This window comes from Streptomyces sp. NPDC002754, from assembly GCF_053592315.1.
On sequence record NZ_JBSFVM010000008.1, the window covers coordinates 1 to 56,432 of the forward strand.

Genomic DNA, 56,432 nt, shown 5'->3' on the forward strand with positions numbered 1-56,432 from the left:
GCGGCCGTGAACAAGCACATCGGCAACATCTTCAACAAGCTGGACCTCCCGGTGGCAACGGAGGGACACCGACGGGTGCTCGCGGTGCTGGCGTACCTGCGGGCCTGAGTCCACGGCGTGGGCCCGGACAGAGTCTGGGAGCGCGAAACCCCGCCAGCCTCCGGTGAGAGGCGGGCGGGGTTTCGCGTACGGGGACGGTGCGCGGGGTCTCCCGTGCCGGGGTCCGCCGTATCGAGCGGCCGCTCAGTCGCACATGGCGACCAGGATGCGGCGGGTGCCCTCGAAGGGGCGCCGGCCGTGGCCCGTGAGGACGTTGTCGATGACGAGCACGTCGCCCTCGCGCCAGTCCACGTCCACGGCCAGTTCCAGGCCGACGTCGCGGATGTGCGTGACGTACTCGTCGGGTATCACGCTGCCGTCCGCGAACGTGACGTACTGCGGGAACTCCTCGGGCGGCAGGACGGTCGCCGACCTCCGCGGCGGTGACCGTCACCGCGAGCAGCGGGCCGAGGGGGTCGACGACGACGTGCCGCTTGCGTCCGTTGATGAGTTTGCCGCCGTCGAAGCCGCGGCTGTCCGCACCCACGACGGCGTCGGCCTTGACGGACTGGGAGTCGATCACGCCGGTCGTGGGCTGGTCGTCCCGGCCCGCCCGCTGCCGCAGCCGGGCACGCAGCCGGTCGTGGAACTCCTTGACCAGGCCGTTCTCGCGCCAGCGGCGGAAGAACGCATACACCCGGTCCCACGGCGGGAAGTCGGCAGGCATCGCCCGCCACTTGATGCCGTTGTCGACCAGGTAGCGGATCGCGTCCAGCAGCGCCCGGTGGCAGTACGCCTCCGGTTGCCCGCCCCGGCCCCGCAACCAGCCGGGTACCGGCAGCAGCGGCCGGACCTGAGCCCACTCCGCATCCGTCATGTCCGACGGATACCGCCGAACACGCTCAGCATGATCGGCCGCATTCCCGAACCGGTGAGCAACACAATCACACGACGGGGCAACCGAGTTGAACTCCACCAGCGCGAACGCGTACACATATGACAACAGGGCCTCCCGGCACAGCTCTTGGCTTCGACAACCACTGAGCTACCGAGGGGCCCTGCCTTCATGCCCACGACCCACGACGATCACCCGATCGAGACACCCGTTCGACGCGCACACCTCAAGATCGGAACGACAACAACGACTTAGACAGTGCGCTGGGAGACGCGCAGCAGTTGGGCGACAGCTACGCCCGAAGACGAGCAGGCACCGCGGCCAGGGCATCAGTGGCCTCGGTTCGGCGGCCGACACTGCGCTTTCAGCCGTCCCGCGCAGGCCCGTTGGTGGGTTCGTTTCTCTGCTGCAGGGAGAGGAGCCGACTTCAGCCGGAGCTTGCCCCCTCCGGCCAAGATTTACTAGCTCTCCAATTCGATGTTCCCCAGTGCCCGGAGCGGGATTCGAACCCGCATGGCCGCATGGCCGAGAGCTTTTAAGGCTCCTGTGTCTGACCGATTTCACCATCCGGGCGTTCGACATGCCGAGGTATATCCGCCTCATCGCTGTGGCGGCTGAAGGCGGCCGATTGAGCCCGCGAGCAGCACCGATGACGAGTGGGAACCGACACGAGCAATGCTGGCCAAGCTGGCCGCTCGTTTCAGACGCGCTTGATGTGTGCGCCAGGCGCCCCCCTCGGGACCGCCATATTCGGCAGCCTCGAAGGGAGTCCGTGCGACGACGGAAGCTGACGCTCACTCGACCGTTTGGCGAGTTCCGCGGGTACTGCTCGACATCATCGTCAGGGGGTGGGTTCTCGGTCCCGTGCGAGGCGGGCAAAGTCGCGACCAAAGTAGACGAGCGGCTCCTTCTCGCCGACGTGCACAGACTCAACCCGGCCCACGAGGATGCTGTGGTCCCCACCGTCGAGCACGTCGTACAGGCTGCAGGCCAGGCGGGCCGACGTGGATGGGAGGCCAGGGAGTCCGAACTCGCAGTCGGTTATGGGCACATCAGCAAACTTGTCGAACTGAGAGCGTGCGAAGTGCCTCGCAATCTCCTCCTGTTCGGTGGCGAGTACGTTGATCATGAAACGGCGGGCTGTCACGAAGGCCTGGTGCGATCTTGATGTCTTCGCGGGGCACACCAAGACCAGCGGGGGGTCGAGCGACAACGACGTGAATGAACTGGCTGTGAAACCCCAGCATCTGCCGTCCGCATCTCTGGTAGTCACCACCGTGACGGGGCTCGGCACCCGGGAGAGAGCAGCTGTGAAGTCATCGGCCGTCAGGGGAGTTACAGCACTGGTGTATGGCGCGCCAGCGAAGAGCTCGGAGGCGGTCAGGGAAGGCAACGTTCCTCCTTGGCCTGGTCGTGCCAGGCGGTTGGAAAGGGGAGCAGGCGGGGTGTCCTAGTGGGAGGGAGGGCGTTGTTCCCCTCCCTCCCACTACCGACTCAGCTGGTTGCGACGGGCTGGCGAATGGCGCGCTCAGACGCCGAACGTGCGGTCACGGAACGCTGCGCGTCCAGCCATATGCCTGTGGGGGCGCCGAAGAACGGAGTGACGTCGTCAGTGGTGGAGTAGATCAACTCGCCGCGACGTACGGTGGCGTCCACAGTGCCGGTGAACGTCCAGCCTTCGTAGGCCGACCAGCCCGCCTTGGCCTGGGCCTGGCCGGCGTCCATGATCCAGGTACGGTCGGCGTCGAACAGGACAAAGTCCGCGTCCTGGCCGACCTCGATGGTGCCCTTGCGCCCAGCCAGCCCGAACAGTTCGGCCGGCGTCTGGGCACAGAGCCGGGCGATGCGCATCAACGCTTCGTCAGCGGTGAGGTCTGGGTAACGGCGACGCAGGCCGGTGTGGACGGCTGGAAGCAGCTCCTGGGTTCCGGGGAGGCCGGGCGGCGCGGCGGCTACGTCGCGGAGCTTCTCGTTGAGGGTGTGCGGGGCGTGGTCACTGCCTATCGTTGCGACCCCTCCATCGAGAACTGCGTCCCACAGCCGTGCCTGGTCCTTGTCGCATCGGATGGCCGGGCGAAGCCTGATCCTGGCGCCGAGCCGCTGGGCGTCTGGTGCCGTGAAGGACAGGTGGTGTGGCGTCACTTCATAGGTGATGGGAAGCCCGGACCGGTTTGCAGCCCGCAGCAGATCCGCCTCCTCGCAGGAGGAGACGTGCAAGACGTGTGCGGCAGTCCCGTGCTTGCGAACCAGGTCGATGACGCGCGATACCGCGACGATGCCTCCGCTGCGGGGGTGCGCGGACTCGTAGGCGTCATAGCTGGACGGAGGAGCCTGCTGTTCCTCCAGGAGGGAGAACACCCCGTCGTCCTCGGCATGCAGGACCACGCGGAAACCGGTCTCGGCTGCGATGGCGAAGATCTCATCGAGGATGTTCGGGTCCCGGATGACGTTCGGGGCGGTGTGATGGCCGGTCATGAAGACCTTGACCGAGGTGGCCTGGCTGGGTTCGAGGCGACGCAGGTCCGGCACGCTGTCCGTGGTCACGCCCATGTGGAAGCGGAAGTCCACGAGGGATGTACCGCTGATGAGTTCGGCCTTCTCGGCGGCCAACTCGGGCTGAATCAGCGGCGGCTCCGTGTTGGGCATATCGATGACCGTGGTCACCCCGCCTGCTGCCGCAGCCCGGCTGCCGTGCTCCCAGTCCTCCTTGTGGGTCAGGCCGGGGGTGCGGAAGTGGACGTGCGAGTCGATCAGACCTGGCAGTAGGTGCCGGCCCTTGGCGTTGAGAACTCGGTGAGCCCTGGGATTCCTGTCGGGCTCCATAATGGCGGCGACGCGCTGGTTCGTGACTGCCACGGTCCCGGGGCGCACACCCTGTGGCGTCACCACCCGGGCGTTGGTCACGACGAGGTCGTACGGGGAAGTCATCTGTTCTTCTCCAGAGGATTGCGGCCGGCTATGGGTTGAGGGCTGCCAGGGCCACCGGGGGTGACGAGAGTGACAGCCCGACGGCGCAGGCGGGCCACGAAAGCGTGGAGCGGGGGGCTCTGTCCGGTCAGTGTGTCCACGGAGCACTCACCAGTTGTCGGCAGAGGTCGCTCACCGGGCCCATGAGGCCAACCGCCCGGACGTCCCGGGCCATCCGGTTCAGCGGGTGGTCCTGCAGGAACCCGGCGCTGCCGAGCAGTCGGGCGGCTTCCTGCACCGCCTCTTCGGCGACCTGAGAGGCCACGAGCTTGCTGTAGAGCGTTTCCGTCCCCGGGTCTGCGGAGTCCCGGCGACCGGCACTCTCCACCAGGGCTCGCGCTGCCGCTACGCGGGCGGACAGGTCCACGAGGCGGAAGGACACAGCCTGTTGGCCACGAAGCCCTCGGCGGCGCGCGTGTCCGAGCGCCAGGGCGCGCGCGGCCTCAGCAATCCCCAGGGCCACCGCTCCGAGCGTGGCCCCTGACTCCCGAACCCCAGCGATGATGCGCACCGCTGTGCCCTCGGGACCGAGCACCGCCGAGTCGGGTACCCGGCAGTTGTGCAGCTCGACGAAACCGGTCGCTGATGCGCGCATGCCAACCAGGTCCATGCCTGTGTCGGCGATCAAGCCTGGAGTGTCGGCCTCGACGAGGTAGAACGTCTGGCCGTCACTGCCGTAGCTGCCGCCGTCGTTGGTGGGTTCGGCGGACTGGGCAAGCACCAGGTAGACACTGGCGAGGCCGGCTCCGGTGGTGAATGCCTTGGCGCCGTCGAGCAGCCATCCTTCATCGGTGCGTACCGCCTTGGTGGCGATGTTGCGCTTGTCTGCGCCCGCGCCGGTCTCGCTCCAGGCGGAGGCTGCAAGCCACTCACCGCTTGCGAGCCGGGGCAGATAGCGATCGCGCTGTTGAGGTGTGCCCCACTCGTCGATACGGGCACTGACTGCGTAGTGCTGGAAGAGGATGATGGCCACTGACGGATCGGCCGCAGCGACCTGCTCGATCAGGCGGTTGGTGAGTCGGGCGTCACCTCCTTGGCCGCCGTGCTCGGCGCGGATCGCCGCGCCAAGGATGCCAGAGGAGCGCAGCGCCGTGAGCACCTCGTCGGGCAGGTGGCCCGCGACGTCTGCTTCGTGGGCGTAGCGGCGCAGGGTCTCGTAGAGATCGGAATACCGCTCGGCCAGTGCGGCGTGCGAGGGCACTTCGCCGGCCATACGCGAGGTATCGGGGCCGTCGGTTATGCCGCGAGCGGCTGCCATGCCGTCTCCTCCTTGTAGTCGTAGTCCTTGAGCGAGGCGATACAGGCCGGCTCGTCGAGGTGGGCGAGCTTGCGGCTGACGCTGACCCAATGCAGCGTGTCGGTGCCGTCGTCGCGTCCGGCGACCGAGGCCGCCGCCGCAGTGGAACCGCCTGGAGTGTCGATCTCGATGACTCCGTGGGGCAGGCCTGCCTGCCGGGCGAGGCGGTGCGTGATGGTGCCCGGGATTGCGGTGGCGGCCGCGAGGCAGGTGGTTCCGGTCAGGGCAAGGCTGGGGTGCCATTTGGGGACGGAGATCGCCCGTACGGCGAGGCGGCCTTCGCTGTAGTGGCCGACTGCCGCAATCTTCGGGAAGACGCTGTCCACGGGGCGGTTGAGCAGTTCGGCGGCCGCCGCCCGGATCTCGAGGAGCTGCGTGTACAGCTGGTCGCCGGCGGTGAAGAGCTTTTCCTGGGTGTTCATACCCAGCTCGGCGGCGTCGATGAAGACGTACGGGTTGCCCATGGAGACCAGGGATGCCTCGTACACGCCTGAGGTGGTGAGGAGCTGGTCCAGCGGGGCGCCGGTGAGCAGCAGATCGTTGAGGTGAGCGCCGTCGTCCTGCAGGAAGTGCACCGTGAAGCTGCCACTGCGACGGCGGGCCTCGTCGACTTCGCAGACAACTTGATCGCCGTTGTTGAGTACCCGTACGCGTACCCGGCCTCCCGGCGCCAGGCGGGGTAGCCACGCCTGTCCGTCAGCGGTGACGACCGAAGCGAGGATGGAGTGGCCACAGCTGCCCTGGAAGTCGAAGCGGTCCGTGCCCGCGGTCAGGCCCTGTACGAAGCGGTAGTCCAGGTCGAAGAGTGGGTGTGAGGACGGTTCGACGAGCGCGAACTTCAGGATGTCGCCGCGCTTGTTCGCCTCCAGCCACTCGCGTACCTGGGTCAGGACGTAGCGGAGGCGCTCCTCGTCGCGGGGCAGTCGGCGCTGGTCGAGCACGAGGGTCGGGGTGGGCGCGCCGATGGCGCGCGCGATGTAGCCGATCATGCCGTGGTCTCCGTAAGCCTCGAGTTCTGCGCAGTGGTGTGTCCTGTGGCTGTGCCGAACTGGTCGAGCCACAGTTCGTGGATGAGCAGGGACCAGATCGCCAATGCCGCCTTGTCGTCCGGCCGTTCGGACTGCGCCCGCAGCAGGCCCTGCACCGCGGTCGGGTTCAATTGACCGCGCTGGCCCAGGGTGTTTGCGCACAGCACGTCGGTCGCCAGGTCCATCAGGGGCTGGCCGGGGCGCAGCATCGCGGTGATGGGCAGAGTGAAGGGCTGCTTCGGGCGGTGCAGTACGGAATGCGGCAGGTCGTCGGCGGCAGCCGCGTACAGCACCTTCTTTCGTCGCTCGCCGTCGATCTTCAGGTGGGTCGGCAGGGAGCGGGCGTACCGCACGACGCTGGGCTGGCAGAACGGCAGGCGCACCTCGACCGAGGAGGACATGCTCAGGTGGTCGACGCGGCGCAGATGGTAGGCCGGGAGGCGGCGACCGATCTCGAACTCGGTCAGGGCCGCCATGGTGTCGCCCTCGGAGGCTCTCAGTTCGTCAGCGATGGCGTCGGCGGCCGGGCCGTTGCGATGGACGAAGTCCCGGTACTCGGCGGTGTACAAGCTTTCGCGCAGGCCGCGCGGCACCGCGGCGAGAGCCTCTACGTAGTCGCTCACCCAGTCGCTGCCGACGGGGGCGTTGACAGCCTTGCTGAGGCGGTCGTACCCGCCGAAGAGTTCGTCGGCCGCGTCTCCGGTGACGGCGACCTTGAATCCCGCATCGCGGACTGCGCCGAACAGGGCGTATGTGGACAGGGTGATGGGGTCGGCGTTGGGCTGCCCCATGTGCCAGACCACGTCTTCGAGGAGGTCCGGGAAGGTCGCCGGGTCGATCTCGACCTGGTGGTGGGTGCTGCCGGCCCGGTCGGCGACCTCGCGGGCGAAGTGCCGTTCGTCGGCGGGCCAGTTGCCGGTGTAGGCAATGTTGAAGGAGTGCAGATCCTTGGCCTTGCAACCGGCCAGAGCGGTGATGAAGCTGGAATCGAGGCCGCCGCTGGTGATCGCGGAGACCGGAACGTCCGCTTCGGTCAGCCGCTCCACCTCGGTGCGCAGCAGCTCCCGCAGGTGTGCCGCCGCCTCTTCCTCGGTGGTGTGCGGGGCCGCAAAGGCCTGCTGGCTGCGCCGGGTGAGGGCAAAGCCTCCTCGGGTCACCTTCGCGGTGGCCGCCGGGGGAAGCACCTTGATGCCGTCGAACATGGTCTGCTCGCCGAAGGGCGTCTTGGTCGACAGGTAGCTGTCGAGGCCCGCTTCCCACATGGAGACCGGGACGCCGCGGAAAGCGAGGAGAGCGGGCAGTTCGGAGGCGAAGTAGAGCTGCCGTCGGGACGGGTCCCAGTGGTAGTAGAGAGGCTTCATGCCGACCTCGTCGGTGGCGAGCCACAGGGTGGGCTCACTGCGCAGGTCAACGACGGCGACTGCGTACATGCCGTCGAGGTGGTCGACGAAGTCCGGTCCATACTCGGCATACAGGGCCGGGATGACGGAGCCGTCGCAGGTGTCTGCGAAGGTGTGACCCTTGGCAGCGAGTTTTTCGCGCAGCTCCTGATGGTTGTATATCTCGCCGTTGAAGACGACGGTGATGTTCGGGCCCAGCGTGTAGGGCTGGTCGCCGCCGTCCAGATCCATGATGGCGAGGCGGTTGTTGCCCAGGCCCCAGCCGCGGCCGGCGGCGTGCGTCTGGGCGTCGGGGCCTCCATGCCGCTGTGCGGCGGCGACGGAGCGCAGCTCGTGAGGGGTGGCTTGAGTGTCGAAGTGGCCGAAGATCCTGCACATGAGTGTTGTTCACCGAACCTTGGTCGGGACGCCGGCGCGCTCGTAGAGCACCGGGTCGAACGGGGTGGGGCCGCCGCAGGTCGCGAAGCGTGGAGCGGTCGGGTCTGTCTGGGGGTGCCGGGTGCCATGCGGCACCCCAGGGGGTGCGTAGAGGACGTCACCGGGCGCGGCGTCGTACCACGTGCCATCGAGGTGGAGCTGGCCCTCTCCTTCGAAGGCGATGAAGGCTTCTTCGCTCTCAGGGTGCACGTGCACGTTGAAGTACTCGCCGGGCTCCATGAAGCCGCAGTGCAGACACAGTTGGGGCGACCCGGTGCCAGGCCAGAACAGGAAGTTCATGGTGGCGGTCCGGGCATCGGGCTCGGCCTGGCCGATGCCGGTGAAGCCGGTGAGCTGTGTTTCCTCGTTCCACAGGCGCGAGAAGCGCCGCGGTTCGGTGCTGGGGGCACGCTCCGGCAGCAGAACGGACGTCCAGACGTAGGCGATCATGCCGTCGTCTCCGGCGTGCAGTTCGTAGCGGTCGCCGGTCGGCGCATACACGGTGTCGGCACGGTGCACAGTTGCGAAGGCGTTACCGGAGTGGGCGGATCCCGAGCCCGCGAAGACCACGACGACGTTCTCGGTGGCGGCGGCTTCCTCGGGGACCCAGCTTCCCTGCGGCGGGAGCTTGACGGCGTCCAAGCGCACCTTGTGCGCTCCGAGGTGGGGTCCGACGGCGCGGGCCACGAGCGCGTCGCCGACAGGCTGAAAGTCAAGATCACGGGCGCTCAGGACGACGCCTCGGGTGGTGTCGGTGGGCGGTGCGGACACGGTGTTCCTCACGTGGGGTGGAGGGCTGGGTGTACTCAGGTGCGAGCCGGCTCGCCGGGTTCGCAGGCGGGTGTGTGCGTGCACTGCAAAGCCGGTTCGCAGGGAGTGATCAGAGGTGCGCCTCGTGTCGGCGCGTTCTTGGCCGCCGGGTCGCACGGCGCCATGTAGGCGGTCGCGGTGCGCTGGACGGGGATGGTGGGCCGTCCCGGTTCCGGTGCTGGTGTCAGCCGGGCCGTGGTGGGCGTGCCGCGGCTGTTCCGGGCACGTCCGAAGTGGCGCATGGCGGGGATCTCAACATGCCGGTAGATCAGGTGGGCGACCCACAGGGTGAGGGCCATGAGGATTGCGGCCACGGCGAGTCCCTGGGGCACTGTCCAGCCCACTCGGTCGCCGATCAGCTTCAGTGAGAAGTGCAGAACGAGGTAGTGAACCATGTAGAAGGCGAAGGAAACTTCGCCGAGCCAGATCATGGTTCGGCCGCGGAACGGAGAGCGGGTCCCATCGATGTCGGAGACGGCCGCGGTGGCGATGAGCATGCCGAGCGGCGCGGCGGTGACGGCCATCATGCCGAACTCCGGCGGCACAACCACCATCGCGGCGTAGCCGGCCACCATCGCGACCGTGGCGGCGGGCCATCCGATGCGGATCCAGCGGCCGGTGATGACGGCGCGGGCGAGCAGTATGCCGAGCAGGAAGTCCAGCATGCGTACGGGCGGCGGGTTGTAGATCGCGAAGAAGTGCCAGAACGGCATCGGCGCCCAGATGATCTCGGGCTCCTTCGGGAGAGCCACATAGACGAACCCGGCCCAGGCCGCGATCGCCACCACGGTGGCGATGATCCAGGCCCACAGCCGCGCAGGGCGGATCCGCTTCACGAGCCGGTACACGTAAGGGAAGGAGAGATAGAAGACCAGCTCGCAACAGAGCGACCAGCTGGGGCCGTTGGTACCGGTGAGGGCGTCCATCCGGGGTATCCAGGTGTGCACGAGAAATGCGCTCGGGACCGCGTACCAGGCGTTCAGGGCCTCACCTGTGGCCACCATGAGGAGCAGCCCGGCGATCCAGGTCACCAAGTGGTTCGGGAAAATCTTCGCGAGTCGGCGGCGCCAGAATCCGCGCACCGTGTCGTTCTCGCGGGCCGACCAGGTGAGCACGAACCCGCTGAGGATGAAGAAGAATCCGACCCCGAGCCAGCCGGCGGGGTTGAACACGTCGAAGAACCAGTTGTTGGTGGCGTCGTCGGCAAAGATTCGGTTGCCCGCAACGTGCGAGACGAACACCAGGGCAGCTGCGAGGAAGCGCATGCCGGTCAGCGACGGCAGAGCGCTCCGTGCCGCGCCCACGGCGGATCTGTTCACAAGAAGCCTTACCTTTCGGCTTGAGTGCCAGGAGGAGGGGGCCAGTCCGGTCTGTCTGCGAACCGCTCACTACGGCTCGTAGCGGTACTGGTCGTAGTGCTCTGCCAGTGCCGTCAGCTGCTCCTGGACGGGTGGCTCGTCGCCGCCCAGGAGGTCGGCGAGGCCATGGAAGAAGCCCTCACGGCGGCCGCCTGGTGTGAAGGCGATGAGCAGCTCGGCGGGGTCGTCGGAGACGTTGGCGAAGCCGTGTGGGGTACCGGGCGGCACGTAGAGCGCGGAGCCGGGCCCTGCGTTGACCGGTTCCGTGCCGCGCATCAGCTGGATCTGGCCGGAGCGAACGATGAAGAGTTCGGTCATCTCCCTGTGAAAGTGCGGCGAAGCGTAGGGCCCGCGTGGCGGCATGGACAGTGAGAACAGTCCGAGCGTGTTGCCGGTGGCCGTAGTCGGGATGAGCATGCGGCAGGTGTTGGTGCCGATGGTCACGGCTTCAGCCGTATCGGGGGTGCCCATGTAGGAGCGGTCAGCGTGGGGGTCTGACGCGGCATCGGTCTGGACGAACAGCGTCACACCGGCTCCTTGCCCTGTCCCTGCTCGGCCATGACCTGCCTGATCTGGGTGTCGAGGGGTGTCGGAGCCGCGGTGTCGGGGGCCGGGACTCCGTGTCGGAACGGGTGGTTCTGCGGTACTTCGACGACGTAGATCTGGATGCCGTCAGGGTCTGCGAGGTGCATCTCCCACAGGCCCCAGGCTTCGGCACGGGCCTCGCGGGTGGGGGTCAGGCCCTTGGCGATGAGGCGCGCGCGAGTCCGGGCCAGGCTGCGGACCTGCAGCCACATCGCGGGTTGCGCTGAGGGGGGCTGGTCGGCTCTGCCGACCAGTTCCAGGAAACCGCCGCCGAGGTGGAAGACCATGCCGCGCTCGGGGCCGCTTCCGAACTCCTGGTAGACGGCGAGGCCGAGCTGGTCACGGTAGAACCGCCGGCTCGCTTCCGGGGCAGTGGGGCGGATGACGATGCGACTCGCCAGGATCTCCATGTCGTAGGTCCTTTCGGAGGTCGGGGTGGGGCCCGGCGCCCGCGCGATGGTGCGGCGGGCGCCGGGAGGGGGGTGCGCTGAGCCTCAGGCCGCCTGGTCGGCGGTGCGCTTGCGCATGCCGACGGCAGCTACGACTGCGCCGAGCAGAGCCATGACGGCCGAGAAGGTGAAGGTCGTCTGGTAGCTGCCGGTGTCCGGGGAAGCGCCCAGGATCAGGACGAGGACCGCGAGGCCGGCGGCGGAGAACACGTACTGAGTGGTGGTCAGCAGGGCTGCGCCCACTCCCTGGTTCTCAGCGGGGATCTCCGATGTGGCGGAGATGAACAGAGCGGGGAAGGCGATGCCGTTGCCCACGCCGGAGAGCAGCAGGCCGGGCAGCAGGCCGAGGGCAAAGCTGCCCTGGTGCACTCCGAGGGCGAGCAGAGCCAGGCCGATGCCCGCGATGACGAGGCCGGTGGCCACCATCGGGCGGGGGCCCCAGCGGGCGATGGACTTGTCCGTGATGATGTTGCCGACGATGACGGTGACGGTGAGCGGCAGGAAGGCGAGACCCGCGTTGAGCGGGCTGAAGCCGTGCTCGTTCTGCAGGAACATCGTCACGAGGAAGAACTCCACGCCGATGCTGAGGACGTAGCACGCGTCCACGAGGCAGGCGGTCATCAGGGAGCGGGTCTTCCACAATTGCCGTGCGATCAGCGGGTGTCGGCTGGTGCGTTCGCGCAGCACCCAGGCGGCACCGAGGACCACGAAGCCTCCGAGCCCGATCAAGGTGGAGGGTGCGCCGATGCCGACGTCACCGACCCGAGTGAGGCCGAGTACGAGCAGGAGGATCGCGCCGGTACCGAAGACGGCACTGAGCACGTTGAGAGGGGTGGCCGAGTCTTCGGTCCGCGGCCGCTTGGGGAGCAGGAAGGCGCCGAGCACGATCACCAGGACTACGAACGGGACGTTCACGAGGAACACCCACTGCCAGGAGATCGCGGTGAGCAGTCCGCCGAGGAGCACGCCGCCCACCAGGCCGACGGCGCCGACCGCGCCCCACACCGTCATGGCGCGGTTGCGCTTGGGTCCGACCGGGAAGATCTGCTGGATCAGTCCGAGCGTGGACGGGTCGAGCAGGCCCGCACCGATGCCCTGCAGCGCCCGAGCAATGATGAGCGTGGTGAAGTCGTCCGTGAGCGCGGCCGCGAGGGAGCTGATGCCGAACAGCGCGGTTGCGCCGAGGAACACCCTGCCGGCGCCGAAGCGGTCACCGATCCGGCCACCGCTGAGGAGGAACCCGGCAAAGAAGATCGCATAGCCGCTGACGACCCACTGCAAGGAACTCTCGGCGAGGCCGAGGTCGGTGCCGATGCTCGGCAGCGCCACGTAGACGATGGAGAAGTCGAGAGTGGCCAGGAACAGGCCGCAGCTCAGGACGGCGAGCGCCCAGATCTGCTTAGGGGTCATCTTCGCCGACGCGGAGTCCTCTGACGGCGGTGTGGGGGTATGCGATGAGCCGGTCGGTTCGGGCTGATCGCTGGATGCCAGGTCGTGTGTTTCTGTGGTCATTTCCATGTCCTTGCGGGGACGGACGGGTGGGGCGGCCATGGAGGTTGGCCGCTGGGACTTGAGGCCTTCGCGGTGATGGCCGTCAGGCCTTCAGGGCGGCGAGCACCCCGGCGAAGCTGTCGCAGCACCGCGTGCTGTGGGCGAGGAGTTCATGCCTGGAGCCGACTCCGTAGGTGACGGCGAGCGGCGTCATGCCGGCTGCCGCCGCCATCTGCATGTCGGTGACGGTGTCGCCGACGTACGTGCAGCGCTCGGGCAGCATGCCGAGCTCGCGAGCGGCCAGCAGCCCCATATCTGGAGCGGGCTTGCCCTGTTCGACCATGTCGTTGCCGATGACCGGGCCAAAGAAGGAGCGGATTCCGGTGGCCGCGAACAGCTTCTCCGCGCTGGCGGAGATCTTGGATGTCGCGACGGCAAGTCCAAAGCCCTGTTCCTGGAGGCTCTGCAGGCCTTCCGCGACCCCCGGGTACAGCAGCTCCGAACCGCGGGAGAGCACCTCGGTGTCGAACAGATCCCGGTAGCGGGCGACAGCGTCGGCCGTGGCCCTGTCCTCTACCAGACAGCCGATCAGGCTGGCGATCGAGGGCCCGAGCGGCTTGCCGATCGTCGGTGCCACCTGTTCAGGCGTGACAGCTACCCCCTGCTCGCCAACGACCCGAGTCAGGAGGCCGGCGATGGCCGTCGGGGTGTCGGCCAAGGTGCCGTCCAAGTCGAAGATGACGGCCCGCGTCACTTCCCTGCCTCCCGTTCGACCAAGCGGGCGTGGGCGACGGCCAGTTCACCGGCGAGCGACGCCGTACTGATGAGCACTGCGCGGTTGGCGGCCGAACTCTTACCTGCGGTCGCCCGGGAGACGGCCTTCATGAGGTACGGAGTGATGGCCGGGCCCCGCACTCCGTCCGCGTCGGCCTGCGTAAGTGCCGTACTGATGACCTGCTCCATCTGCTCGCCATCGAGCGCATCGGCCTCGGCGATGGGGTGCGTGACGAGAGCACCGCCCGGGAGGCCGGCGGCCCAATGCCCGTGGATCGCCGCGGCGATGGTGCCCAGGTCGTCGACGCGCTGCGGGTTGGCGAATCCCGAGGAACGGCAGTAGAACGCCGGGAAGTCGTCGCACTGGTAGCCCATTACAGGTACGCCGAGGGTCTCGAGGTACTCCAAGGTCAGGCCCAGGTCGAGCACGCTCTTTGCGCCGGCGCAGACCACCGCGACCTTGCTGCGGGTGAACTGCACGAGGTCGGCCGAGATGTCGAAGGTGTCGCCCGCGCCGCGGTGCACACCTCCGATGCCGGCGGTTGAGAACACACGGATGCCTGCCAGGTCAGCGGCGACCAGGGTGGATGCGACGGTCGTGGCGCCGAGACCGCCCCCGGCCAGTACTGGGCCGATGTCCCGGCTGCTGACCTTGGGTACGGAGTCGCTGGACGCGAACTCTTCGATGAGCCGCTCGTCCATGCCGACGACGAACCGCCCGCGGGCGAGCCCGATCGTGGCCGGTACGGCGCCGCTGTCGCGGACGGCCTTCTCGATGGCGGTGGCAGTCTCCACGTTGCCCGGGTAGGCCATGCCATGGGCAATGGCGGTGGATTCCAGGGCGACTACGGGCCTGCCGTCGGCTAGTGCGTCGGCCACTTCTTCACCGACATCAACCAGGTAATGCACTTCTCGCCTCCAACGGATTGATTCATGCGAGCGGAACGGAATTGATCCTGCAGCGCACCAGGCGAGAAATCCAGTTCTTTCGGTGGCGACAATTCGCCTGACGAGTCTTCGCCACTCCGAAGCGGTGGCGGCAATTCGCCTGGCGAGTTTTCGCCGCAGCGAAGCACAACCACGCCACCCCACCTGCACTTATGTGCAAACGAGAGGGAAACGGTCAAGGCCCCGACGAGTACCCGCCATAAACCCCCAGATCCCCTTCGGCGCGTGGTTTCATTCCACGACAAGGAAATTCACCACGGACCAACTCGAGATCCACTTCCCAGGCGAGGCAGGGAGGAAAAGACCATGAAGGAAAAGGGAACAGAAGGAAGTACCGAAGCCGCATCGGCAGGTGAAACGCTCAACCTTTCCCGGATACTGCGCACGCTTGAGGCAGCCGATCACGCGTTCTACGGCCACAAGAGCCGCACCGAACTGGCAAGCCTCGTGTGGCTTCTGCGCAGGGACCTGCGGGATGCCGTGGGCTGGCTCGGTGCGCCAGAGATCGGACGCCGCCCTCAGTCCAGAAGGCCCATCCCTTGAGCCTTGACGCCGGCCTCGAAGCGGCTGGCCGCCCCCAGGAGCTCCATCGCCCCTGCTACCAGCCGGCTCAGCGTGCGCGGGGAGATTCTCATCATGCGGGCGACCTTGTCGTCCTTCATCCCGGAACTCATCAGCTGCAGCGCACAGACCTGCTGGGCGGAAAGACCGTGCCGGAGTCCGCCCGCGGCACCTTCGACCCCGACACGCTTGGCCGAACTCCACAGGTGATCGAATACCTCGATCAGCACTTCCGCGGCAGCTGGGGTTCGAAACACCTGTCCCCGGCCGCCGCCGGAGGCCAGGTAGACGGCTTCCCGGTCGACCACCGCCGCGAACGCCATTCCCACCGGCACGACGCGGCACTGTGCTCCTGCCGTCCGCGCGCGCTTCATGTGGGCGTCCAGCTCCAAGGGGGACGCCGCATCCTGCGGGTACAGCGATCGCACCAAAACACCGGCTCTGGCGAGGTCCCGATACCACCCCTCGGCCTCACCGAGTCGACCCAAGCCGGACCCGGGGGCGAATGTCAGCCGGACTTCACGGCGAGCATGCCGCACGACCCAACCACCACTGGGGGCACCTCTCCCGGCACTGGGCGCCAGACTCCGTGGCCTTGCAGGCGGAAGGGACCCCATGCGGCAGTCCTGCGTGCGGGCACCTTCACCATGCACCACGGCCTGCCGCAAAGGCCGACCGCGACCATCCAACTGATCCCCGACCAAGTGCCGGATTTGAACGAGCGCGGCCTCTACAGCGTCGAGCCGGGCGTCTCGTCCCTCCACCGTCTTCATTCGGTAACCCACGCTCCCCTCCCTGCCTCAGGTGCCTCTGCGGCACACGGCCGGGACGGGCACACGTCTGTCCACGCCCGCGAACCATTAGAGCCAAGCGGGCATGCACTCCACCATAACAAAAAACATAACACCTTTTATGTTGTGGGAGACTGTCCTGCAGCATCAACCCAAGGAGGACTCATGCCCGTTGTCACCGTCGACTGGTGGACCGGCCGCTCGGAGAACGACCGCGCCCGCACCGTTGAACGCGTTACTCAGGCGGTGGCCGAAGGCGCCCACTGCCCGCCCGAAGCGGTCACCGTGATCTTGCGTGAGGTCGAACCTTCCCACTGGGGCAAGGGTGGCGAACTGGCCTCCTCGTCCGCACGCTAGGCGGAGTGAAGGAGCGTTCGATGCGGCAACAGCCGCGGGCCGCCCGCACCCGGGAGACCGTCCTGCGGGCGGCCGCCGCCGAGTTCGCCCGACATGGATACGCAGGTGCGTCGCTGGCCCGCATCGCGGCCCGCGCCGACGTCAGCCTCGGCGCCCTGACGTTCCACTTCTCAAGCAAGGCGGAGCTGGTACAGGACGTATTGCGCGAGGGGTGCCGTGTGACGGCATCTGCGGTCGAGGCTTCCAGGGACCTGGAAGGCAAGAAGGCCGGCCCCCTCCAGGAGCTCATCGACCTCAGCCATCGGCTGGTGTCACTGCTCGCCCGTGACGGTCCACCCCTGGCCGCCTACCGGCTCGGACAGCAAGCCAGTTGGGAAGCCCCGGCCAGGAACGGACCCTACGACTGGTACGCGCAGTGGCTTCCCCACGTCCGGCGCCTCGCAGAGCAGGCGGATCACACAGGGTGGCTACGCCCCTGTTTTCGCGCCGAACATGTCACAGGACTGATGACCTACCTCGTCCCGGGTCCCGCCCTGATGGCGCCGCCCGAAGCACGTCGAGGCCGAACACCTACGGCATCAACAGCTCGCCAACGCCTCACCCTGGCCTGGCAGTTGGTCCTGCCTACGCTAACGGCATGTGACGACCGACAGGAGTCTTTGAACCCTGCCGGGCCGAGCATCGCCTGAGTGCACAGAGTCCGGCCCCGCTCCCGCCGCAAACGTCGGGCCAGGGCGGGCGTCACTCCTGCCCGGCGGGAACCAGACGAATGTGGCGAGAACTCGCCACGGCACTGCCACTGTGCCAGGGACTCCAGAAAATAAGTTGTACTCTTTTTCTTTGTCCCATCAGGCACGAACCGCGATACGCCCCGGGGCCACCAATCCGCACAAGCAAGGTGGGGCGTCCATGGGACGGAAGAGTTCTCCCGGAACGAGCGCCACGGCGCGGGAAGCGAAGGTCAGGTATGCCCAGTCCCAAACAGGATCGGGCGGTCCGCACCAAGCAGGCCATCCTGCGTGCCGCTGCGGAGGTCGTGAATGAGCAAGGCTTCGGCAATGCAGGCATCGCGAAGATCGCCGAGCGTGCGGGCACCACAACCGGCTCGATCTACTTCCATTTCCGGGCCAAAGAAGGCCTGATGAGCGCGATCATGAATGCCCAGCCGCAGACGATCGTGTCGCAGCTCAACGCCGCCGGTCTGCAACGGCTCGTTGACATCACTCTGGTGTGGTGCCAACAGCTGCGCACCGACCCGATGCTGCGGGCTGGTGTGCGTATGGCCGTGGAACAGGGCGCTTTCGGGCTCCAGGACGATACGTCGTTCCACGAGTGGCAGACGATCATGGAGGAGTGTCTGCGCGAGGCGCGGGCCTGCGGCGAGCTCCAGGAGCACGTCGACCCTGCAGAGATTGCCGAGCTGGTGGTCGGCGCGTGCACGGGCAGCCAGCTGCACTCGAAGCTAAGCAGCCAGCACGAGGACTTGACTGTCCGAGTAGTTCGGCTGTGGCGCTATCTGCTGCCGAGTATCGCTATGCCCGGGGTTGCAGGGCGGATCGAACTACACCTGGACCGGGGGCCATCAGCCGGTGAGTAGCGGCCGCAGGTCACCCCTGCGGCCAAGGCCTGTCGGAGTCCAGCATGCACGAGTCGTTGGCCCTCACCTGCGAGACACCGCCGAGGCAGATTCAGGTCTCAGATGGCGGTCCATCCGCCGTCGACGGCCATGGCTGAACCGGTGACGAACGAAGATCGGTCGCTGGAAAGCCAGACAGCGGCCTGTGCCACTTCACGCGGATGTGCCATGCGCTTCTGGATTGGCCGTGCCGTGAAGCTGTCTTCCAACGCCGGCGTTCTCTCCAGGACCTCATCCATGAGTTCCGTGCGCGTATTCCCCACCAGCAGAGCATTGACTCGGATCCCCTGCTCCCCGTACTCGAGGGCAGCCGCCTTGGTCAGGCCGAGCACCGCGTGCTTGGCCGCCACATAAGGGGCCGCTGCTCCGGTCGCCAACACCCCTGCCGTACTCGAGGTGTTCACCACGGAGCCGCCGCAACTGCTAGCCAGCATGGCAGGCACCTGCTGACGCAGACAGTTCCACACTCCTCGCACGTTCACGTCCATGATCGTGTCAAAGTGCTCGTCCTCGAGTTCGTGGAGCGGCTTGCCGGCTACAGCCCATCCGGCGTTGTTAAAGGCTGTGTCCAGATGACCGAACTTCTTGAGGGCCCGCTCGACAGCCTGCTGCACGTCTCGAGCCACGGTCACGTCTCCTGGACATATCTCCGCGCGGCCTCCTGCTTCCTGAATCTCCTGCTGCAGGGCGCGGAGCCTGCCTTCACGGCGGGCCATGAGCAGCACGGCAGCTCCCTCCTCTGCGTACAGGCGAGCAGCGGCCGCGCCGATACCGCTGGACGCTCCTGTGATCATGACTACCTTGCCGTTCAGCAACGTTCTCTCCTGCTCGTGGTGCAGTGGTGGCACATGCGGTGCGGAAGTAGGGTCTGGAGAAATCAGGCAAACGCGGCGGAGTGGTCCCGCGCCCACTGGGCATAACTTGCCGGCGCCTGTCCGGTGAGCTGCTCGACACTGGCGGTGACCCGCTCCTTGGCTCCGGCCGCTTGCCGCCGCGCGCTGTCCAGAAGGGCGTTCGCCATCGGTGCGTTGTAGCGCTTGCACCATGCGGAGAATGCCTGTTCCTCTGTAAGTTCCTCGAAGTCGATGCGGCGGTCCAGGACTTGGGACAGGCAACGAGTCTGGTCGAGGGCGGACATGGCATGCGGCCCGCTGAACGAGTAGGCCTGCTGGTGGTGCCCTGGCGTAGTGAGCACGTGCGCAGCAGCGCGGGCGATGTCGCGTGGATCGATGCACGCGTTGGGCGAGGTGCCGTACAGCGCACGGACGACGCCGTGTGACTTGATCGTCGCGGCCCAGCTCAAGGTGTTGGTCATGTAGGCCCGGGGCCGCAACAGTGTCCAGTCGAGGCCGGCGGACCGGACCAGCTCTTCGCTCTCACGTTGCCTGCGGGTGATGAGGTCCTGAGCCCGGGGGTCGGTGACGGCCATAGCCGACAGCTTGACCACCCGGGGGACTCCCGCTTCCCGCGCCGCGGCGAGGAGGTTCCTGTCATGGTCGGGCTGCAGCGGGTCGCTGGTGATCGCGAAGAGAGCATCTGCACCACGCAGGGCCTCGACAAGGGTTTGCGGGACAGCACAGTCGGCGGCGACGAGTTTCCCTGCGGTGCCACGCTGCGCAGCGCGTATCGGGTCCCTGGTCAGGGACCGCACGTGGCAGATCGGGGCCAGGCGGGCAACGGTTTCCCTTCCCACCGTCCCGGTCGCGCCGGTCACCGCAATGCAGAGGGGAAGTCGGCTTGGGGACACGCCGGTCACGACACCTGCCCCCGCTGCGGGTTCAGGTCAACGCGCTGCACGACATCCGGCTTGGCGATGCTGGGCAGCAGGTAGCGCCACATGCGGACCACCCGCTGGGGGAGGTCCGCACGCCCGCTCGCGAGATGCGAATGGATCTGTCCGCCGGTGCAGGTGCTGACGACGATCTCTGCGATCTCCTCGGGAACCGCATGCTCAAGCAACTCCCCCGCATCACGGGCCTGGAGAAGGCATTCCTCCATGATGCGCTGCCAGTCCCGGAAGGACGTGTCGTCCTGCAGACCGAAGGCGCCCTGCTCCACGGCAAGACGGACCCCGGCCCGCAGCAGCGGGTCGACCTGGATCTGCCAGCACCAGACGAGAGTAATGTCCACCAACTGCTGCACGCCAGACGACTCGAGCCGCGGCCGGATTGTCTCCGGCTGCGCGTTGATCACAGCTTGCAGCAGGCCTTCCTTGGATTGGAAGTGGAAGTAGATGGCGCCGGTGGTGGTACCGGCCCGTTCGGCGATCTTGACGATGCTCGCACCGAAGCCCTGCTCGTCGAAGACTTCAGCAGCGGCGCGCAGCACCGTCTCCTTGGTGCGCACGGCTCGATCCTGCTTGGGCCTGACCATTCCCAACTCCCCTTACGGTAACCCGCGTTGTGGCGCAGCTGTCGAGCAGCGGCCAGTGCTGCACCTCGACCGCGCCGCAGTGTCCAGCCTTCGGACCCTCCCTCGACAAAGAAAAAGAATAGCATTTATTTTATTGGCACGACCGGGCGCCGCCTCAGGTCGTACATCATTCATCGTTCCAGGGGAGAGAACTCATGGATGTCGCTGACCGCCGCACGCTGACCGCTCTGCCGCAGCAACTCACCACGCCCATAGCCAGGGAGTATGTCCACCGAAGAGCCTTCTCCGAAGTCTTCCTCACCGGCTGGGACCGGGTCGGCCAGGACACGTTCACCGTCGGCGCCCAATGGCCCCGCCGCCACAGCTTCTACACGGCCCCCTCCGAACTTCACGATCCTCTGCTGCTGTGCGAGACCGTCAGACAGGCACTGCCACTGCTCTCACACGCCGCCTATGACCTGCCCTTCGGCCACAAACTGACCTGGGAGCGCTTCAGCTACACCGTGATCCCTGCCTTCATGAGCATCGGCACGGCCCCCACCGAGATCGAACTCCGCGTCACCTGCTCCGAGCTCAAGGTGCGCGGGTCAACGCCAGCTTCCATGACAATGGACTTCGAGATCCTTCGAGACGGGCTCCCACTGGGCTCGGCCACCACGCGATTCCACTGCCACTCCCCCGCCGTCTACCGCAGACTGCGCGGGGCCTACGGCGACCTCGAGTACGCCCTCGCCCAGGCCCTCACCCCGCCCCCACCACTTTTTCCCTGGGCCACGGGGCGCCAACTTCCCCAGGACGTCGTCCTCGGAGCCTCGGCCGACGCGCTCAGCTGGCCTCTGCGCGCAGACCTGAGCCACCCCATCCTCTTTGACCACCCGGTCGACCACGCCCCCGGCGCACTCCTTCTCGAGGCCACCCGTCAAGCGGCCCAGGCCGCCCACCCTCTGTGCACGGCATACCCGACGGCCATGGACATCAGGTTCGACCGCTTCGTCGAGTTCGACAGCGAATGCCGCGTAGAGGCATCCACCCTCACCGCTACAGCCCCCGACCAGATGCGGGTGGCCATCAACGCCGTCCAGCTCGGGCGGACGGCCTTCACTGCAGAGGTGACTGGACAGGCCGTCACCGCGCCCTGACGTCAGGGCCTCCGGGAAGCCTCGCCGACACGCTTCCGGGCCGGGCACGGGCACACGTCTGCCCGCCGCAGGATGCTGCCCCGCCGAGCGGCGTAGCCAGTCTGCGGTGTGGAACGCGCGGAAATCTGCTCGGGCCGTGCACCCGCTGTGGGCGAGTGCTCCCTGAGCAAGGGGCAGACCATCGCGCAAGTCTCCCTGATGAACGGGCAGTTCAACCGAGGAGAACGCGATGGCCTTGCCCCCCCCGTCCGACCTGACGCGACTACTGGAGTCGACACACGGCCGACGGAACCGAAACGGTCAAGGTGCTGTGCGAGCGCGTCGTGAAAGAAGCTGGAGGTGTTCAAGACCCCCGGGAAGGGCACTCCCCCAGCTGGAGCGAAGAGTGGGAGCCGTCGTCACCGGTGGCCACTCTCAGCGGCGGTTTCTGGCAGGGCGTGGTGGGTGAGGGACCGGTTCCAGCGTGCTTCGAGTCCGTTGAGGAGGCGGGCGTCGACGGTGTTGGCGACGTGGGCGTGGACGTCGTCGATTCCTTTGAGGGGGTGGCCCAGGCGGCGGGCCTGGGCGACGTCGGGGATGTTGTCTTCGATGAGCCAGGTCTTGTGGGTGTGGCGGAGATTGTGGAACGTCAGGCCGGGCTTGAGCGGGGGCCAGGTGGTGGTGTCGGGGAGGGTGGTGCCGCGGGTGGCGGGGGCCCAGAGGCGGCGGGAGAAGGTGGAGCGGCGCAGGTTGTTGCCCTTGCGGCTGGTGAAGAGCGTGGCGTGGGTGTGGCGGGTCTGGTCTTGGATGAGGAGGGTGTTGAGGAAGGGCGGGAGGGTGACGGTGCGGACGGAGGCGCCGGTTTTCGGGGGTCCGTAGGAGTGGCGGCCGTCGACTTCCAGGAGGTTGCCGGACGTGCGGTGGACGGTGAGGGTGGCGGCTTGGTGGTCGTGGGCGGTTCGTTGGAGGGCGGCGAGTTCGCCCCATCGCAGGCCGGTGTAGGCGGCGGTGATGATGAGGAGACCTTGGGTGGGGCCGGCGAGGTGGGTGATGCGGCGGGCGAGGGCGATGACTTCGTGTTCGGTGGCCCACATCTGGTCTTCGGTGTGGTGGTCGCGTTCGCGGCCGCGGCGGCGTGGGAGGTGGATGGGGTTGGTGGTGAGGTGTCCTTCGATGACGGCGGCCGCGCAGATCAGGGCGAGGAGTTTGCCGATGGAGGTGACGGTGGCGCGGGCGTAGCGCAGGCTGAGGGGGGTCTGCTGCACGATCGGGTGGCATCTTGACCTGCCCCATGTTCTGGGTTCCGGCTGCGGTGGCTAACTGGCGTCGTGGTTATGCGCTCACGTACAGCGGAGGTATGGGTGAGTCGCCACTTCAGCCCATTCAGCCCGCCCCGCAGCCGACAACTCCGCGCCCAACTTCCATCAGCTGCGCACAGCCGCTACGAGCGGCCGCCCACATCTGCGACCCGCATCGGGTCGCTCCCGGCATCCCCCACCGTCCGCGAACCGCTCCCACCCGCGTTCAACCTCTCCATGAATCCCGCAACGGCGTCCGCAAAAAACCGGCATAACCGACGAAGCGAATCGGAACTGGGGTCAAGATTTCGCATGCCCCCATACCCCGGCCGCCGGCCAAGGGGTCGCCGCTCCCACCGCGCTCCCGACCCCAGCCCCCCCCATGGGAGCAACCCCCACCAGCACGAAGAGCGCCAGCCCATAACCAGAACTCGACCCGATCGACGGGAAAACGACCCCGCCCCGGGGTCACAAATCGGGCTCGGATGTGAACGCACGCGCAAGGAATCGAATATGAGCGCAGCGGCCCGAGTGGGAGCACGGAGGGAGCAAACAGACAAGGGGACACCGGGAGCACGGGAGCACGCTCCCCGCTCCAAGTGGGAGCATGGGAGCAACAGAAAAAGGGCCGTTCGAAAACGGCCCTTCACCTGCGACGTTCGATCGTTCGAACTTGTCGGGACGACAGGATTTGAACCTGCGACCCCTTGACCCCCAGTCAAGTGCGCTACCAAGCTGCGCCACGTCCCGGTGCTCGTTGACCTGGGGTTTCCCCCCGGCCTCACGCGCAGAGAAACCATACCGCACTCGGAGCCGTGGTCGCGCATCCCTTCCGGTGGGTGGGCGGGGTCCGGCAGGCCGCGGGAGCGGGGGTTGACCTCAAGCAAAGTTGAGGTCGCAGGCTGCGTGTATGACGACGACCACATCGGATGACATCGCCACCAGCGCCACCGGATCCGACGAAGCTGTCGGTCCCGTCGGGACTGCTGGGCCCGACAAGACCGACAAGGCCGATAGGGCAGACAAGAACGACAGGGCCGACAGGGCCGACGGACGGCCCGGCCATCGGTACGCGGATCTGCCTCGGCTCATCAGTCTGATGACCGGGGACGAGAAGCACGGGCCCGCCGCCACCTCCACCCTCGACGTGTTGTGGGTGCTGTACGACCGCGTTCTGCGGGTCGGGCCGGAGAGTGTCGAGGAGGTCGGGCGTGATCGGTTTCTGTTGTCCAAGGGACATGGGCCCATGGCGTACTACGCCGTGCTCGTCGCCAAGGGGTTCGTGCCCGAGGCGTGGCTGAGTGGGTTCGGGGCGTATGAGTCGCGGCTCGGGCATCATCCCGATCGGGTGCTCGTGCCGGGCGTGGAGATCGGGAGCGGCTCTCTGGGGCATGGGCTGCCGATCGCGGTCGGGACCGCGCTCGGGCTTCGGGCCCAGGGGCTGGGCGAGCCGGCCGTCTGGACCCTGGTCGGTGACGCCGAGCTCGACGAGGGCAGCAACCACGAGGCCATCGCCTTCGCCGGGGCCGTCGGGCTGGAGCGGCTGCACACCGTCGTCGTCGACAACCTGTCCGCTACGTACGGCAGGGCCGGCGGCATCGCCGCCCGGTTCGAGGCCGCCGGGTGGTCGACGGTGACCGTCGACGGGCGGGACCACGAGGCCTTGTACCAGGCCTTCAGCGCATCCCATCCGGGGCGGCCGCACGTCGTCGTCGCCCGTGTCGAGCCCAAGTTTGAATGAGCCCCCTCCCCTCTCCCCCACCCCCGCCGCTCCCTGCCTCTCGCGCCCCCTTTCCAGGAAGGACATCCACCGTGGACACCATGCGTGATCGCTTCGCCCCCGTTCTCAGCCAGATCCTCGACGAGGATCCCCGTGTCGCCGTCGTGCTCGCCGAGATCGGGGCCGCGCCCTTTGCGGGGGCCGCTCGGCGGCATCCGGAGCGGGTGATCAATGTCGGGATCCGGGAGCAGTTGCTCATCGGGGCGGGGGCGGGGCTTGCGCTCGCCGGGATGCGGCCCGTGCTGCACACCTTCGCAAGCTTTCTCGTTGAACGGCCTTTTGAGCAGGTGAAGTTGGACTTCGGGCATCAAGGGGTCGGGGGTGTGCTCGTGAGTGCGGGCGCGTCGTACGACGTGTCTTCCGGGGGCTTTACGCACATGGCCCCCGGCGATGTGGCGCTGCTCGACACCCTCGACGGGTGGCGTGTACATGTGCCTGGGCATCCCGACGAGGCCGAGACGCTGCTGCGGCGGGCCGTCGGGGCCAGTGGTGATGTGGTGAGTGGCTCGCAGGAGTACGTGCGGCTCTCCGTGCAGAGCAACAGGGAGGCGTTGCCCGTGGACGGGGGGCGATTCCTGGCCGTGCGGGAAGGGCGGCGGGGAGTCGTGGTCGCCGTTGGGCCCATGTTGGACAACGTGCTCGCCGCCACCGAAGGGCTTGATGTCAGTGTTCTCTACGCGACTACCGTTCGGCCTTTTGATGACACTGGGCTGCGGCGGGCCGTGGATGCGAGTGGCAGCGCTGATGTCGTGATCGTCGAGCCCTATCTCGCCGGGACCTCCACCGGCGCCGCCACTGGCGCGCTCGTCGATCTGCCGCACCGCGTACTCGGACTCGGTGTCGGGCGGCGGGAGTTGCGGCGGTACGGGAGCGTCGAGGAGCACGTCGCCGGGCATGGGCTCGACGCGAGGGCGCTGCGGGAGCGGATCAGTGGGTTTCTGCTTTCCCGTGTCCCCTCTGCCGCTGCTCCGGCATAGGAGGCATAGAAGGCATAGGTGGCACAGGTGGCACAGGAGGGGTGGGGGCACGAGGGGGCTGTGCCTCCGCTCTCACCAGGCCCCTGATCGCCGGGACCGAGATCATCGTCGCCGCCACCATCAGCGTGATCACTCCTCCTGCCAGCAGGACCTGCTGGGTGCCGAACGTGGCCGCTGCCGGGCCCGCCAGTGCCTGGCCCACCGGCTGCATGGCGATGGAACCGGCCACCTCGTAGGCATGGATGCGGTTGAGGACCTCGCGCGGGACCTGCGTCTGGACGCTCGTCGCCCACATCACGCCCCAGAACGACATGCAGGCCCCGGCCACCGCGCAGCCCGCCATCATCCATGGCACCCCCAGGCCGGCGCCCGCCGTCGCGGGGAACAGGGCGAAGCCGAACAGCGCCAGGCCACCCGCGCGCAGCATCCGGCGCGGGCGCACGCGCAGGGCCAGTACGCCGCCGATGACCGTGCCCGCGCCGAGCGCCGAGTTCACCAGGCCGTACGCGCTCGAGCCGTACTCCTGCGTTACCTGTACGGCCACCAGGGGGACGGCCGGGCCCCACGCTCCGATCATCAGCACGCACCAGATCGAGATCACTCCCCAGAGCCATCTTCGCGATCTGAACTCCCGCCAGCCCTCCACCAGTTCGGAGCGGAAGGCGCCTCGGGTGCGTGTCTTCCCACTGTCGCGTATGACCGGTGGCAGGCGCAGGAGGAGCAGGCACAGGGCGCTCAGGCCGTACGTTCCCGCGTGCGCCGCGAAGACCAGGCCCGGTGAGGCCAGCGCGACCAGCATGCCCGCCACCGCCGGGCCCGCCAGTTGTGCGCCGGACTCCGCCACCCGGATCGCGCCGTTCGCCGCCTGGACGTCGGATGCGAGGCGGGGCACCGTGCCGGCGACGCCGGGTTGGAAGATTGCCGCGGCCAACCCGTTGATCGCGCCGATGACGCAGATCTGCCAGAGCACGACATGGCCGGTGAAGAACATGACGGCCGCGAGGGACTGTGTCACCAGGCGTGCGAGGTCGGCGCCCGTCATCAGCAGGCGGGTGTTGAAGCGGTCCGCCAGCACCCCGCCGAAGATGACCAGGCCGGCGAAGCAGGCCACCGACGAGGCCATGGCGAGGCCCACCGCGCCTGCCCCGTAGCCGTGCTGCAGGAGGCCTGCCGCGAGTGCCACCGGCAGCATGGTGTCGCCGAGCTTGGCCACGCCCCTCGCGGTGAAGAAGAGGCCGAAGTCGCGGGTCCAGATGCCGCGCCGGGGCACGACATCGGCGTCCTCGGCGTCCTCGGCATCGACCGCCCGGTCGACCATCCCCGTCCCCCGTTCGCCGTCCCCGCGGCGCACCGCACGCGCGCGGCCCGCCCTCGCGAGCGGATCATGCCATGCGGACGTGCGGCGCCTCACCTGGTTTCATCCCGCCCGCGGAAGGCCCAACTCCGGGTGTGCGTCCAGGAGTCGGGACGGAGCGGCCTGGCGCCAGGAGTCGGCGAGGATGTCGCGCAACTCGGCCGTGTTTTCCAGGGCCGCGAGGCGCGCCCGGACCCATGCGAAGGACGCCTCGTGGTCCGCGATCCAGAACTTGTCCGGCTCGGACAGGACGAGTTCGTCGCGCTCCTCCTTCGGGCAGCGCACCGCTATCGACGTCTCGTCCTCGGGCAGCGTGGCGAACATCTTCCCCGCGACCCGGAACGTGGGCATGCTCCAGGCGACCTTCTCGGTCGTGTCCGGCAGGGACAGGGCTACGGTGCGTACATCCTCGGCGTCCAGCATGCTACGAACCGTAGCCAACGCCACTGACAACGCCACCGACAACGCCATCGGACCCGGGGGCGACCCCCTCGCGGTCACCCGCTCACGGCACCCGCTTGTCCAGCCACGCCACCAGGTCCGCCTGTACCTCGTCACGGTTCGTCTCGTTGAGGATTTCGTGGCGGGCGCCCTCGTAGCCCTTCCAGGTGAGGTCGGTGACGCCCAAGTACCGGAAGTCCTCCAGGAGTTCGTGGACGAGCGTCATGCGCTGGTTGCACGGGTCCTCCGTGCCGACCGCGATGTGGATCGGCAGGTCGGCCGGGATGCGGGCGAGGTTCGCCGGGTCGTTGATGCGGCGGACCGCGCGGACCCAGTCCAGGGACAGGCCCGCCGAGAAGTCGAAGCCGCAGCGTTCGTCGGCGACGTACTTGTCGACCTCCGCCTCGTCGCGCGAGAGCCATTCGAAGCCGGTGCGGTGCTCGTACGGGTCGTTGAAGGAGGAGAAGAGGTTGCCCACGTACGGCGAGGCGCCGGCGCGGCCGCCCGCCGCGACCGCGGCCTCCAGAGCCGCGATGTCGCCCTCGTTGTCGGCGCCGGGCAGGGAGCGGAAGGTGCCGGAAAGGATCAGGGCCACCAGGTCGTCCGCATACCGCTGCGCATAGTCGCGCGCGAGCAGCGAGCCGAGGCTGTGACCCAGCAGTACGAACGGGACGTTCGGGTACAGGGCGCGTGCCTGGTCGCCGATCGCCTTGAGGTCCTCGACGATCGACACCCACGCGTCGACGGTCTCGGGGTCGCCGTCGTCCGTGACTCCGTAGCCGCCCGTGGTCGAGGCCGTGGCGCCGTGGCCGCGGTGGTCGGAGGCGATGACCGCGTAGCCGTGGGAGGTGAGGTGGCGGGCGAAACGGTCGTAGCGCTGACCGTGTTCGGCCGCGCCGTGGGCGATCTGGACGAAGGCGCGAGGCCTGCCGTCGTCGGGCAGCCAGGTGTACGTGGCCACGGCGGCGCCGTCTCCGGTGCTGAGCGCGCTCGTCGTGTACGTCGGGTCTGTGGCGGTCATCTGGCGGCTTCCTCTCGGACAGTCCGTACGGCCCTGTGGGCGGGCGGGGCAACGCGGGTGCGGTGTGAGGGGGCGGGTGCGGTGTGCGGGTGCGGTGCGAGTCCGACCTGCACGTCTCCTCCCCTCCCCCGCACCGTAGGCCCTCACTCCTGGCAATCACCGACCGGCACGAGCCCGGCGGTCACCGACCGGGCCACGTAGTCGGGGATGACGCCGGCCTCGTCCCGGTCCTCCCCCGCCTCAGCCCTCCGCCGCCTCCCCCAGCGCCTCGAGCACCGGCCGGATCAGCGGGTGTTCCTCCACCCCGTGCCGTACCGCCGCGAAGACCTTCCGGGTCGGCGCCGCGCCGTCGATCGGCCGGACCACGACGTGACTCAGGTCCACGCCGTGCAGGGCCGAGCGCGGAACCAGCGCCACGCCCGCGCCAGCGGAGGCGAGGGCGACGACAGCGCGGAAGTCGTCCGACGAGTGCTCGAACTGCGGGGCGAAACCGGCATGTTCGCAGGCCAGGACCACCACGTCGTGGCAGGGGTTGCCGGGGTACGGGCCGATCCACGTGTCCTTCGCGAGGTCGGCGACCGGCACCCACTCTGTCGCCGCGAGGCGGTGCGTGAGCGGCAGGACCGCGTCGAACGGCTCCGCGTACAGCGGCACGCGCGTGATCCGGTCGTCGTCGGCGGCAGGCGCGCCCCGGTAGTCGACGGCGACCGCCACATCGATCCGCCGGTCCAGCAGCATCGGCAGGCTGGCGTCGCCTTCGGCGTCCTGGACGCGGACGCGGATGCCGGGCGCCGACTTCGACAGCAGGGCGAGGGCCGGCCCCACGACGAGGCCGATGCCCGTCGCGAAGGAGGCGAGCGTCACCGTGCCCGCCTCACCCGTGCTGTACGCGGCCAGCTCGGCCTCGGCCCGCTCCAACTGGGCGAGGACCGCGTTGGTATGGGTGAGGAGGATCTCGCCGGCCGACGTCAGCCGGACTCCGCGCGCGCCGCGCTCGACCAGCTTGTGGCCCGTCTCCTGCTCAAGGGCCGTGAGCTGCTGCGAGACCGCCGAGGGGGTCAGGTACAGCGCGGCGGCCGCAGCCGTGACGGTGCGGTGGTCGGCCACCGCACGGAGGATGTGCAGCCGCCGCGCTTCGATCATGAGCCGATTCTCCCAAACGGGTCTGACACTGCCCCCGGGGAGGCGTCAGCCGAGCTCGGCGCGGGCCGCCACGAACGCGTCCACCGCCCTGTTCACGTCCTCCGTGGAGTGCGCCGCCGACAGCTGGACGCGGATGCGCGCCTGGCCCTGCGGCACCACCGGGTACGAGAAGCCGATCACGTAGATGCCGCGCTCCAGGAGCAGCTCGGCCATCCGCCCCGCGACGGAAGCGTCGCCGATCATCACCGGGGCGATCGCGTGGTCGCCGGGGAGGACGTCGAAGCCCTCCTCGGCCATCCGCGTACGGAACAGCTTGGTGTTCGCCGCGAGGCGCTCGCGCAGGTCGCCCGCCGACTCCAGGAGGTCGAGGACCTTCAGGGAGGCCGCCGCGATCACCGGGGCAAGGCTGTTCGAGAACAGGTACGGGCGCGAACGCTGGCGCAGCAGCGCGACGATTTCCGCGCGCGCCGCGACGTAGCCGCCGGACGCCCCGCCCAGGGCCTTGCCGAGGGTGCCGGTGATGATGTCGACGCGGTCCATGACGCCGTGCAGCTCGGGGGTGCCGCGGCCGCCGGGGCCGACGAAGCCGACCGCGTGCGAGTCGTCGACCATGACCATGGCGTCGTAGCGCTCGGCGAGGTCGCAGATGTCGGCGAGCGGCGCCACGTAGCCGTCCATGGAGAAGACGCCGTCCGTGACGATCAGCTTCCTACGGGCGTCGGACGCCGCCTTCAACTGCGCTTCCAGGTCGGCCATGTCGCGGTTGGCGTAGCGGAAGCGCTTCGCCTTGGACAGGCGGATGCCGTCGATGATCGACGCGTGGTTGAGGGCGTCGGAGATCACCGCGTCCTCGGGGCCGAGCACGGTCTCGAAGACGCCTCCGTTGGCGTCGAAGCAGGAGGAGTACAGGATCGTGTCCTCCTGGCCGAGGAAGGCCGACAGGCGCGCCTCCAGCTCCTTGTGAACCTCCTGGGTGCCGCAGATGAAGCGGACGGACGCCATGCCGTAGCCCCAGCGGTCGAGGGCCGCGTGGCCCGCCGCGATCACGTCGGGGTGGTCGGCGAGGCCCAGGTAGTTGTTCGCGCAGAAGTTGAGCACCTCGCCGGGACGGCCTCCCGCGGTGACCTCGACGGTGGCGGACTGCGGGGTGCCGATGACCCGCTCGGGCTTGTGCAGGCCCGCGGCGGCGATCTCGTCGAGGGTCGCCTGGAAGTCTGCGCGCGCGTTGTCGAACATGACGTGAGTCCTTCTAAAGATGGGACCAGGGATGGGAAGTTCGGTGGGGGCGGGGAGCGCTCAGGCGGTCCAGTCCAGGATGACCTTGCCGCCCTTGCCGCTTGCCGCGTCCTCGAACGCCGCGTCGAAATCGGTGTACGCGTAGCGGCCGGTTATCACCGGCGCGAGGTCGAGGCCGCCTTCGAGGAGCACCGACATCGCGTACCAGGTCTCGAACATCTCGCGGCCGTAGATGCCCTTGATGGTGATCATCGAGGTGACGACGCGCGCCCAGTCGACGGCGAACTCCTCGGACGGCAGGCCGAGCATGGCGATCCTGCCGCCGTGGGTCATGTTCGCGAGCATGTCGCGCATGGCGACGGGGTTGCCGGACATCTCCAGGCCCACGTCGAAGCCCTCGCGCAGGCCGAGTTCGCGCTGGCCGTCGGCGACGGTCGAGGTCGCCACGTTCAGGGCGAGGCTCACGCCCACCTTCCGCGCCAGCTCCAGACGTTCCTCGCTGACGTCGGTGACGACGACGTTGCGGGCGCCGGCGTGCTTGGCGACGGCCGCCGCCATCAGGCCGATGGGTCCGGCGCCCGTGATCAGTACGTCCTCGCCGACGAGCGGGAAGGACAGCGCGGTGTGCACGGCGTTGCCGAACGGGTCGAAGATCGCCGCGACATCGAGGTCGACGGGGACGCGGTGCACCCACACGTTCGACGCGGGCAGCGCCACGTACTCGGCGAACGCGCCGTCGCGGCCGACGCCGAGGCCGACCGTCGCCCGGCACAAGTGGCGGCGCCCGGCAAGGCAGTTGCGGCACTTGCCGCACACCAGGTGGCCCTCGCCGCTGACCGTGTCACCCACGGCGATGTCGCTCACGTCGCGCCCGGTCCCGACGACCTCGCCGACGAATTCGTGGCCCACGACCAGCGGCGCGCTGATGGCCGACCGCGCCCAGCCGTCCCAGCTGCGGATGTGCAGATCGGTGCCGCAGATCCCGGTGCGCAGGACCTTGATCAGTACCTCCCCGGGGCCGACGCCGGGCTCGGGGACGTCCGTCAGCCACAGACCCGGTTCGGCCTTCTCCTTGACCAGTGCCTTCAAGGGTTCGACTCCTGTCGTCGCGCACGCGGGCAGGGCGAACCGGCCCGCGTACGACGGAGAATGGGTGGTGGGGTGCGCTGCGTCAGTCATCCGGATACGTCCCGAATGCGGTCCGCCGACACCGCAGACTCTTCCGTACACGGCGCGTTCGGTCCATCGAGGTTTTCTTAAGCGGCGCCCCAGGTTTCCTACAGGCCCGCGCCGCGCTCGGCGCGGACAACGCGACCGCGCTGATGGGCTCACCGGCCGAAGGCACACGTCCGGCCGGTTGATCCACTCAACGAACAGACTGTCCGAATAACGGACGCACGACGCATCCCCTCCCACGTGGTCGCATACTGTCGCCGCACTTCAACCCGTCTCAGACAGCGAACAGGCACGACCATGACACGGACCTCCGTCACGGACCGGCCGCAGGCCGGATCCGACGTCGGCGTCACGCCGGGCGACGTCGAGGACGCCTCCACCGGCACGGAACTCGGCCACGGCCTCAAGCAGCGGCACCTTTCGATGATCGCCCTCGGCGGTGTCATCGGCGCGGGGCTCTTTGTGGGGTCGGGGGCCGGGATCGCCGCCGCAGGACCCGCGGTCGTACTGCTCTTCGCGGGCGCCGGATTCGTCGTCATGCTGCTCATGCGGATGCTCGGCGAGATGTCCGCCGCCCGGCCGGCCACCGGCTCGTTCTCCGTGCACGCTGAGCGCGAACTCGGCGCCTGGGCGGGGGCGACCTCCGGCTGGATGTACTGGACCATGCTGACCTGCGGCGTGGCCGCGGAGGCGACCGCGGCCGGGCAGATCATGCACGGCTGGGTGCCGTTCCTGCCCGCCTACGGGTGGGTCGCCGTCTTCATGGTGTTCTTCTGCCTGAGCAACCTGGCCGCCGTGCGCAACTTCGGCGAGTTCGAGTTCTTCTTCTCCGCCCTGAAGGTCACGGCGATCTGCGCATTCCTCGTCCTGGGCGTCCTCGGCATCTTCGGTGTCTTCGGTGACGCCCCCGGCGCCTCGAACCTCACCGGCCGGGGCGGCTTCTTCCCCACCGGCTCCTCCGGCCTGATCGCCGGACTGCTCACCGCCGTCTTCGCGTACGGCGGCCTGGAGACGGTGTCCATCGCCGCCGCCGAGTCCGACAAGCCGCGCGAGAACGTGGCCCGCGCCGTGCGCACCGCAGTGTGGCGCATCGCGCTCTTCTACGTAGGGTCGATGGCGCTGGTCGTCGCCCTGGTGCCGTGGAACGACCCGAGCGTCGCCGCCGACGGCCCGTACGTCACCGTGCTCGACGAGTTCGGCATCCCGGCCGCCGGCACCATCATGCAGGCCGTCATCCTGGTCGCCCTGCTGTCGGCGATGAACGCCAATATCTACGGTTCCTCGCGCATGGCCTACTCGCTCGTCTCCCGCGGCCTCGGCCCGCGCTTCCTGGGCCGGGTGCGTCGCCGCGTGCCGGTGGCCGCGGTGCTCGCGTCCTGCCTCTTCGGGTTCTTCGCGGTGTTCGCCGGCGTCTGGTGGCCCGACACCGTCTTCACGTGGCTGATGAACACGACCGGCGTCGCCATCCTCGTCGGCTGGGTCTTCATCTGCCTCGCGCAGCTGAAGATGCGCCGCCGCCTGGAGCGCGAGTCGCCCGAGCTGCTCACTGTGAAGATGTGGGGCTTCCCGTATCTGACCTGGCTCGCCCTGGCGGCCATCGCGGGTGTCTTCGTGGTCATGGCCTCGACGGCCGACGGCCGCGACCAACTGCTCGTCTCCGCGATCCTGGTGGTGGCGCTGGCCGCGGGCGGGTACGCAAAGCAGCGCAGGGACGCGCGCCGCTGACGACTCCGGTGCGGGGCGGGCTCAGTCGAGCAGATCGCCCCGCCCCCGTACCAGTTCCATCAGTTCACCCGCCATCGACTTGATGGTCGCGAGCCCCGCCTGTCCCCACGGGCGGGGTTCGGTCGCGACCGCGCACACGGTGCCGAGGGCGAGCCCCGTGCGCTCGTCGATCAAAGGCGCGCCCAAGTAGGAGCGGATTCCGATTTCGTCGACTACAGGGTTGCCCGCGAAGCGCGGGTAGTCGCACACGTCTTCAAGGACGAGTGCTTTGCGGCGCACGACTACATGTGGGCAGTAACCGTGATCGCGCGCCATGTAGCGCGCCACTTCACCTTCCGTAGACGTCGATGTGGCGGCCGAGGCCGCCACCGCGCCCAGTTCGCCGCCCCGGTGGTCCCCACCGGGGGTGTGCAGGCCGGCGAAGAACTGCCGGTTGTCGTCCATGAAGTTGACCATGGCGTACGGGGCGCCCGTCACCTCGGCGAGCCGGTCCGCGAAGCGGTCGAACACCGGCTCGGCACGCTGCCCCAGGTCGAGCCCGCGCAACCGGCGGGCCCGCTCGGCACCCTCCTGGTCCTGCGGGGTCAGCAGCAGCCTCCTGGTCGCGTCGTACGTCACGTGTGGGCCCCGAACCCCGAGGCGGTCGCGGGCGCGTGCGCCAGCAGGTGTCGTACGAGGGTGAGCAGCGTCTGGATGCCGGAGCTCGAAATGCGCGCGTCGCAGCGCACGACGGGCACCGCCGGGTCCAGGTCGATGGCGGCGCGGACCTCGTCGGCCTCGTAGCGGTACGAGCCGTCGAACTCGTTGACCGCCACGACGAAGCCCATGCCGCGCTCCTCGAAGAAGTCGACGGCGGCGAAGCAGTCCTCCAGGCGGCGCGTGTCCGCGAGGATGACCGCTCCGAGGGCGCCCTCGGACAGCTCGTCCCACATGAACCAGAAGCGCTCCTGGCCCGGCGTGCCGAACAGATAGAGCACGTGCTCGGGGTCCAGGGTGATCCGCCCGAAGTCCATCGCGACCGTCGTCTCGACCTTGTTCTCGATGCCGTCGAGGTTGTCGGTGTCCGCGCTGACCGTGGTGAGCAGCTCTTCCGTGCTGAGCGGAGCGATCTCGCTGACGGCCCCTACGAAGGTCGTCTTGCCGACCCCGAACCCGCCCGCGACCAGGATCTTCAGTGCGGTGGGGAAAGGGTCAGAGCTGGCGTCGTAGTCCATCGAGCACTGCCTCCAGTAGGGACCGGTCAGTGGGGTTGTCGTGGAACGTGGGGGGCTTGGTGGTGATCGCCTGGCAGTCGACGAGGTCGGAGAGGAGAACCTTGGTCACGCCCGCCGGGAGCTTCAGATGACCGGCGATCTCGGCGACCGATGTGACCTGCGCACACAGGTCGAGCGCCTGGCTGTGTTCCGGACCCAGATAGCCGAGGGGGGTCGCCCCCGTGGCCATCACATGGGTGAGCAGATCCATCGACGTACTCGGCCGGGTGCGTCCGTTGCTGATCGCGTACGGACGTACGAGCCGGCCCGCGGCGCCGTCCAGCCATGGCCCGTCCTGCGGGGCCGCCACCGTCAATTCCTCATCGCCGTGGGCTGGGCGGAGGGCTGCCGGGGTGCGGTGACCAGGTAGGGGCGCACGCTCTTGACGAGCATGGCCATCTCATAGCCGAGCACGGCCGCGTCCGCGTCGCGCCCGGCGAGGACCGCGAGACAGGTTCCGGAGCCGGCGGTCGACACGAACAGCAGCGCTGAGTCGAGCTCCACCACCACCTGCCGTACGTCGCCGCCGTCGGCGAACCGGATGCCCGCGCTGCGGCCGAGCGAGTAGAGGCCCGAGGCGAGGGCCGCCATATGGTCGGCGCTGTCGGCGTCGAGCCCGTGCACGGACTTGACGAGGCCGTCAGAGGACAGCAGCACGGCGCTGCTGGTGTGGGGAACGCGCTGGACGAGGCCGCTCATCAGCCAGTCGAGATCGGACACATGACCCGTCGGCACATCGCTCGCCATGGGGGATCGACTCCTTGGTGGACTGCTGGGTGTGGTGCGGGGAGGTGGGGGATCGGCGGGGGCGGGCGCGGTGCGGGGTGCCGTGCGGCGCGGGTGGTCGGGCGGGTACGCGCGCGTGGTGGTGTGCGGAGGCGGGGGCGGGCGTGTGTGCGGCGTCAGGGTGGTCATGCAGGGGCGCCGCCTCGGCCGTGGCCGCCCTGGTCGTCGGGGCCCGGCTCCCACTGCTGAGCGTTCGGGGCCTCGTCGCCGGGGGCGCGCGGTTCCGCCGACTCGGCGAGCGTGATGCCGCGCTGGAAGGCGGCCATGAGACCGGGGTCGTGCACGGAGGGCGCCGACTCCTCATGGCGTGGCGCGGGGCCGCCGCGCAGTTGCGGAGCGATGTGCTCCTGGGCCCTGCGGTGCGGCAGTTGGGGGCGGCCCATGGTGCCCCGTACGACTCCCTCGGGGCGGGGCACCAGGGGCTCGGCGTGCGCCGCGGCCTCGCGGGACTCGGGGCGGAGGCCGGGGAGTGCGTCGGCGGGGGTGGGGCGGGAGCCTCCGGCGATGCGCTGCGGGAGGGGGGTGGCGTGGGGTCCGGGGCGGGAGGTGGTGGGTGGGGTGCCGTTGGGCGCGGGGGCCGTGAGGGGGGCGTCGGTCGGCGGGCCGGCCGGAGGCGCCCCTATGGGCGTGCCCGTGGGGGGTGTTCCTGTTCCTGCGAAGGGTGCGTCCGTCGGCGTGCCGGCGGCAGGCGTGCCCATGGGCGTTCCCGCGAGGGGTGTGTCCGTAAGTGGTGTGCCCGTCGGCGTGACGGCCGGAGGCGTCCCAATCGGTGTGCCCGTGGGTGGAGTTCCCGTGGGTGGTGTGTCGGTCGGCGGGGCGGCGGGCGGGCCCGTCGGAGGGGTTTCCGTGAAGGGGGCGGGCAGTGGGCCGAGGGGCGTGCCCGTAGGAGGGATTGTCGTGAAGGGGGTGTCGGTCGGCGTACCGGCCGGAGGTGTTCCCGTGTGGGGCTGGCGGGGCACCACGGAAACGGCGCCGTGGAGCGGGGCGGGGTCGGGCTGCGGCGGGGGGCCCGCTCGGTGGCCGTTCGCCGACGGCATCGGCTCGCCGCCGAGCACGCTGTTCGCGGTCGCCGCCGCGGCGGCCTTGCGGACGTGCGGGATGCGCACGCCCGCCCCGTCCGTGTCGCCGTCCCCGCCGAGCAGGTCCTGGGGCAGCACAAGGACCGCCTGCACTCCCCCGTAGATATTGGTCTGCAGCCGCACCGTGATGCCGTGCCGTCGCGCGAGCTGCGACACCACGAACAGGCCGATGCGGCCGTCCGCGAGGAGGCTGGCCACGTTGACCTGGTCGGGGTCGGTGAGCAGCGTGTTCATCTTGTTCTGCTCGGTGACCGGCATGCCGAGGCCGCGGTCCTCCACCTCGATGGCGAGCCCGGAGGTCACCGGGTTGGCGCGGAGCAGGACCTGGGTGTGCGGGGCGGAGAACACCGTGGCGTTCTCGACGAGTTCGGCCAGCAGGTGGATGCAGTCGGCGACGGCGTGCCCGCGCAGTGTGCCGTCGATCGGCGGCACGAGTTTGACCCGCGAGTACTGCTCGACCTCGGCGATCGCGGAGCGCATCACCTCGGTCATGGACACGGGGTGGCTCCACTGGCGGCGCGAGACGGCGCCGCCGAGTACGGCGAGGTTCTCGGCGTGCCGGCGGGTGCGCGTGGCCATGTGGTCGACGTGGAAGAGGCCCTTGAGCAGGTCGGGGTCCTCTACCTGGTTCTCCAGCTCGTCGAGAAGGCTGATCTCCCGGTGCACGAGCGACTGCAGGCGCCGGGCGAGGTTCACGAACACCTCGACCTTCTGCCGGCTGCCTGCCTGGCTGGACAACTGGGTGGCCTGGACGACGGCGGTCACCGCGACATCGTGTCCGCGCGCGAGGTCGACGGCGAGCCGGTCGAAGTCATCGCCTCCGGGCGCGCCGACGGCGGGTGCGCGGCGCGGCGGAGGGGCCTCACCTTTGCGCAACTGCTCGACCAGAGCGCGCAGTTCGGACTGGCGGTGCGCGGCGCCCTGACGCAGCGCGAGCACCCGGTCGCGTACGACGGCGGCGGTGCGCCGCGCGGCGACGGCGGCGATCACGATGCCGGCGACCGTCACCAGGCAGGCCCCGCCGAGCACCGCCCACAGCGTCGGACTCGGCCGCACGCCGGTGTGCTGGAGGACGAACAGCACGGCCGCGCTCGCACCGAGGGCCACCGCGAGCGGCGGAAGGACGGCGATACGCAGGAGTTGGGAACGTATGTGGGTCTCGGTCGGCTGTGGCGCGGCCCGCCCGGCCGGCCTGCCGTGCCGACCGCCTTCGCGGCGGTCTGCGCGGGCGGCCGACTGGCGGAGCTGGGACATACGGCGACCTCGTCCTCGGTTCTGTGAGTTCAGGGGCGTGGCTCGGCAGCTGAATGGACAGCAGGCAGCGCGACCGGGCGTCGCACGACGAGCACACACGGTAGTCGCCAACGGCATATACGCGAGGGGCAGTTGACAAACTCCGACGGCCGAGGTCCCGCTCTGGTATGAGCCTTCGCACCTACGACCGAATACCTACGCGCGCAGCGTCCGCACACCCGTTCGTCAGGGCGATTCAGGAAACTCGACGGGCCGGATTCAAGACGGATGGAGACCTAGAGCCGACCTAGAGCCTGTCGTCCGGGCGGAAGCGGGCCTTGATGTGCATGCGCTCTCCCTGGGGACCCAGGATGCTGAGGAATTCCACGGCGCGTTCGTCGGCGTTGCCGAACCAGTGCGGGAGGTGGGTGTCGAACTCGGCGGCCTCGCCCTCCGTGAGGATGACGTCCTGGTCGCCGAGCAGGAGGCGCAGCCGGCCCTGGAGTACGTACAGCCAGTGGTACCCCTCGTGCGAGCGCGGCTCGGGTTCCCGGCCGTCGGTGAGGCCCGCGGGAAGGGTCTGCTTGAACGCCTGGAGGCCGCCGGGCTTGCGGGTCAGCGGCACGATCGTCACGCCGTTGCGCGTGACTGGACGCGGGTGCACGCGCGGGTCGAGGTCGGCCGGGGCTCCGACCAGTTCGTCGATCGACACCTGGTGGGCCCTGGCCAGCGGCAGCAGGAGTTCGAGCCCCGGCTTGCGGTGCCCGGACTCGAGGCGGGACAGCGTGCTGATCGGGATTCCGGTGGTTTCCGACAGGGCTGTCAGGGTGGCGCCCTTGTGCCGGCGCAGCTCGCGCAGCCTCGGTCCGACCGCGGCCAGCACCCCGTCGACGTCGTCGCTCATCCGTCCACCGTGCCCGCGTTTTGCGTTTTCTGCAAAGAAGTTTGCCCGTACGCACGCGTGGCGCGACCTTGGCGTCGACGGGGTCACCTCACCGTCGAACCGACGAGAGACAGGACCGGACGCCAATGGACAACGACTTCACCCAGCGCGACAGCACCCAGTTCGACACCCCCGAGCACGACGGCCCCCAGTCCGACACCGCCCAGGAGTGGGACACGCGGTACCGCGCCAGCGACCAGCTCTTCAGCGGCAACCCGAACGGTGTGCTGGTCGACGAGGTGAGCGACATGCGGCCCGGCCAGGCGCTCGACGTCGGCTGCGGCGAGGGCGGCGACGCGCTCTGGCTGGCCCGGCGCGGCTGGCAGGTCACGGCGGTCGACGTATCGGAGGTCGCCCTGCGCCGCGCCGCCGAGGCCGGCGCCGATGTGGCGGGCCGGGTCTCCTGGTCGCGGGCCGACCTGGCCGTCACGCCGCCGCCGGCGGGCGCCTTCGACCTGGTGACCGTCCAGTACTTCCCGCTGCTGCGCAGCGCGGGCCTGGCGGCGGCGCGCGGACTCGTCGACGCGGTCGCGCCCGGCGGCACACTGCTGTTCGTCACGCACGCCCTGGCGGACCTGGCGCAGGACCATGCGGTGACCGCCAAGTTCAACCCCACCAACTACTACTGGGCGGACGACGTCGCCGCACTGCTCGCCGGGGACGGCAGCGACGCCGGCCGCCGCGACGGCGACCGCGCCTGGAAGATCGAGGTCAACGAGACCCGCCCGCGCACCGCCCCGGCCCCGCCCGGCACACACCACCACCGGGACACGGTCCTCCGGGCCCAGCGCCTGGCGTAAACGGAAACCGGGGCCGGGCAGGGCGGGACCGGGGCGGGCCAGTAGGCGCCGGACGGCACCCAGCCACCCACCGCCGACGGCGCGGCCCGCCAACCCGCCAACCGCAGTCTCCGCGCCCTCCGCCCTCCGCCCTCCGTCCTCAGCCCTTTCCCCTCGACCGCCCTCCACCTACCCCGCGACCACGATCCCCGCATCCTCCGCCCCCGTCACGGGCCCGCCCACCGGCCACCCGCCCTGCGGTTCGGCCGCGACCGCCCGCCACCACTGCTCCGTGGGCAGCGCCTCGGCGTCCGGCTCGAAGGGCTCGCCGGGGCGCGGCAGCGCGATGCGCGCGGCGGAGCGGCGGGCCGCGGTGACGGTCCCCTCGCCGGGCTCGGTCCACGCGTGCGGCGCCAGGTTGAACGTGCCCCAGTGGATCGGCAGCATCGGCCCGGCCGCGGGCCCTCCCTGTAGGTCGAGGTGGGCGCGCATGCCCTCCTCCGGGGTCATGTGGATGTCCGGCCAGTACTCGGAGTAGGCGCCGATCTGGATCATCGTCACGTCGAACGGACCGTGCTCTGCACCGATGTCGGTGAAGCCGGAGAAGTACCCGGTGTCGCCACTGTGGAAGACGCGGTGCTCGGGCCCGGCGGCCACCCAGGAAGCCCACAGGGTGTGCTGCGTGTTGCGCAGGCCGCGGCCGCAGAAGTGGCGGGCAGGGGTGGCGGTCAGTGTCACCCCGGCGACCTTCGTCGACTCGTGCCAGTCCAGCTCGCGCAGCCGGTCCGCGGGCACGCCCCAGTGCTCCAGGTGCGCTCCGACGCCGAGCGGCACGGCGAACACGGTGTCCGTGTGGGCGAGCGCCTTGATGGTGGGCATGTCCAGGTGGTCGTAGTGATCGTGCGAGATCACCACCACGTCGACCGGCCCCAGCGCGGCGAGCGGCAGCGGCGCCGGGTGCAGCCGCTTGGGCCCCGCGAAGGCGAACGGTGAACAGCGCTCGCCCCACACCGGGTCGAACAGCACCCGCACCCCGTCTATCTCCGCCAGGACGCTGGAGTGCCCCATCCACGTGATCCGCAGGCCGCTCGACGGCGGCTTCGCCAGGTCGGCGAGGGTGGTGGCGTGCACGGGCACGGTCCCCGTGGGGGCCCTGCGGGCGCGCTCGTCCTTCCGGAAATAGTTCTTCGCGAACTCGAGCATCGAGCCGTCGGGCCGAATGCGGGCGCCCTCCGGGTTCCGGAAGGACCCGTCCGCGAAGTTCGGGGACCGGCGGATGCGGTCCAGACGTGCTCCTGCGGGCTCGGCGCCAAAGGCATCGGGCTGGAGCGAGCGCAGCCCGGAAGTCAGAGAACGAGACACGGCGCCTCCCATTGATCGATCAGGTTTCCCATTATGTGCGGCACCACTGACAACGCGCCGGGTGCCTCTTCTGTGCCCGAGTCCCAGGGCTTGTGACCGGCGTCCCTCCGCCGCCGTCCCGCACCCCTCGCAGAAACTGATCCATCATTCAGTACCAGTTCGATTGACAGCACTCTCGACGACTCCGGATACTGACTGGCGATTCAGTAAAGCCAACTGGATCCAGCGAAGCCGGAAGCCGTATGGAGGCACCGTGTCGGAACTCCCCACCGAGCTGGTCCCGCTCACTCCCGAACAGCACGCCGTCGTCGAGCTCGCCCGGACGTTCGCGGCCGAGGAGATCCGGCCACGCGCGCGTGCTGTCGACGAGGCCGACGTCGAGACGCCCTGGGACCTGTGGCGCAAGGCGGCCAAGGTCGGCATCACCGGGTTCATGCTCCCCGAGGAGTTCGGCGGAGGCGGCTTCACCGACGTCTTCACGCAGGTCCTGGTACAGGAGGAGCTGTGCGTCGGCGACCTGGGCATCGGCAATCTGCTCTGCTCGAACGGCTTCTTCGCCGACCCCGTGCTCGCCCTCGGCACCGAGGAGCAGCAGCGCACCTGGCTCACCCCGCTCGCCGGCCCCGACACCCCGATGACGTCGCTCGCGACCACCGAACCGGGCGCGGGTTCGGACGCGGCGTCGATCGCGACGACGGCCCGCCGCACCGAGGGCGGCTACTTGCTCAACGGCCAGAAGTCGTGGATCTCGAACGCGGGCGAGGCCGACCGCTACGTGGTGTTCGCCAAGACGGATCCGACGCAGCGCTCGCGCGGTGTCAGCGCCTTCCTTCTGCACAGGGACACCGAGGGTGTCAGCTTCGGCGAGCCGATGCGCAAGATGGGTCAACGCGCCATCGTCTGCCGGGAGATCTTCCTCTCCGACGCCTTCGTCCCCGCGGAGAACCGGCTCGGCGACGAGGGCCAGGGCTTCAACGGTCTGATGCGCACCTTCGACATCTCGCGCGCCGTCCTGGGCGCCGCCGCCACCGGTGTCGCCCGCGCCGCCTACGAGTACGCACGCGACTACGCGCGCACGCGCGAACAGTTCGGCAAGCCCGTGATCGAGCACCAGGCGGTCGCGTTCCGGCTCGCCGACATGCGTACCCGCGTCGAGCAGTCGCGCCTGATGACGTGGCGCGCGGCCCGCCGCCTGGACGCGGGCCTGAGCGCCACCACGGAGGCGGCCATGGCCAAGCTCACCGCGTCGGAGACGGCGGCGTACTGCACATGGGCGGCAGTGCAGACGCTGGGCGGCTGGGGCTACTCGCGCGAGTTCCCGGTCGAACAGTGGATGCGCGACGCCAAGTTGGAGGAGATCGAAGAGGGCACCTCCGACATCATGCGCCTGATCATTGCGAGGTCACTGTGACGTCTGTCCACGAATCCGCCGTAGTTACGCGTCACAGTCCCGAGCCGCCACCGGACCGCACCCACCTCACCGGCGGCGAAGCCCTCGTCCGCGCCCTGGCCGCCCACGGCGTCACCCGGGCCTTCGGCATCCCCGGCACCCACAACCTGGAGATCTACCGCCACTTGACGGCCTACGGTGTCGCGCACACCGCGCCGCGCCACGAACAGGGCGCCGGATACGCGGCGGACGCGTACGCGCGCGTGACGGGCACGCCCGGAGTGGCGATCACCACCACCGGGCCCGCGCTTCTGAACATCGCGGCGGCCGTCGGCCAGGCGTACTCGGACAGTGTGCCGCTGCTGGTGATCTCGCCGGGCATGCCGCTGCGCCACCCCCGCCAGCCGACGGGCCTGCTGCACGAAATGCGCAGCCAGACCGAGGCGTTGCGGAACGTGGCCGCCTTCAGCCACCGGGTCTCCTCGGTGGCGGAGATCGGTGCGGCGGTGGCGCGTGCGTTCACGCTGTTCCGCTCGGAGCGGCCGCGTCCGGCGCACATCGAGATCCCGCTCGACCTCCTGGAGGCGGCCGAGCCCACGGGCCCGGCCCGCACCGCTCCCCCGGCCGCGCCGCACGTCCCCGACGCGGCACGCGTCGAGGAGGCCGCCGCGCTCCTCGCCCACGCGCAGCGCCCGGCCATCGTCCTCGGTGGCGGAGCCCGCGGCGCGGCGGACCAATGCCTCGCCCTGGCCGAACAGTTGGCGGCCCCGGTGGTCACCACGGCGAACGGGAAGGCGATCGTCGACGAGGGCCATCCGCTCTCCCTCGGCGTGTCCCTGCACAGCCCGGTGGTGCAGGAGTGGCTCATGAGCCTGGACGTGGTCCTGGCCGTCGGCACGGAGCTGGCCGAGTCCGACATCTGGACGGCCGAACCGCTCCCCCTCCAGGGCCAGTTGATCCGGGTCGATCTCGACCCCGCGCAGATGTACGCGGGCGTCCCGGCGAACGTCCCCCTGGTCGGCGACGCACAGGCCACACTCGACGCGCTCACCCTCGCAATCGCGGCCGCCACCACACACACCACCGCCACCCCGAACCCCACCACCGCCCACGCCCGAACCACCGCCCACGCCGAAACCGCCGCCCTCAGGGCATCCCGCGACACCGAATCCCGCCCCCGCGACGCCCACTGGCTGCCCTACCTGAAGGCGATCCGCGGCACCCTCACCCCGGACGCCGTCGTCACCTCGGACAGCGCCCAGTGCTGCTACTACGGGGCCCTGCCGCACCTCACCCTGGGGCCGCGCGCCCGCTACCTCCACCCCACCGGCTTCGGCACGCTCGGCTATGCGCTGCCCGCCGCGATCGGCGCGAAGGTCGCCTGTCCGGACCGCCAGGTGGTGGCGCTCAGCGGCGACGGTGGGCTGCAGTTCTCAATCCAGGAGCTGGCCACGGCCGCCGCGCTCCAACAGCCGCTCGCCGTCGTCGTGTTCGACAACTCCGGTTACGGCGAGATCCGCGACGAGATGAAGGCCCGCGGCGACGCACCGCTCGCGGTCGACCACGCGCGCGTGGACCTGCCCTCCCTCGCCCGCGCCTACGGAGGACACGGCGCGACGGCCCACTCCCCCGAGGAGCTCGCGAAGCTGCTGAGCACCGCCCTGACCACTCCCGCCCCCACCCTGATCGTCGTCCCTGAGGAGTCCGCATGACCACCGCCCACACGCCCGCCGGCACCGCCACGCCCCCGACGGGCTGGACCACCCCGGGGACAGCCGCGGCGGCCCCCCTCACCCAGCTCACCTGGACCGACCATGTCACCGGCCGCCACGGCTACTTGGTGATCGACCGCTTGGTGCGCGGCGTCTCCAGCGGCGGCCTGCGGATGCGGGCCGGCTGCACACTGGAGGAGGTCGCGGGGCTCGCGCGCGGCATGACGATGAAGGAGGCGCTGCACTACAACCCTCAGGGCCGCTACATCCCGCTGGGCGGCGCCAAAGGCGGCATCGACTGCGACCCGCAGGACCCGGAGGCGTACGGCATCCTGGTGCGCTACCTGAAGGCGATGCGCCCGTCCATCGAGTCCTTCTGGACGACGGGCGAGGACCTGGGCCTCACGCAGGACCTGGTCGACAAGGCGGCGGCCGAGGCCGGGCTCGTGTCGTCCATCCAGGCCGTGTACCCGCTCCTGGACGACGAGGAGACGGCCCGTCAGCGGCTCGCGGACGCCTTCGCGGTGGACGTCGACGGCATCGGTCTCGACGAGCTGGTGGGCGGCTGCGGCGTCGCCGAGGCGGTCCTGGTCGCGCTGGACCGCGCCGGCCGCTCCTACGCAGGCACCCGTGTGTCCCTCCAGGGGCTGGGCACCATGGGCGGCGCCACGGCCCGCTTCCTCACGCGCGCGGGGCTCACGATCGTGGCGGTGGCCGACCTGAAGGGCACCATCGCCAACGACGCGGGCCTCGACATTGAGGCGCTGCTCGCGGCCCGCGACGCCTACGGCACGGTGGACCGGGAGCGACTGCGCCCCGAGGACCGCGAACTGCCGGGCGACGCCTGGCTGTCGGCGGACGCGGACGTACTCGTCCCGGCCGCGGTCTCGTACGCGATCGACGCGGCGAACCAGGAGCGGATCACGGCCCGCTGGGTCGTCGAGGCGGCGAACATGCCGGTGCTCGCGGAAGCCGAGGACCTCATGACCCGGCGCGGCATCACGGTGCTGCCGGACGTGGTCGTCAACTCCGGGACGAACGCCTGGTGGTGGTGGACCCTCTTCGGCGACATCGGCGCGGACGCGGACGAGGCGTTCGCCTACACGCGGCGCTCCATGCGCTCCCTGATCGACCAGATGCTCGCGCGCGCGGAGGGCGACGGAACGACCCCGAGGGCAGCGGCGCACGCCATCGTCGCCGACCGCCTGCCGATCCTCGCGGAGAGGTTCGGGTGGTACAGGTGACGACGTCAACAAGCCTGGGCGCGCTGTACGACCCGGCGTCCGTCGCGGTCGTCGGCGCGTCCGACAACCCGGAGAAGTGGGGCTACTGGCTCGCGGCGGGCGCCCTGACCGGCCGCGCCCGGCGCGCGGTCCACCTGGTCAACCACAAGGGCGGCCACCTCCAGGGCGAACCGTTCCGCCCCGCCCTGTCCACGCTGACCGAGCCACCCGAGCACGTGGTGGTCGCCGTCCCGCCCCACCAGGTGCGCCCAGTGGTTCAGGAGGGCCTCGACGCGGGCGCCCGCTGCTTCACAGTGATCACGTCGGGCACCACCGAAGAGGACTCCCTCGCGAACCTGGTCACCTCGCGCGGCGCCCGCCTGCTCGGCCCCAACTGCATGGGCATCGTCGACACGAGCAGCCAACTCCGGCTCAGCTGGGGCGACTTCCCGGTCGGCGCCCTCGGCCTGGTCTCGCAGAGCGGCAACCTGGCCCTGGAGATCGGCAGACATCTCGACCGTGCGGGCGCGGGCTTCTCGCGCTTCGTCTCGCTCGGCAACCAGCGCGACATCGACGCCGCCGACGCCCTGGAGTCCCTGATCGCCCACGAGCCCACGAGAGCGATCGCGGCGTACGTGGAGGACTTCCGGGACGGCCGCCGCCTCGCGGACGTCCTGGCGGCCGCGCACGCCGCGGGAAAGCCGGTCCTGCTCCTCACGGTGGGCCGCAGCGCGGCATCGGGCCGCGCGGCCGCCTCCCACACGGGCGCCCTCGTCAGCCCGCACGCGACGGTCGCCGCGGTCTGCCGCGACGCAGGTGCCCTCCTCCTGAACTCGGCGGGCGAACTCGTCGACACCGCCCTCCACTTGATGTCCCCCACCCTCCCCCTCGTACGTTCCCGCCCCCACCCCCCACGCCACGAAACCACCCCCGCCCCCGCCCTGGCCCCGGCCAGCGCCACCCCACCCCCTCCGCACCGGGTCGCCGTCATCGGGGACAGCGGCGGGCAGGGCGCGCTGGCCGCCGACTCGTTCGCCGGGTGCGGCTTCGATGTGCCCGCGCTCTCCCCGGCCACCGTCGAGTCCCTGGCCGCGCACCTGCCGCCGGGCGCGGGGCGGGTCAACCCGGTCGACCTGGCGGGTGCGGGTGAGCGGGATCTGGCCACCTACGCGCGCGTGGCGGCCACCTTGCTGCACAGCGGCGACGCTGACACGGTGGTGCTCACGGGCTACTTCGGGGACTACGCGACCGCGAACCCGGCCCAGGCAAGGCGCGAGTGCGAGATCGCGCACGCCCTCGCCGACGCCGCCGGCGCCGCGGGGCGGGCCCTACTCGTGCACACCATGGCCCGCGACACCCCGGCCCTCGCCGTCCTCAAGGAACGCGGCATCCCGGTCCACGAGCGCGTCGAGCAGGCGGCAACGGCACTCGCGGGCGCCGTGCGCCTGGCCTCCGCGACTCCGCGCCTGCCGCAGGAGCGAACCACTCCCCCGGCGGCGTACGAGGTCGAGGACGGCGGCTACGAGCGGGTGCGGGAGCTGCTGGCGTCCTACGGAGTCGCGTTCCCCACGGCCGAGTTCGTGACGGACGCGGACGCTGCGGCGGAGGCTGCCTACCGCACGGGCTACCCCTTGGTGCTCAAGGCGATGGGGCTCGCCCACAAGACCGAGGCCGGCGGTGTGGCGCTGCACATCGCCGACGAGCTCGCCCTGCGGACCGCGTTCGCGCGGATGCGGGAGGCCACGGGGGCGGCCCGGTACGCGGTCGAGTCGATGGTGACGCCTCCGTACGCGCGCGAACTCATCGTCGGCGTACGCAAGGATGCGGCGTTCGGCCCCGTCGTCATGGTCGGCGCCGGAGGTGTCACGGCCGAACTGCACGCCGACACCGCGCTGGCGCTGGCCCCGCTCACCCCGGCACGCGCGCGTGCGCTCCTGCTTGAGCTGCGGCACGCGCCGCTGTTGACCGGGTGGCGCGGCGCACCGGCCGTCCATCTGGAAGCGGCCGTGGCGGCGGTGTGCGCGGTGGCACAAGCGGCGGCGGATCACCCGGAGTTGACGGATCTGGAGGTCAACCCGCTGCTCGTGCATCCCGGAGGGGCGATCGCGCTGGACGCGCACGCGGTGCGGGCCTCGTAGGGACCGGTGCGCAGGCGGGCCGTTGTCAGACCCGCCTGGGATGCTCCGAGTATGGAGATGAACCTGCAGCTGACGATCGACTGTTCCGATCCGCGGGCCATGGTGGCCTTCTGGGCGGAGGCCCTGGACTATGTGCCCGAGCCTCCGCCCGAAGGGCACCCCACGTGGCGCGCCTACTGGGCGGCGATCGGCGTCCCCGATGAGGAGTTGCCCGCCGGTGCCGGGGACCTCCCGGAGTCGATCATCGATCCCGCGGGGCGTGGACCGCGGGTGTGGTTCCAGGTGGTTCCCGAGCAGAAGGCCGCGAAGAACCGGTGGCACTTCGATCTGAGGGTCGGCGGCGGCCGAGGCGTCCCGCTGGACGTCCGCACCCAGCGGGTCGACACCACGGTGGAGCGGCTCGTGAAAGCCGGTGCCACCGTGCTGCGGATCAAGGACGAGCCCGACACCGGATTCTACGCCGTCGCCCTGCAGGACCCGGAGGGCAACGAGTTCGACGTGGTGTGACGACGGCCTCGGCCACCGTGCCCGGCCTACTCCGAGCCGGCTCCGCGCGCCCGCCGCCGCGCGGGCGCCCCGCACGCGTAGAACACCAAACCGATCACGACGAACAGGAGCAGCGGCAGCACCTGGCTGAGCGTGTACGGCAGCCGCTGGCCGGCGAACGACTCGGGCAGCGAGTCCGCCGGGTTGCCAGCCGTGCCGAACCACCCCACCCCGAAGCCGGGCCAGACGAGCACGACCACGGTGAACGCCACGAAGCCGGTGGAGAGCGCGGTCACGATCCAGGCGCCCGCCCGGCCGCCCGGCACGGCGTAGGGCCGCTCCTGGTCGGGGTACTTGCGGCGCAGCACGGCGAGGCTCGGGAACGTGATGACGTAGGAGATGAACGTCGTGCTGATGGTCAGGCCGAGGCCCGCCGCGAAGTACTTCTCACCGTCGCCTCCGGTGAGATTGAGGGCGACGACGAACAGGATCGAACCGAGCACGGCGGACAGGATGTTGACCCGGACCGGCGTGCCGTGCTTCTCGGAGATGCGACCCAGCCAGGCCGGGCCCGCGCCGTCCGCGCACGCCACGGCCTGCGCACGGTGGGCGCCCATCGCCCAGGTGACACCGGAGGTGAGCAGCCCGATGATGAGGCCCGCCGCGGCGACCCCGCCGAACACGGAGCCGAGCCCGGTCAGCGTCACCGTGCCGTCGGCCGCGATCGAACCGCCGTAGACCGTGAAGACGGCCTTGCAGGCGTCGATGAAGCCGCCCAGGCTGCCGATCTCCTGGCTGGGCAGAACGAACAGGATGCCGAGGATGGGCCCTCCGTAGAGCAGCACGGCGGCGAGGCCGGAGCGCAGGATCGACAGCGGGATGTCGCGGCGCGGGTTCTTCATCTCCTCGGCGGCCGAGCTGGGCAGTTCGAAGCCTACGTAGTTGAAGATGAGCACCGGGACGAGCGCCACGAAGCCCGCATACGTAGGCGTGAATTCGCCCGCGGGCAGAGCGTGGATGCCATGTTCGGCGGCGTACACGACGACGGACACGAGGAAGAAGCCGAGCAGCACGACACGCGCGACGGCGCCCGCGATGGGCACCCACTTGCCGATGCGTACGGACTGCACCACGGCGAGCGCGCCACCCCAGATGAACACGAACCCGGCGACGTACTTCCACACGCCCGGCAGCGGCGTGAAGAACTCCTCCCAGGTCGTCAGCGCGATGATGCACAGGCTGCCGCCCACCCAGACGGGATTTGATATCCAGTACAGGAGTTGGTTGACGCCCGCGACGAGCCGGCCAAAGGCGAGGCGGGTCCAGACGTACGGGCCGCCCTGCACGGGGAAGGACGAGCCGAGTTCGGCGACGAGCAGCCCGTAGGGGAGGAAGAAGACGACAGCCAGGATGACCATCCAGGTCAGGCCCTGCGGGCCCTGTGCGGCGACGGATCCGATGGTGTCCAGGCCGACGAGCGTGCAGATGAGGAAGAACAGCACGTCCAGCCGGCGCAGATCCTTGCGCAGCCGTGAGCGCTGCTCGCCCCAGCCTTCGGAGAGGTCGGGCTCGTCCCCGGCGGGCGGGGTCGGCGAGAGGGACGGCGCGTGGGTCACGATTGCTCCTGGCGAGAACAGAACGGGAACAGAACGACGAGAGCACTGACGGCACTTGGGCCCTGCTCGGGCCGCGCCCACCCCCGACCGGCCGACTTATTGACTGAACGGCCAGTCAGTAGTGGAACGTGACGCGACTGTGGCCCCTGCGACGGCGGGGCGTCAAGAGTCCTGCACCTGAACGAGCGCCTGAACGAGTCGGTGCGCAGGAACAACTAGGGTTGCGGCGTGACCAGAGTCCGGTTGAGCGTGGCCGAGCGGCGCGAAGAGCTGCTGGGGGCCGCCATCGAGCAGATCGAGGCGCGCGGAGTGGCCGCCGTGCGCATCGCCGACGTGGCGTCGGCGCTCAGCGTGAGCAACGCGCTGGTGCTGTACCACTTTTCGACGAAGGAGAAGCTCGTCGCGGCCGCGTTCGCGCACGCCGCCGAGAGCGACCTGGCCCACCTGCGCAAGCTGCTCGGCCGCCGCACGACGGCCCTGAAGCGGCTGCGCGCCGCGGTGCGCTGGTACGCGCCGACGGGTCAGGCCAAGGGGTGGCGGCTGTGGATCGAGGGCTGGGCCGCGGCGCTGCGCGAGCCCGCGCTGCGGGAGGTCACACGGGACCTCGACCGGCAGTGGAAGGCGGCGCTCGCGGAGGTGATCGCCGAGGGCGTGGCGGCGGGCGAGTTCGGCTGCCCCGACCCGATGGCGGCGGCGCTGCGGCTCACGGCGCTGCTCGACGGGCTCGCCGTGCAGCTGACGGCGTACGAGGACAAGCGGGCCAGGCCGGCCACGGTGTCGCGGGCCCGCATGCAGGAGTGGGTGGATGAGGCGCTCGCCCGCGAACTGGGGCTCGAGCGCGCGGAGTTGACCGGGGCGGGACGCTGACGGGAAGCCGTCAGCGCCGCCGAACCGCCGAGGGGCGCCGCGTCAGAACGCCGCCTCCCGATGAGTCCTACCCCGTACTGCGGTGAATGCGTCAGGAAGCCCGCTCCAGGTGCGCCTTCACGGCGTGCGGGTCCACGAAGCCCTTGGCCTGCACCCGGTCGCCGGAGGACTCGCCGCGCAGCCTGCGCCCGATCCACGGCACCAGGAACTCCCGCGCCCAGTGGATGTCGTCGCGCCGCACCTCGAACGTGCCGCGCGGGGGCAGCAGCGGCCACGCCTGCTCGGGGTTGGCCGGCACCTCGACGCCGAGCGCCTGGGCGGCACGCAGCGCCACGCGCGTGTGCCCGTCGGGCGACAGGTGGAGGCGGTCGCCGTCCCAGGCCCGGCGGTCCTGGATGGACTTCAGGGACCACAGGTCGAGCATCACGCAGCCGTGGCGGTCGGCTATCGCCCGCAGATGCATGTTGTACGTGGCGATCTTGCCGCGCAGATGCTTGAGCACGGCCACGTCACGGGTGTCGAACCCGGTGGCCACCATGACGGTGCCTGCCGCGTCGGCGAGCCGGACGACAGCCTTCTCGAAGCGTTCGGCCACGTCGTCCGGGTCGGTGCCGGGGCGGATGATGTCGTTGCCGCCGGCGACCAGGCTCACCAGGTCGGGGGCGAGCTCGACCGCCTTCGGGACCTGGTCCGCGACGACCTGGTCGAGGAGCTTGCCGCGCACGGCCAGGTTCGCGTACCGGAAGGTGTCCTCGGGGACACGGTCGTCCAGGAGGACGGCGAGCCGGTCCGCCCAGCCCGCGAACTTACCGTCGGGGCCGGGGTCGCCGACCCCCTCGGTGAAGCTGTCGCCCACGGCCGCGTAGGAGCGGATCGTGCCGTTGAGTGAGTCCGTGAGTGCTCTCGATTCGTTTGCCACGACCACACATCTTTCACCCTCGGGTGTGACCTACGCGACCGTAGCCAGGGGTTGACGCGTGGTGAGATACCCCACCCGCCACATGGGGAATAAGCGTGGAATAAGCGCGCGAACGCGATTCGGCGCCCGGGGAACACCCCGGGCGCCGAAGGGAGCGGGCCGACGGGCGGCCGCTACGTCACGTCTCAGGCGTTCACACCGTGCTCGCTCAGGTACGCGATCGGGTCGATGTCCGAGCCGTAGTCCGCACCCGTGCGGATCTCGAAGTGCAGGTGCGGTCCGGTGACGTTGCCGGTCGCGCCGGACTTGGCGATCTCCTGGCCGGCCGTCACGGTGGCGCCCTGGGCGACACCGATCGACGACAGGTGGCCGTACTGGGAGTAGTGGCCGTCGGCGTGCTGGATGACGACCTCGTTGCCGTACGCGCCGCCCGAGCCGGTCGAGACGACGGTGCCGTCGGCGATCGACTTCACGGAGGTGCCGGTCGGCACCGAGTAGTCGGCGCCGGTGTGGCTGCCGCTGGACCACATGGAGCCGGAGTTGCCGTAGCCCGTGCCCTTGGCGCCGTCGACCGGCGCCGTGTAGTCGCCGGAGGCGGTGGTCTTGGCGCTCGTCTGCGTGGCGGCGGCCCCGCTCTCGGAGCCGGAGTCGTCCGCGGCCGCGCCGCCGAGGTCGAGCTTGACGCCGATCTTGAGGTGGTCCGCGTTGGAGCCGACGGCGTCCTTGTTGTTCTCGTACAGCTTCTTCCAGCCGCCGTCGACGTCCTGCGCCTTGGCGATCTTCGAAAGCGTGTCACCGGCCTTGACGGTGTACGTCGTGGTGTCGGCGGTGCCGCCGGACGTCGCGGCCTGTGCGCCGGTGGCGCCCATCAGCGGGAGCGCCACGGCGACTCCACCGGCGGAGGCGACGGCGGCGACACGGGCGATGCGCTGGGAGGTCGAAAGGCGGTGCTTTCCCTTTGCGGGCATGCTGATTTTCCTCTCCGTCGCCTACGAGGTGAGCTGTCGGGTTCGGGCTGGAGATGCCCGGCCACGCCCGGGGTGCGGGCGCGGCTTCACCCCTAGCCGCTTCGGGAAATCCCTACGCGGCGTACTGCGTGTGGGTCCCCCGCTCCTGCCGTGGACGGGTAGTCGAAAGGAATCCGGGCGGCGGCAGGACTAGGCGTTCCGACCGGATTGATTGGTGACCGTAGGCGAACCGCAATGGCTACGACAAACCCCGAATTCGCTTGCGGCGGCAATTCATTGGGTTTCCGGGGCCGTCCTGCGTAACCCTGCGTCGACATTCTCTGCTTTACCAACGCCATACCTTCGGGGATTACTGGGCAGGCAATCCTGGCCGCCCGGCACGCAGCGTCACGAACATGAAGCCGGTCACGCACACGCCCACAAGCCCCTCCGATCCATGCACAGTTGACACAGAACGGGGCGAATCGGACAGATGGTTGCCTGGGGAACCGATGTCGTATCGTCAGGAGCGCGCCCACCGGCGACCCAACGCCGGTGCACCGATTGGGAGGAGCCCCTGTGACGCAGCACGCACCGTCCACCGAGCCCGAGCTGACCGGAGTGCGCAACTTCCGAGACGTGGGCGGCCTTCCCACCGTGGACGGCCGGCGCGTGCGTCAGGGCGTTCTGTTCCGCAGCGGTCACCTCGCCCACGCCACGGCCGAGGACTCGAGCTTCCTCTCCTCCCTCGGCCTGCACACGGTCTTCGACTTCCGCAACGGCGCCGACCTGACGCTGGAAGGCGCGGACGTCGAGCTGCCCGGCGTGCGCAATCAGAACCTGCCGCTCAACGACCCGGCCGACGGCGCCGAATTCTGGACCATGGTCCGCGACGGCAACATCGATCAGCTGCGCCAGATCCTCTCCGAGGGCCGCGCGGCGAACCGGCTCGTCGAGTCCTACCGCACCATGATCAAGGAGCGCACCGCCGAGCACAGCCGCGTGCTGCACTCCCTCGCCGAGGACAGCCTCCCCGCGCTGATGCACTGCGCGGCGGGCAAGGACCGCGCGGGCCTGTCGATCGCGGTGACGCTGCTCGCGGTGGGCGTGGAGCGCGACGCCATCGAGGCGGACTACCTCAAGTCCAACGAGAAGCACCGCCGCTACAACGTGCGCCGCACCGCCACCGCGAAGGACGCCTACTCCCCCGAGATCATGGAGCTGCTCAGCCCGCTCTTCGACGCCCGCATCGAGTACCTCAACGCGGGCCTCGAGACCATCGACGAGCACTGGGGCGGCACGGACCGCTACCTCGAAGAGGGCCTGAAGCTCACTGCGGCGACGCGCGAGCGACTGCGCGAGCGCCTTCTCGCCTGACCGCCGAGCGCCGAGCGCCGAGCGCCGGAGGGTGTCTGGCCCGAGCGTCGCAAGTGCCTGGCACGAGCGCCGCAGGTGCCTGGCCCGTGCATCGCAAGTGCCTGGCACGAGCGCCGCACGGGCTGGGCCCAGGCGCCACACGGGCTGGGCCGGGGCGCCACACGGGCCGGGCGCGAGCGACGCATGGGCCGGCCCCGAGCGTCGCAGGACGCCCGGCGTCGCCCACCCCGTTCGAGGTCCGCCGTCACCCCTCCCTGTCGCGAAGTGCCGCGCGGGCGGGGAGGGTCACGGCGAGCAGGCCGAGGCACACCGCGCTTGCCGCGAACGTGCCGTACAGCAGCGGCGGTATGTACGGGGACTCACCCGTCATGCCGCGCATCATCGGGGTCAGCGTGATCATCGCGATGGCGGTGCCGAGCGCCACCCCCGCGGCCGATACCAGCAGGCTCTCCCAGCGGAGCATCCGCAGCACCTGGCGGCGCGTGGAGCCGACGAGGCGGAGCACCGTCAGTTCGCGACGGCGGTCCAGGACCGTCATCACCAGTGTGTTGACCGCCGCGACGGCGGCGAAGCCGCCCAGGACCGCGGCCATCATGTAGTTGGACCATGCGCCCATTTCGCTGTCCACGCTCTGCTCGACGGCGTAGCCCGAGGCGTCCGTGACCTTGCCGAGTGCGGTGAGCGGCGCGGCGTCGCCGCCGCGCACCAGCAGCGTGCTGTCGAAGGCCGATGTGACGTGTCCTGACAGGGAGGCACGGTCCATGGTCACCGCCGCCAGCCCGAGGCCCCGGCCGTACACCGCCGCGACGTGCGGGCGGGCCTTCGTGCCGTCGGGGAGACGGAGCGGCAGCCTGTCGCCCACCTTCACCTTCGCCGCCGTGGCGAGGGTCTTGTCGATGGCGATGCGGTCCGCGCCCACGCGATCCAGGCTTCCGGCGCGCACATCCAGATCCTGCACCTTGGCGAGCTCCGCGCCCGAGCCCGAGATTCCCTGGGCCGCGGTCGCCTGCAGCGACGTCTCCCCACCCGAGTCGACCGGTATGAGCACCTGCGTGTCCAGCAGGCTCACAGCCGCGTCGACACCGGGAGTGCGGGCTGCCCGGTCGGCGGCGCCCGCGGGCAGACCTGCGGGGTTGGTCACGACGTGGTCCGCCGTGATGCCGTCGCGCAGCTGGTCCGCGGACACCTTGCTCTCGCTTGTGTGCATGAAGACCAGCGTCGAGGCGAAGGCCATCGCCAGCACGATTGGCGTGATCGCGGAGGCCAACCGGCGGGAATTCGTCCGGGAGTTGGCGGCCGCCAGCGAGGCCGAGGCGCCACCGCCACGCAGCAGCAGGCCGAAGAGGGCCGCGCACAGCCGGGCCAGCAGCGGGCCGAGCAGGGCGACGGCGAGCATGAAGAGCATGACGACGCCGAGCGAGGCGTTCGCCGCGTCGGCGCCGGCGGTGGAGGCCGCGACGCCGGCGAGCACCGAGCCGCCGCCGAGGGCCGCGACGCCGAGCACGGTACGGATGACGCCCGGCCGCAGCCGCTCCACCGAGGCCTCGGCGAGCGCCTGCCCCGGCTTGATCTTCGCCGGCCTGCGCCCGGCGATCCAGCCCGCGCCGAGCGCCGTGAGCAGCCCGGTCCCGACGGCGGCGACCAGCGGGATCCACGAGACGTGCAGCTCGACCGCCTGCGGGACGGCCCCACGGTCCTTCAGCTGCCCGAACCACCAGTGCGCGAGTCCGATGCCGGGCAGGCACCCCAGCACCCCGGCAAGCGGCGCGACGAGCAGCGCCTCCGCCGCCACCGCCCGGCGGATCTGCCGCGGGGTGGCACCGACAGCCCGCAGCAGCGCGAACTCGCGGGTGCGCTGGCCGACGGAGAGGGCGACCGTGCCTGCCGCGGTGAACACGGCCACCACCGTGGCGATCCCGCCGAAGGAGCCGCCGAGGGCGGTGAGAGTCTCTTTGGCGTACGCCAGGCCGTGGTCCTCGACCTCGCCGCGGTCGTCGCCGGTGAGCACCTGCGCGCCGGAGCCGGCGAGCGCCTTCTCCACGGCACTGGCGAGGGCTCCGGTGTCGGCGCCGTCCTTGGCCAGGACCGCGATGGCATCGGCCTTGCCGGGGTGCCCGGACAGCGCGGGGGCCTCGGCGTCGGCGAACCAGGCGGTGGCCCCGCTTCCGGCCGCTGAGCCTGCCGCCGCACCTGCCGCCGCGGTGTCCCCGGCCCCGGCCTTGGCGATGCCGGACACCCGGAACTCCGCGCGTCCCGCCGCCGTTTCGAGCGCGACGGTGTCGCCGACGTCGGCCTTCGCCGTTCGGGCCGCCGCGGCGTCGAGCGCCACCTCTCCCCTGTGCGGCGCGGCGCCCACGGACAGCGCGGTGCCGGTGAAGGCGTGCGAGCCCCAGCCGTGGCCGGTGAGTGCGCCGGTTCCCTGCCGCACCGGGAAGGTGAAGTCCGCCACCGCGGCCTCGGCGCCCGGCGCGTGGGCCGCCTTCGCGGCGAGCCCGGCGTCCACGCGCGCGGTGTCCGGGAGCGGGTACGCGGATTCCTCGGGGCCGTCGATGGTGTCGGCGACAACCCGCGCGGACTGGTCGGCCGCCGCCACGACCGGCGCCTTCGCGTACCGCTCCGCCGGAACCGAGGCGCGCACGCCCGACTCCAGCAGGCTGCCGCAGGCCGCGACGATCAGCGCCGACATCAGCAGCGCGACAAAGGTGCCCGCGAACGAGGCGGGCTTGAAGCGCACGGCCGCTCGCGCGAGGCCGTTGGGCGCGAGGCTCCTCATGCCGCCGCCCCCGCCATCACGCCCACGCGGGAGGTACGGGCGGCGAGCGTCGCCATCCGCGCCGCGATCTGCTCCGCCGAACCGCGCTCCAGGCTGTCCGCGAA

Annotated in this window: 51 protein-coding genes, 2 tRNA genes, 3 pseudogenes and 1 riboswitch (1 of these 57 running past the window's edge); of the genes and pseudogenes, 17 read left to right on the plus strand and 39 right to left on the minus strand. The window is 69.9% G+C overall.

Annotation, left to right across the window (positions count from 1 at the left end; translation table 11 throughout):
• Nucleotides 1-108 (plus strand): annotated as a pseudogene (locus ACWD2L_RS18675) (DNA-binding response regulator); the annotation flags it as partial.
• Nucleotides 109-243: 135 nt separating this feature from the next.
• Here the strand turns inward: ACWD2L_RS18675 and ACWD2L_RS18680 are convergent.
• The 15 genes and pseudogenes from ACWD2L_RS18680 to ACWD2L_RS18750 all read right to left on the minus strand — a co-directional run bounded on the left by ACWD2L_RS18680 (nucleotide 244) and on the right by ACWD2L_RS18750 (nucleotide 14,389).
• Nucleotides 244-411 carry a TauD/TfdA family dioxygenase gene (locus ACWD2L_RS18680; protein WP_351344911.1) on the minus strand — a complete coding sequence of 56 codons (168 nt, stop codon included), beginning with the start codon at nucleotides 409-411 and terminating at the stop codon, nucleotides 244-246.
• Nucleotides 412-481: 70 nt separating this feature from the next.
• Nucleotides 482-916 (minus strand): annotated as a pseudogene (locus ACWD2L_RS18685) (transposase); the annotation flags it as partial.
• Between the two features lie 506 nt (nucleotides 917-1,422).
• Nucleotides 1,423-1,507: transfer RNA gene (locus ACWD2L_RS18690), tRNA-Leu, on the minus strand.
• 268 nt (nucleotides 1,508-1,775) lie between these two features.
• On the minus strand, nucleotides 1,776-2,327 hold the full coding sequence (locus ACWD2L_RS18695; protein ID WP_351344914.1) for a flavin reductase family protein: 552 nt from the start codon (nucleotides 2,325-2,327) through the stop codon (nucleotides 1,776-1,778).
• 101 nt (nucleotides 2,328-2,428) lie between these two features.
• Nucleotides 2,429-3,862, minus strand: coding sequence for a dihydroorotase (locus ACWD2L_RS18700; protein ID WP_351344917.1), 1,434 nt, complete (start codon nucleotides 3,860-3,862; stop codon nucleotides 2,429-2,431).
• Nucleotides 3,863-3,989: 127 nt separating this feature from the next.
• Nucleotides 3,990-5,159 (minus strand): acyl-CoA dehydrogenase family protein, encoded by a 1,170-nt coding sequence (locus ACWD2L_RS18705; protein WP_351344920.1) that lies wholly within the window; start codon nucleotides 5,157-5,159, stop codon nucleotides 3,990-3,992.
• A complete protein-coding gene (locus tag ACWD2L_RS18710; protein ID WP_351344923.1) occupies nucleotides 5,138-6,187 on the minus strand; it encodes a PrpF domain-containing protein in 1,050 nt (349 codons plus the stop codon). The genes ACWD2L_RS18705 and ACWD2L_RS18710 overlap by 22 nt, the downstream gene beginning before the upstream one ends.
• Nucleotides 6,184-8,004, minus strand: a complete 1,821-nt coding sequence (gene asnB / locus ACWD2L_RS18715) for an asparagine synthase (glutamine-hydrolyzing) (RefSeq protein WP_351344926.1) — start codon at nucleotides 8,002-8,004, stop codon at nucleotides 6,184-6,186. The genes ACWD2L_RS18710 and asnB overlap by 4 nt, the downstream gene beginning before the upstream one ends.
• A gap of 9 nt (nucleotides 8,005-8,013) precedes the next feature.
• The gene (locus ACWD2L_RS18720; protein WP_351344929.1) at nucleotides 8,014-8,814 is read right to left on the minus strand and encodes a cupin domain-containing protein; all 801 of its coding nucleotides are present in this window, start codon (nucleotides 8,812-8,814) and stop codon (nucleotides 8,014-8,016) included.
• Nucleotides 8,815-8,849: 35 nt separating this feature from the next.
• Entirely contained in the window at nucleotides 8,850-10,172 is a 1,323-nt protein-coding gene (locus ACWD2L_RS18725; protein ID WP_351344932.1) for an acyltransferase family protein, read from the minus strand.
• Between the two features lie 69 nt (nucleotides 10,173-10,241).
• The gene (locus ACWD2L_RS18730) at nucleotides 10,242-10,739 is read right to left on the minus strand and encodes a cupin domain-containing protein (protein ID WP_351344935.1); all 498 of its coding nucleotides are present in this window, start codon (nucleotides 10,737-10,739) and stop codon (nucleotides 10,242-10,244) included.
• 92 nt (nucleotides 10,740-10,831) lie between these two features.
• Nucleotides 10,832-11,206 (minus strand): annotated as a pseudogene (locus tag ACWD2L_RS18735) (VOC family protein); the annotation flags it as partial.
• Nucleotides 11,207-11,290: 84 nt separating this feature from the next.
• The gene (locus tag ACWD2L_RS18740) at nucleotides 11,291-12,757 is read right to left on the minus strand and encodes an MFS transporter (protein ID WP_351344832.1); all 1,467 of its coding nucleotides are present in this window, start codon (nucleotides 12,755-12,757) and stop codon (nucleotides 11,291-11,293) included.
• Nucleotides 12,758-12,839: 82 nt separating this feature from the next.
• Nucleotides 12,840-13,490 (minus strand): HAD family hydrolase, encoded by a 651-nt coding sequence (locus ACWD2L_RS18745; RefSeq protein ID WP_351344835.1) that lies wholly within the window; start codon nucleotides 13,488-13,490, stop codon nucleotides 12,840-12,842.
• Nucleotides 13,487-14,389, minus strand: coding sequence for a pseudouridine-5'-phosphate glycosidase (locus ACWD2L_RS18750; RefSeq protein WP_351344838.1), 903 nt, complete (start codon nucleotides 14,387-14,389; stop codon nucleotides 13,487-13,489). The genes ACWD2L_RS18745 and ACWD2L_RS18750 overlap by 4 nt, the downstream gene beginning before the upstream one ends.
• A gap of 375 nt (nucleotides 14,390-14,764) precedes the next feature.
• On the opposite strand from ACWD2L_RS18750, the gene ACWD2L_RS18755 reads away from it, so the two are divergent.
• Nucleotides 14,765-15,001, plus strand: a complete 237-nt coding sequence (locus ACWD2L_RS18755) for a hypothetical protein (RefSeq protein WP_351344841.1) — start codon at nucleotides 14,765-14,767, stop codon at nucleotides 14,999-15,001.
• Here ACWD2L_RS18755 and ACWD2L_RS18760 read toward each other — a convergent pair.
• Nucleotides 14,977-15,411: a helix-turn-helix transcriptional regulator gene (locus ACWD2L_RS18760; protein ID WP_351344844.1), complete on the minus strand. Its 435-nt coding sequence runs from the start codon at nucleotides 15,409-15,411 to the stop codon at nucleotides 14,977-14,979. The two genes, ACWD2L_RS18755 and ACWD2L_RS18760, sit on opposite strands and share 25 nt — an antisense overlap.
• 564 nt (nucleotides 15,412-15,975) lie before the next feature.
• Between ACWD2L_RS18760 and ACWD2L_RS18765 the strand changes: the two genes are divergently transcribed.
• The 3 genes from ACWD2L_RS18765 to ACWD2L_RS18775 all read left to right on the plus strand — a co-directional run bounded on the left by ACWD2L_RS18765 (nucleotide 15,976) and on the right by ACWD2L_RS18775 (nucleotide 17,764).
• The gene (locus ACWD2L_RS18765; RefSeq protein WP_351344847.1) at nucleotides 15,976-16,167 is read left to right on the plus strand and encodes a tautomerase family protein; all 192 of its coding nucleotides are present in this window, start codon (nucleotides 15,976-15,978) and stop codon (nucleotides 16,165-16,167) included.
• Nucleotides 16,168-16,187: 20 nt separating this feature from the next.
• Complete coding sequence (locus ACWD2L_RS18770) at nucleotides 16,188-16,856, plus strand: helix-turn-helix domain-containing protein (RefSeq protein ID WP_351344850.1); 669 nt, start codon at nucleotides 16,188-16,190, stop codon at nucleotides 16,854-16,856.
• 278 nt (nucleotides 16,857-17,134) lie between these two features.
• On the plus strand, nucleotides 17,135-17,764 hold the full coding sequence (locus tag ACWD2L_RS18775; RefSeq protein WP_351344853.1) for a ScbR family autoregulator-binding transcription factor: 630 nt from the start codon (nucleotides 17,135-17,137) through the stop codon (nucleotides 17,762-17,764).
• 98 nt (nucleotides 17,765-17,862) lie between these two features.
• On the opposite strand, the gene ACWD2L_RS18780 is transcribed toward ACWD2L_RS18775, so the two are convergent.
• The 3 genes from ACWD2L_RS18780 to ACWD2L_RS18790 all read right to left on the minus strand — a co-directional run bounded on the left by ACWD2L_RS18780 (nucleotide 17,863) and on the right by ACWD2L_RS18790 (nucleotide 20,149).
• Nucleotides 17,863-18,618, minus strand: a complete 756-nt coding sequence (locus tag ACWD2L_RS18780; RefSeq protein WP_351344856.1) for an SDR family NAD(P)-dependent oxidoreductase — start codon at nucleotides 18,616-18,618, stop codon at nucleotides 17,863-17,865.
• Nucleotides 18,619-18,680: 62 nt separating this feature from the next.
• Nucleotides 18,681-19,559 (minus strand): NAD(P)H-binding protein, encoded by an 879-nt coding sequence (locus ACWD2L_RS18785; protein ID WP_351344859.1) that lies wholly within the window; start codon nucleotides 19,557-19,559, stop codon nucleotides 18,681-18,683.
• Entirely contained in the window at nucleotides 19,556-20,149 is a 594-nt protein-coding gene (locus ACWD2L_RS18790; RefSeq protein ID WP_451190207.1) for a ScbR family autoregulator-binding transcription factor, read from the minus strand. Before ACWD2L_RS18790 ends, ACWD2L_RS18785 begins: the two co-directional genes overlap by 4 nt.
• A gap of 221 nt (nucleotides 20,150-20,370) precedes the next feature.
• Here ACWD2L_RS18790 and ACWD2L_RS18795 point away from each other — a divergent pair, with 221 nt between their 5' ends.
• The gene (locus tag ACWD2L_RS18795; protein ID WP_351344865.1) at nucleotides 20,371-21,315 is read left to right on the plus strand and encodes a ScbA/BarX family gamma-butyrolactone biosynthesis protein; all 945 of its coding nucleotides are present in this window, start codon (nucleotides 20,371-20,373) and stop codon (nucleotides 21,313-21,315) included.
• A gap of 398 nt (nucleotides 21,316-21,713) precedes the next feature.
• On the opposite strand, the gene ACWD2L_RS18800 is transcribed toward ACWD2L_RS18795, so the two are convergent.
• A complete protein-coding gene (locus tag ACWD2L_RS18800; RefSeq protein ID WP_351344868.1) occupies nucleotides 21,714-22,559 on the minus strand; it encodes a tyrosine-type recombinase/integrase in 846 nt (281 codons plus the stop codon).
• A gap of 709 nt (nucleotides 22,560-23,268) precedes the next feature.
• Nucleotides 23,269-23,342 (minus strand) — tRNA-Pro (locus ACWD2L_RS18805).
• 349 nt (nucleotides 23,343-23,691) lie between these two features.
• Here ACWD2L_RS18805 and ACWD2L_RS18810 point away from each other — a divergent pair.
• The gene (locus ACWD2L_RS18810; protein WP_351334863.1) at nucleotides 23,692-24,333 is read left to right on the plus strand and encodes a thiamine pyrophosphate-dependent enzyme; all 642 of its coding nucleotides are present in this window, start codon (nucleotides 23,692-23,694) and stop codon (nucleotides 24,331-24,333) included.
• Between the two features lie 71 nt (nucleotides 24,334-24,404).
• A complete protein-coding gene (locus ACWD2L_RS18815) occupies nucleotides 24,405-25,349 on the plus strand; it encodes a transketolase family protein (protein ID WP_351334687.1) in 945 nt (314 codons plus the stop codon).
• On the opposite strand, the gene ACWD2L_RS18820 is transcribed toward ACWD2L_RS18815, so the two are convergent.
• The 6 genes from ACWD2L_RS18820 to tdh all read right to left on the minus strand — a co-directional run bounded on the left by ACWD2L_RS18820 (nucleotide 25,300) and on the right by tdh (nucleotide 31,633).
• The gene (locus ACWD2L_RS18820; protein WP_351334689.1) at nucleotides 25,300-26,667 is read right to left on the minus strand and encodes an MFS transporter; all 1,368 of its coding nucleotides are present in this window, start codon (nucleotides 26,665-26,667) and stop codon (nucleotides 25,300-25,302) included. The genes ACWD2L_RS18815 and ACWD2L_RS18820 overlap by 50 nt on opposite strands.
• A 99-nt stretch (nucleotides 26,668-26,766) precedes the next feature.
• Nucleotides 26,767-27,126 carry an MmcQ/YjbR family DNA-binding protein gene (locus ACWD2L_RS18825; protein ID WP_351334692.1) on the minus strand — a complete coding sequence of 120 codons (360 nt, stop codon included), beginning with the start codon at nucleotides 27,124-27,126 and terminating at the stop codon, nucleotides 26,767-26,769.
• Between the two features lie 82 nt (nucleotides 27,127-27,208).
• Nucleotides 27,209-28,165, minus strand: a complete 957-nt coding sequence (locus tag ACWD2L_RS18830; RefSeq protein WP_351334695.1) for an alpha/beta hydrolase — start codon at nucleotides 28,163-28,165, stop codon at nucleotides 27,209-27,211.
• Nucleotides 28,166-28,405: 240 nt separating this feature from the next.
• Complete coding sequence (locus ACWD2L_RS18835; protein WP_351334698.1) at nucleotides 28,406-29,308, minus strand: LysR family transcriptional regulator; 903 nt, start codon at nucleotides 29,306-29,308, stop codon at nucleotides 28,406-28,408.
• A gap of 45 nt (nucleotides 29,309-29,353) precedes the next feature.
• Nucleotides 29,354-30,544 carry a glycine C-acetyltransferase gene (locus ACWD2L_RS18840; RefSeq protein ID WP_351334701.1) on the minus strand — a complete coding sequence of 397 codons (1,191 nt, stop codon included), beginning with the start codon at nucleotides 30,542-30,544 and terminating at the stop codon, nucleotides 29,354-29,356.
• Nucleotides 30,545-30,604: 60 nt separating this feature from the next.
• On the minus strand, nucleotides 30,605-31,633 hold the full coding sequence (gene tdh, locus ACWD2L_RS18845) for an L-threonine 3-dehydrogenase (RefSeq protein ID WP_351334866.1): 1,029 nt from the start codon (nucleotides 31,631-31,633) through the stop codon (nucleotides 30,605-30,607).
• 384 nt (nucleotides 31,634-32,017) lie between these two features.
• Between tdh and ACWD2L_RS18850 the strand changes: the two genes are divergently transcribed.
• Nucleotides 32,018-33,445 carry an amino acid permease gene (locus ACWD2L_RS18850; RefSeq protein ID WP_351334704.1) on the plus strand — a complete coding sequence of 476 codons (1,428 nt, stop codon included), beginning with the start codon at nucleotides 32,018-32,020 and terminating at the stop codon, nucleotides 33,443-33,445.
• Between the two features lie 21 nt (nucleotides 33,446-33,466).
• Here ACWD2L_RS18850 and ACWD2L_RS18855 read toward each other — a convergent pair whose 3' ends face one another.
• From ACWD2L_RS18855 to ACWD2L_RS18880, 6 genes are all read right to left on the minus strand, one after another.
• On the minus strand, nucleotides 33,467-34,063 hold the full coding sequence (locus tag ACWD2L_RS18855) for a GAF domain-containing protein (RefSeq protein WP_351334707.1): 597 nt from the start codon (nucleotides 34,061-34,063) through the stop codon (nucleotides 33,467-33,469).
• Nucleotides 34,060-34,659 (minus strand): GTP-binding protein, encoded by a 600-nt coding sequence (locus ACWD2L_RS18860; RefSeq protein ID WP_351334710.1) that lies wholly within the window; start codon nucleotides 34,657-34,659, stop codon nucleotides 34,060-34,062. Before ACWD2L_RS18860 ends, ACWD2L_RS18855 begins: the two co-directional genes overlap by 4 nt.
• Entirely contained in the window at nucleotides 34,637-35,008 is a 372-nt protein-coding gene (locus ACWD2L_RS18865; protein ID WP_351334713.1) for a DUF742 domain-containing protein, read from the minus strand. Before ACWD2L_RS18865 ends, ACWD2L_RS18860 begins: the two co-directional genes overlap by 23 nt.
• Nucleotides 35,009-35,010: 2 nt before the next feature.
• Nucleotides 35,011-35,445: a roadblock/LC7 domain-containing protein gene (locus tag ACWD2L_RS18870; protein WP_351334716.1), complete on the minus strand. Its 435-nt coding sequence runs from the start codon at nucleotides 35,443-35,445 to the stop codon at nucleotides 35,011-35,013.
• A gap of 164 nt (nucleotides 35,446-35,609) precedes the next feature.
• Entirely contained in the window at nucleotides 35,610-37,817 is a 2,208-nt protein-coding gene (locus ACWD2L_RS18875) for a sensor histidine kinase (protein WP_351334718.1), read from the minus strand.
• A gap of 286 nt (nucleotides 37,818-38,103) precedes the next feature.
• Nucleotides 38,104-38,700, minus strand: coding sequence for a helix-turn-helix domain-containing protein (locus ACWD2L_RS18880; protein WP_351334720.1), 597 nt, complete (start codon nucleotides 38,698-38,700; stop codon nucleotides 38,104-38,106).
• A 125-nt stretch (nucleotides 38,701-38,825) separates the two neighbouring features.
• Between ACWD2L_RS18880 and ACWD2L_RS18885 the strand changes: the two genes are divergently transcribed.
• A complete protein-coding gene (locus tag ACWD2L_RS18885) occupies nucleotides 38,826-39,539 on the plus strand; it encodes a class I SAM-dependent methyltransferase (protein WP_351334722.1) in 714 nt (237 codons plus the stop codon).
• Nucleotides 39,540-39,707: 168 nt separating this feature from the next.
• Here ACWD2L_RS18885 and ACWD2L_RS18890 read toward each other — a convergent pair whose 3' ends face one another.
• Nucleotides 39,708-40,892 carry an MBL fold metallo-hydrolase gene (locus ACWD2L_RS18890; RefSeq protein WP_351334724.1) on the minus strand — a complete coding sequence of 395 codons (1,185 nt, stop codon included), beginning with the start codon at nucleotides 40,890-40,892 and terminating at the stop codon, nucleotides 39,708-39,710.
• 241 nt (nucleotides 40,893-41,133) lie between these two features.
• Between ACWD2L_RS18890 and ACWD2L_RS18895 the strand changes: the two genes are divergently transcribed.
• From ACWD2L_RS18895 to ACWD2L_RS18915, 5 genes are read left to right on the plus strand one after another with little or no spacing between them, the layout of a single operon-like run.
• Nucleotides 41,134-42,291: an acyl-CoA dehydrogenase family protein gene (locus tag ACWD2L_RS18895; protein WP_351334727.1), complete on the plus strand. Its 1,158-nt coding sequence runs from the start codon at nucleotides 41,134-41,136 to the stop codon at nucleotides 42,289-42,291.
• The gene (locus tag ACWD2L_RS18900) at nucleotides 42,288-43,982 is read left to right on the plus strand and encodes a 5-guanidino-2-oxopentanoate decarboxylase (protein WP_351334729.1); all 1,695 of its coding nucleotides are present in this window, start codon (nucleotides 42,288-42,290) and stop codon (nucleotides 43,980-43,982) included. The genes ACWD2L_RS18895 and ACWD2L_RS18900 overlap by 4 nt, the downstream gene beginning before the upstream one ends.
• Nucleotides 43,979-45,226 carry a glutamate dehydrogenase gene (locus ACWD2L_RS18905; protein ID WP_351334732.1) on the plus strand — a complete coding sequence of 416 codons (1,248 nt, stop codon included), beginning with the start codon at nucleotides 43,979-43,981 and terminating at the stop codon, nucleotides 45,224-45,226. The genes ACWD2L_RS18900 and ACWD2L_RS18905 overlap by 4 nt, the downstream gene beginning before the upstream one ends.
• Nucleotides 45,223-47,343, plus strand: a complete 2,121-nt coding sequence (locus tag ACWD2L_RS18910; protein ID WP_351334734.1) for an acetate--CoA ligase family protein — start codon at nucleotides 45,223-45,225, stop codon at nucleotides 47,341-47,343. Before ACWD2L_RS18905 ends, ACWD2L_RS18910 begins: the two co-directional genes overlap by 4 nt.
• A gap of 51 nt (nucleotides 47,344-47,394) precedes the next feature.
• The gene (locus ACWD2L_RS18915) at nucleotides 47,395-47,850 is read left to right on the plus strand and encodes a VOC family protein (protein WP_351334737.1); all 456 of its coding nucleotides are present in this window, start codon (nucleotides 47,395-47,397) and stop codon (nucleotides 47,848-47,850) included.
• Nucleotides 47,851-47,876: 26 nt separating this feature from the next.
• On the opposite strand, the gene ACWD2L_RS18920 is transcribed toward ACWD2L_RS18915, so the two are convergent.
• Nucleotides 47,877-49,445, minus strand: a complete 1,569-nt coding sequence (locus tag ACWD2L_RS18920) for an APC family permease (RefSeq protein WP_351334739.1) — start codon at nucleotides 49,443-49,445, stop codon at nucleotides 47,877-47,879.
• A gap of 228 nt (nucleotides 49,446-49,673) precedes the next feature.
• On the opposite strand from ACWD2L_RS18920, the gene ACWD2L_RS18925 reads away from it, so the two are divergent.
• A complete protein-coding gene (locus ACWD2L_RS18925; RefSeq protein WP_351334742.1) occupies nucleotides 49,674-50,312 on the plus strand; it encodes a TetR/AcrR family transcriptional regulator in 639 nt (212 codons plus the stop codon).
• A gap of 91 nt (nucleotides 50,313-50,403) precedes the next feature.
• On the opposite strand, the gene ACWD2L_RS18930 is transcribed toward ACWD2L_RS18925, so the two are convergent.
• Entirely contained in the window at nucleotides 50,404-51,231 is an 828-nt protein-coding gene (locus ACWD2L_RS18930) for an SGNH/GDSL hydrolase family protein (RefSeq protein ID WP_351334745.1), read from the minus strand.
• A gap of 185 nt (nucleotides 51,232-51,416) precedes the next feature.
• Nucleotides 51,417-52,199 (minus strand): M23 family metallopeptidase, encoded by a 783-nt coding sequence (locus ACWD2L_RS18935; protein WP_351334747.1) that lies wholly within the window; start codon nucleotides 52,197-52,199, stop codon nucleotides 51,417-51,419.
• 3 nt (nucleotides 52,200-52,202) lie between these two features.
• Nucleotides 52,203-52,370, minus strand: a riboswitch (cyclic di-AMP (ydaO/yuaA leader).
• 387 nt (nucleotides 52,371-52,757) lie between these two features.
• Here ACWD2L_RS18935 and ACWD2L_RS18940 point away from each other — a divergent pair.
• Entirely contained in the window at nucleotides 52,758-53,555 is a 798-nt protein-coding gene (locus tag ACWD2L_RS18940; RefSeq protein ID WP_351334750.1) for a tyrosine-protein phosphatase, read from the plus strand.
• Between the two features lie 244 nt (nucleotides 53,556-53,799).
• Here the strand turns inward: ACWD2L_RS18940 and ACWD2L_RS18945 are convergent, their stop codons facing one another.
• Nucleotides 53,800-56,328, minus strand: a complete 2,529-nt coding sequence (locus ACWD2L_RS18945; protein WP_351334752.1) for an FtsX-like permease family protein — start codon at nucleotides 56,326-56,328, stop codon at nucleotides 53,800-53,802.
• Nucleotides 56,325-56,432, minus strand: the final stretch of a protein-coding gene (locus tag ACWD2L_RS18950) for an ABC transporter ATP-binding protein (RefSeq protein WP_351334754.1). It continues 723 nt past the right edge of the window; the window shows 108 of its 831 coding nt (coding positions 724-831); the start codon falls outside the window, past its right edge; its stop codon occupies nucleotides 56,325-56,327. The genes ACWD2L_RS18945 and ACWD2L_RS18950 overlap by 4 nt, the downstream gene beginning before the upstream one ends.

Excerpts from the sequence above, each read along its gene's own strand:
- ACWD2L_RS18700 (WP_351344917.1), bottom strand. The coding sequence starts at position 3,862 with ATGACTTCCCCGTACGACCTCGTCGTGACCAACGCCCGGGTGGTGACG.
- ACWD2L_RS18705 (WP_351344920.1), bottom strand. The coding sequence starts at position 5,159 with ATGGCAGCCGCTCGCGGCATAACCGACGGCCCCGATACCTCGCGTATG.
- ACWD2L_RS18710 (WP_351344923.1), bottom strand. The coding sequence starts at position 6,187 with ATGATCGGCTACATCGCGCGCGCCATCGGCGCGCCCACCCCGACCCTC.
- asnB (WP_351344926.1), bottom strand. The coding sequence starts at position 8,004 with ATGTGCAGGATCTTCGGCCACTTCGACACTCAAGCCACCCCTCACGAG.
- ACWD2L_RS18740 (WP_351344832.1), bottom strand. The coding sequence starts at position 12,757 with ATGACCACAGAAACACACGACCTGGCATCCAGCGATCAGCCCGAACCG.
- ACWD2L_RS18755 (WP_351344841.1), top strand. The coding sequence starts at position 14,765 with ATGAAGGAAAAGGGAACAGAAGGAAGTACCGAAGCCGCATCGGCAGGT.
- ACWD2L_RS18765 (WP_351344847.1), top strand. The coding sequence starts at position 15,976 with ATGCCCGTTGTCACCGTCGACTGGTGGACCGGCCGCTCGGAGAACGAC.
- ACWD2L_RS18770 (WP_351344850.1), top strand. The coding sequence starts at position 16,188 with ATGCGGCAACAGCCGCGGGCCGCCCGCACCCGGGAGACCGTCCTGCGG.
- ACWD2L_RS18775 (WP_351344853.1), top strand. The coding sequence starts at position 17,135 with ATGCCCAGTCCCAAACAGGATCGGGCGGTCCGCACCAAGCAGGCCATC.
- ACWD2L_RS18795 (WP_351344865.1), top strand. The coding sequence starts at position 20,371 with ATGGATGTCGCTGACCGCCGCACGCTGACCGCTCTGCCGCAGCAACTC.
- ACWD2L_RS18810 (WP_351334863.1), top strand. The coding sequence starts at position 23,692 with ATGACCGGGGACGAGAAGCACGGGCCCGCCGCCACCTCCACCCTCGAC.
- ACWD2L_RS18820 (WP_351334689.1), bottom strand. The coding sequence starts at position 26,667 with ATGGTCGACCGGGCGGTCGATGCCGAGGACGCCGAGGACGCCGATGTC.
- ACWD2L_RS18825 (WP_351334692.1), bottom strand. The coding sequence starts at position 27,126 with ATGCTGGACGCCGAGGATGTACGCACCGTAGCCCTGTCCCTGCCGGAC.
- ACWD2L_RS18830 (WP_351334695.1), bottom strand. The coding sequence starts at position 28,165 with ATGACCGCCACAGACCCGACGTACACGACGAGCGCGCTCAGCACCGGA.
- ACWD2L_RS18835 (WP_351334698.1), bottom strand. The coding sequence starts at position 29,308 with ATGATCGAAGCGCGGCGGCTGCACATCCTCCGTGCGGTGGCCGACCAC.
- ACWD2L_RS18840 (WP_351334701.1), bottom strand. The coding sequence starts at position 30,544 with ATGTTCGACAACGCGCGCGCAGACTTCCAGGCGACCCTCGACGAGATC.
- ACWD2L_RS18850 (WP_351334704.1), top strand. The coding sequence starts at position 32,018 with ATGACACGGACCTCCGTCACGGACCGGCCGCAGGCCGGATCCGACGTC.
- ACWD2L_RS18860 (WP_351334710.1), bottom strand. The coding sequence starts at position 34,659 with ATGGACTACGACGCCAGCTCTGACCCTTTCCCCACCGCACTGAAGATC.
- ACWD2L_RS18870 (WP_351334716.1), bottom strand. The coding sequence starts at position 35,445 with ATGGCGAGCGATGTGCCGACGGGTCATGTGTCCGATCTCGACTGGCTG.
- ACWD2L_RS18875 (WP_351334718.1), bottom strand. The coding sequence starts at position 37,817 with ATGTCCCAGCTCCGCCAGTCGGCCGCCCGCGCAGACCGCCGCGAAGGC.
- ACWD2L_RS18880 (WP_351334720.1), bottom strand. The coding sequence starts at position 38,700 with ATGAGCGACGACGTCGACGGGGTGCTGGCCGCGGTCGGACCGAGGCTG.
- ACWD2L_RS18885 (WP_351334722.1), top strand. The coding sequence starts at position 38,826 with ATGGACAACGACTTCACCCAGCGCGACAGCACCCAGTTCGACACCCCC.
- ACWD2L_RS18890 (WP_351334724.1), bottom strand. The coding sequence starts at position 40,892 with ATGGGAGGCGCCGTGTCTCGTTCTCTGACTTCCGGGCTGCGCTCGCTC.
- ACWD2L_RS18905 (WP_351334732.1), top strand. The coding sequence starts at position 43,979 with ATGACCACCGCCCACACGCCCGCCGGCACCGCCACGCCCCCGACGGGC.
- ACWD2L_RS18915 (WP_351334737.1), top strand. The coding sequence starts at position 47,395 with ATGGAGATGAACCTGCAGCTGACGATCGACTGTTCCGATCCGCGGGCC.
- ACWD2L_RS18935 (WP_351334747.1), bottom strand. The coding sequence starts at position 52,199 with ATGCCCGCAAAGGGAAAGCACCGCCTTTCGACCTCCCAGCGCATCGCC.
- ACWD2L_RS18945 (WP_351334752.1), bottom strand. The coding sequence starts at position 56,328 with ATGAGGAGCCTCGCGCCCAACGGCCTCGCGCGAGCGGCCGTGCGCTTC.